The organism is Chlorobaculum sp. 24CR (assembly GCF_004118635.1).
GTDB lineage: Bacteria > Bacteroidota > Chlorobiia > Chlorobiales > Chlorobiaceae > Chlorobaculum.
The window spans coordinates 1-56,547 of sequence record NZ_SDGU01000061.1 but is presented as its reverse complement, the minus strand read 5'-3'; the positions used below and the strand labels follow the sequence as shown (position 1 = coordinate 56,547).

The following is a 56,547-nucleotide window of genomic DNA, read 5'->3' as shown; positions in this document are numbered from 1 at the left end:
CGATCAACGCACCGGACGGGCACTCATCACCCGAAAAACATGCCGTGCAGGAAATACAGGCAACCTGATCGATATAGCATCGGAAACCGCCCTCCTGAACGTCGCCATAGAACTTGTATCCAATAGCGTTGACCTTCGGTGGACATTTGTCGAGGCAAAGCCCGCAACCGACGCAGAGGTTCTCGATGATGAAATAGTGCTTTTTCGCTCTCGGAGCAGCCTTGGCTACTGGTGCGCCGGATGCGGCTTTGGCCGCAGGCGCAGCCTTGGCAACAGGGGCGCCTTTAGCAGCCGGAGCGCCCTTCGCTGCCGGAGCCGGTTTCGGAGGCGGCGCAGCCTTTGGCTTCACGTACGGTAGAGCAGATTCCTGACGGACGCCTGAGCGTCCCAGTGTCACATTGAGCGACGCAAGTCTTGGCTTGCCTGATTGCTTGGCGGCTGGGGCCCCGGCTTTTGCAGCCGGTGCTCCAGCCTTCGGCGATGCTGGTACTTTGGGCGCGGCGGGAGCGCCGACTTTCGGAACCCCCGGAGCGCCTTTAGGAGGCACTTTCGCGCCTGGAGCAGGTGCCTGGTTTTTATTTTCAACAGGTTCGGCCATACAAACCCCCCTCTCTAAAATTGTTTTACGTGGTAAACGTTATTGCTCAAGATGGCCGAAGGGGCATAAGCCCCTTCGTACCGAAATGTTACGCAATCATTTTCATCAGCGTATCGACCAGCTGTGCCAGCATCTGCTGTCCGGACACCGCTGCATGGCTGACGGGAGGCGGCAGCGGAGAGTTGGTCTGATAGAAACCGTTGGCAATGAACAGGAAGACCAACATGAAGGTACCGCCAAAGTAGAGGAAGGTACCTGCAAGCTTGGAGTCCGAAATGGTCAGCACCGGGAAGCGGAAATTGACATCCCTGTTGAGGAACTTCTTGCCCAGCCAACGGATGGTGCGGGTCTGGATGTCTGCACCTTCAAGACGCGAACCGCGATCCTCGAACCAGACAGCAAAGCTGATAAACCACACCAAGTGACCGATCATGAGGATGGTCGAAAGGTGCGAGCTGGAGAAGATCGTCACGGTCTCGGTCCAGAAGTAGTAGAAAATACCCGAGGTGTAGTGATGCTGCAAGTGAGCGATCGAGTCCCAAGCCTTTGCGTCGGCAGCGGGCACACCGTACATCATCGACGCGATCCATGCGCCATCGATGTACCAACAGACTGCGGACAGACCCTTGATACCCCAAAGCATAGCGAACCAGAGCTGATCCTGGATGGAGACACCACAGGTACCGCCATAGACCGGACCGAGGCACGGGAAGGAGTAGGAGTTCTTCTTCAGGCCCAGGTCATCCCACAGAGGAGAGGTATGAGCGAAGAAGGCGATACGCACCAGAGCGATCAGCGAGAAGAGCGAGCCGGCTGTGATAACGTGAGCCATAACCCAATCGTTGATGCTCGGATCAGCGAACATCCACTGGAAGATCGGCAGCGGTTTGAGCCAATAGAACGACATCGTGATATTGGTGCCAAAAAGGTTCAGCTCACAGATGGTGTTCCAGACGATAACGGCATAGACAGAAAGCATGGTCGAGAAGCAAAGCGCCATAACGGTGCCAAGAATCTTGACCTGGACTTCCTGATCGCGGCCTTTGGTGATCCAGATAGACTTGATCTGGTTGTAGATGCCGTTGAGCTGAATCTTGAGCAGGTACTGACCACCATGATAGACACCTGCGAACACATAGAGAACACCGCAGATGATGTGGTTGAAAACGATGAGGTTGGTCACAACCCTTGCCATGCCGAACGATTCGCCGTTCCTGGGAAGAATGGCGTAGGCCGGAAACTCAGCAAACTCCTTGGCGCCGGAGATGACCTTGCCGCCCTGTTCGACGAAGTTGAAGCTGACGCGGTTGAACGGTTCGCCATAGATGTAGAAGACCAGCTTGTCGAGTTCCTTGTAGTACGGAGCGAACGACGGCTGCTGGAAAGCGACGAAAGCGATCACGCCAAGCGCGATGTTGATGTAGCCAATAGCGGTCAGGTGAACCGAGAAAGCGGCTTTCATATCGTCATTGAGGTGGATGGCCGCATTCGGAGGATTGTTCCACCAGTAGATGCCGAGAGCGAAGAAAATCACGGCAAAAACGAACGACATGAACGTCTCGGAGTTGACCGTCTGAAAATCCGGAATCGGAGCGAAACCGAGTATCCCCCACATCACGAATCCCCAGCCAAGGAAGAGAAGTGACATGTAAACGGCGTGTGGGCCAAGAGCCTCTTTGTACGATTTTGCACTGGTTCCGCTGAACACCATGTCACCGAACTTTCCGAGGAAGCGGAAATCGCGGAAATTGCCACAGCGGCCGGTGAAGGGGTTCGTCAGATTGTGCGTCCAGTGACGCCATCCGCCGAAAATCAGCACGGAACCGGCAATGAAATGATAACCGGCCCAGAGAAGAAGCTTGGTGCCCGCCCATTCGAGGTCGGCGGTCTTGGTGCTGTAGGTATCGATACCGAGGGAGACCATCCTTGGCTTGATGGTCAGGTAGAACCAGTTGTCGTGGAAACCCGGAGCACCCCAGGGAAAAACCTGGATTCCCGAGATGTAGTAGATTGCCATGATGAAGCCCAGCACTCCAAGCAGGGCAAGATGGCCGCCGACCACCTGCTCATCATCGATCTTTTCGGTATCAAAGATCTGGTACCACTTTGTCGAGCGTGTTTCCGTTCGCTGGAACAGAAAACGTCTCATTTTGGCGGCATCCTGTTCTTTAATGACCGATGCTCCGCCTGGCGCGCCATTTGCCTTAGGAGCCGGTGCGTTCCCTTTGGGAGGAGGCACTGTCCCCTTCGGCTTGACCCCCGCGGGTTTCACTTGTTCAGCCATTGTATGTTCTCCTTTGTTTGGACGTATTTTCAGGTTGAAGAAACCGAAAAAACCGGCAACCTCTCTCCCGTACATGCGGCCAACGCTTTGTCACGGCAAGAAAACCGGTGACAAACAATTGAGATGGAGAGCTTCCCGGAAAAAACATTTTTGCAGTCTGGCTCAAGAAAAAGTACCCTGCAACAGTAGCAAATAAAATAAGAAAATTTATTTAATAAGAAAGTTTTTTGCCCTTAGGCTCCGCGAGCAACAGTATTTGAAAAGTAAAATAAAACAACTTCATTTTCCATCTCGGTACCGGGCGTAGCCTTGATATTTTACTGAAAACAGACCTTTAAAAAAAGAGACATGCAAATCGATTTCACCAAAATGTCAGGAGCCGGCAATGACTTCATCGTCATCGACAACCGTCAGGCTCACTTCAACCTGCCCCACGAGCAGGTTCGCGCCATGTGTGCACGGAGAACCGGTATCGGAGCCGACGGCCTGATTCTCGTCGAAACCTCCGAAACAGCCGATTTCAGAATGAATTACCATAATGCCGACGGCTTTCCCGGTTCGATGTGCGGCAACGGCGGGCGGTGCGCCGTCTGGTTCGCCCACCTCATCGGCATCCGCCCAGCCGCCGGGCGCTACCGCTTCAACGCAGGCCCTGGAACCTATGAAGCAGAGGTGACCGGCGAGGAATCGGTCAGACTGCACATGCTGCCGCCGACGGATTTCAGGGACGATATGCAGGCCGGGGCATGGAACTGCCATTTCGTCAACACCGGCTCGCCTCACGCCATTGCCTACGTCAACGACCTCGACAAGATCGACGTATTCACCGAAGGTCGCGCCATCCGCCACAGAGAAGAACTCTTCCCCGGCGGCGCAAATGTGAACTTCCTCGAAGTCACCGCGCCGGATGCGCTCAGCATCCGAACCTTCGAGCGCGGCGTCGAGGACGAAACTCTCGCCTGCGGCACCGGCACGGTAGCCGCGGCTCTGATGAGCTACCGGCTCGGCAAGGTCGCATCATCGCCGGTCAAGGTAACGGTCAGAAGCGGCGAAACGCTGATGGTGGGATTCAACGATGCGATGGATGACATTTATCTTGAAGGCCCGGCCCGCGTGGTTTACCGGGGAACTATCACCCTGTAGAAACGCATTCTCTGCCATTATCGGAACACGCCCGATCAACCGGTATCCCGTGCTGAATCCGGAAAAGGACGCAGTATGCGCGAAGCGAACTTCTATCATGCCGCACCCGACGGAGTACTCCAGTGCGACCTCTGCCGCCACTACTGCCGCATCAGGCCCGGCAGCAGCGGTCTGTGCCGGGTGCGCCGGAACGCTGGTGGAAAACTGTTCACCCTCACCTGGGGCCGGGCGGTCTCGCAAGCCGCAGATCCGGTTGAGAAAAAACCGCTGCATCATTTCATGCCGGGCACCTCAACCTGGTCGTTCGGTACGCCCGGCTGCAACTTCAAATGCGCCAACTGCCAGAACTGGGAGATCAGCCAGGCGCTCCCCGACGAAACGATTCCACTGATCGCGCCCGAAGCGATCGCCCGCAACGCCGTCCGCGCCGGATGCTCGTCAATTTCGTGCACCTACACCGAGCCAACCATGTTTGCCGAATATGCGCTCGACGTCATGAAGCTCGCGCGGCAGGCGGGTCTCCGGAACATCTGGGTCAGCAACGGCTATTTTTCAAAAAACTACCTCGACGCCATCCAGCCCTGGCTCGACGCCGTCAACATCGATCTCAAATCGATGGACGACGCCTTTTACCGCCGCGTCTGCGGCGCGCGGCTCGATCCCGTGCTCGACAGCCTGCGGCTGATTCGCAAAAGCGGCATCCATCTCGAAATCACCACGCTCGTCATTCCGGGTCAATCCAGCGATCCGGCCATGCTCGAACGGCTCGCCAGCTTCATCGCGCACGATCTCGGTACTGATGTGCCGTGGCATGTCATTCCGTTTTATCCAGAGATTTCATGGAAAATGCAGGACATGCCACCAACTTCGACGGATGCGATCGAGGCGGCATACGAAATCGGGCGCAGAGCCGGATTGTCATATGTCTATGCGGGAGGCCATTCCGACACTCTGTGCGCGGAATGCGGCGCGAGGCTCGTTGCACGCTCGCAACAATTCATCGGCGCAAAGGTCGAGCGGTTCGACGCCAACGGCCGCTGTCCCGCTTGCCGCGCTCCGTCGCCAATACGAGACTGATCGGACGGCGATGCGACCAAACGTCAGAAATCCAGCCGTTGCCGGGGCTTTCTATCCAGGCGATCCCGTAGAGATCGAAGTGATGCTCGCAAGGCTCTTCGACCGAAAAAGCCCGTCGCCGAATCATCCCGCGCCAAAGGCGCTCATCGCGCCCCATGCGGGCTGGAGCTACAGCGGAGCCGTTGCCGCCGCCGCGTTCCAAACCGTCGAAGGCCGCGCTTTCCATACGGTCGTGCTGCTCGGCAACACCCACGCCGCGCACTTCGACGGCATCGCCCTCGACCCGCATGACGCATGGCGGACGCCGCTGGGCGACGCGCCGGTCGATGACGCCATGCGGCGCAAGCTGACCGCGCTCGATCCCCGGCTTTACCGTCAGTCCGGCGAAGCGCACCGGCGCGACCACGTGCTCGAAGTGCAGCTCCCCTTTCTCCAGTACATCCTGCAACCTGGCTTCAACATTCTGCCGCTGCTCTTCGGGCAAAATCCGGCGAGCAGTTACCGCCAATGCGCCGACGAGCTGTTTTCGGTCATGAGCGACGCCGACCTGCTCATCGCCAGCAGCGATCTGTCGCACTATCCTTCGTCCGCCGATGCCGAATCTATCGACCGCGCGACGCTGCAACTCATGGCGGCGCTTGATATTGCCGGACTGGAACGCCACGAATCGGTGGTGATGCAGCGCGGAGTTCCCGGACTCGAAACCCCGTTCTGCGGCCCGGACGCCGTCAAAACCGTGCTCGAAACCGGACGGCGAAAAGGATGGCGAGGCGAACTGCTCGCCTGCCGCAACAGCGGAGAGGCCGAGGGCGGTGACCGGTCGTCCGTCGTCGGCTATGGCGCGGTCGTTTTTCGTGAATCCTGAAGTTTTATCAACCTCTCGCCCCCTCCCGTCATGCCGTCATCGAACGATCACCCTCAACCGTCCGGGCCGGCAGCCGAACCCTTCGTGCTTGACGCCTGCTCGACAGCCGGATCGGCCAAAGCCAATCCCTTCGATACCGCCCGCCGCCAGCTCGACGCCGCCGCCGAGATCATCGGCCTCGACGCCGAGGTGCTCGAACTCTTGCGCTGGCCGCGTGGATGACCTGGAAAACCGCCGTGCTCAACATCCCGCTCGGCGGCGCGAAAGGGGGCGTGATCTGCAATCCGAAAACGATGTCGCCCGGCGAACTCGAACGGCTGTTGCGCAGCTACATCCGGCAGGCGGGTCGTCTGCTCGGTCTCGCGAAGGATGTGCCCGCGCCGGACGTTTACACCAACCCGCAGATCATGGCCTGGATGGCCGACGAATATTCGTTCATGCAGGGCCACAACGATTTCGGCGTCATCACCGGCAAGCCGCTGGCGCTCGGAGGATCGGCGGGACGCGGCGACGCCACCCGCGCGGAGCGGCATCATCTGCATCCGCGAAGCCGCCAGGATGCTCGGCATGAAAGTGGTGGCTGTCTCCGACTCGAAAGGGGGCATCATCAACCCGGATGGCCTCGAACATACCACCCTCACGAAACACAAAAAGCGAACCGGATCGGTCGCCGGATTTCCCGGATCGACGCCGATAACTGACGCCGAGCTGCTCGATGATACAGACGCCATCGCCCCGACGATCTTATCGCCCATCCGATGAACTTTTTATTCCTGACCAGGCTTTCTTGAGTAACGATTGATGAACTCGCCTGCGAAGATTCGCCAATCGCTACGCACCGGTCTTTTTTACTTCAGACAACCTTAACACGAGGAGATAGAGTTATGCAGAAATGGGTATGTGTGCCTTGCGGCTATGAATACGATCCGGCAGACGGCGATCCCGAAAGCGGCATCGCGCCGGGAACGGCTTTCGAAGACCTTCCGGATGACTGGGTTTGCCCCGTCTGCGGCGTGGACAAGTCATTCTTTGAACCGGTTTCCTGATCTCATCCCGCTCTGTCACTCCGGCCCGGCATCTCTTTAGTTGCCGGGCTGAGTGCTTTCGGACGTTTCTTCAGGCACCGGCTCCGGGGATGAGTCATACCTGACGCTGTCGGGCAGCAAAGAGTCCTGTATCAGCTTTTCCGGAACGCCGACCACAACGGAATCCGGCGGCTGAACGACCGGAGTATCGGAAGCGGTCATCACTTCCCTGTAATCCGGCACCACCAGGCCTCGCCTCAGCATGATGGCGTAGATGTGTTTTGCGCGCGCCTTCACAAAACGCGAAGAGCCGGTTGGCTTGTACAGAACCGGATTCGGAAGCGCCGCGGCGAGCCGGGCCGACTGGCTGGCCGTCAGTTGCGATGCCCTGACACCGTAATAGTGCCGGGCTGCCGCATCGATACCGAAAATCCCGTCTCCCCACTCGGCCACGTTGACGTACAACTCAAGAATCCTGCGTTTTGAGAGCGTCTGTTCGATCCGCCAGGTCAGAATCGCCTCCTTGATTTTTCTCAACGGATTTTTCGATGGAGAGAGGTACAGATTCTTGGCGAGCTGCTGGCTGATGGTGCTGGCTCCAAACTTGAATTCGCCCGCTTCGATATTCTTTTCAAGCGCCCCTTCGATCGCCTTGAAATCGAACCCCTCGTGATGCCAGAAGTTGTTATCCTCCGAAATGAGCACCGCCTTTATCAGAGACGACGAAACCTTCTTCAGCGGCACCCAGCGCTGCTCGATGGTTTTATCGCGCCCTTCACTGCGCCACTCGGCCTGGCGATACTCCATAAAGGCGGTTTTGCCGGGATTGGTATGCGCCAGCCTGGAAACATCAGGGATAAAGAAATATCTGCCCACATCGACAGCCAGCACGAGCAGAATGAGCAAAAAGAGATTTCTGAGCAATCGCATGGAAACAGAAGTTATCGGTTGGTCATGAGTGCGTTTACTGCTCAATTATACAACTTTATGGCGGTCGTAAAAAAAAAGTCGCGCGCGTCCATCTTGCCCCTTTCTTTTTTTAAGTACCTTTGATAGAGCAACGAAATAGCGTTGCCGCTATTCAGGAACCTATGATTATGTACGAGCCATGAAACACTCAAGCAAAACGTTTGGCGTTGCCCTTGCCATCGGCATTGGCGTACTGTCAACCGGAACGCTGTCGGCAAGCGCTTCGGCAGCCGTGGACGGCAAGGCCGTCTTCGAAAAAAATTGCAGCGTCTGCCACTCGGTTACGCCTCCGCCCAAATCCGCCCCACCAATTCTGCCCATCTCCGCCCGCTACCACCAGCGCTTCTCATCGCGAAGCGAAGGCATCAAGTACATGGCTGACTTCATAAAGTCACCCACCAAAGAGAAGGTGCTTGCCGACCAGCAGGCGATCACCCGTTTCGGTTTGATGCCGCCGATACCGCTCAGCGCGGAGGAGCTGAACGCGGTCTCCGCATGGGTGTGGGATCAGTACACCGGCGGAAGCTGGCGACCAGGCCGGGGCCAGGGTCGAGGCGCAGGGCAAGGCAACTGCTACCAGCAATAAGCATACCCGTAAATTTGGCCATAAAAAAAGCAGCAGGGGTGAACCTTGCTGCTTTTTTCCCGTCTGAACGGCCTCGTATGAGTGGTGAGGAGTACCCTTGGGCAGACTCGAACTGCCGACCAACAGTTTAGGAAACTGCTGCTCTATCCACTGAGCTACAAGGGTATAACCGCTCTCGGCGGAAATGTACGAACTAATTCCTCAAAAACAAACTGCCGACCTTCGCGCATTTTCATCCACCATCCACAACGGCCACCAAGCCCACAACGACCATCTCTCCCCCCTACGTTCTCCCGAACATGCGATCGAGTTCGCCGAGCGACAGGCGGATAATCACCGGGCGTCCGTGCGGGCAGACGTAGGGCATCCGGGTGGCGAAGAGGCGGTCGATGAGCATCCGCATCTCATCGACGCCGAGCTTCTGACCGGTCATGATGGCGTTGCGGCACGAGTACGATTTGGCGAGGTTGTCGCGCTTTTCGAGCTTCAGCTTTGCCGCGTTCTCTTGATACTCGGCGATCATGTCCTGCAAGATCGTCGCCTCCGCGCCGTCGCGCACATCGGGCGGCACCCCCTCGATCATGACGCTCATGCCGCCGAACGGCCGGATATTGAACCCGAGCCGGTACAACTCGCCACTGACCTCTTCGTACACCTCGTACTGCCAGGGCTTGAGGTCGATCTTCTGCGGAAAGAGCAGTTGCTGCGAGTTCGGCGCGGCCTCGTTCATCACCTCGATGGCGCGTTCGTAGAGCACCCGCTCGTGAGCAACGTGCTGGTCGATAATCATCAACCCCGTCTTGATCTGGCAGATGATGTACTTGTTGTGCAACTGCCAGATTTTCGGCTCCTTGTCCGGCGCAATCGGGTTCTGCTCGTCGGCGATGCCCGGCTCATCCGCTGACGGAGTCAGCAGCGACTCCTGCACCATCGGAGCCGGCCTGCTTCCGCCGAACAGCGAGGTTTCCGGCGAAGAGTCGAAAAGCGAAGGCGCGGCGGCGGGAGCGCTGAACGCTCCCTCCCTGTAGTTTTTGTACAGATCACCCGTCGTCGAGGCTTTCCCGGAAAACGAGGAGTACGAGAGCTTTCGCGACGACGCATCCGGCAACCCGCCTTCGCGGGAATTTTCGGATGCGGATGGCGTCGAAGCCAACGCTTCCGGCGAAAAATCGGCCGTCTGCACAGCGCGTTTGACCACCGGATAGACCATGCTCCGGATGCTTTTTTCGTCCTCGAAGCGCACTTCGAGCTTGGCCGGATGGACGTTCACATCCACCAGCGAGGGATCGAGACCGAGGAACAAAAGCGCGAAGGGGGACTGCCGCTCTTCGAGCAATTCGCCATACGCCTGCTGCACTGCCTGCACGAGCATCCGGTTCTGGATGAGGCGGCGATTGATAAAAAAGTACTGGTCGTACTTCTGACGCACCATCATGCCCGGTTTGCCGAGATAACCGCCGATGGTCATGTAGTCGTTCTCTTCGGTCACTTCGATGAGGCTCTCGCCGAATCCCTCGCCGTAAAAGTGACTCAGCCGCTCGCGCGCATCGGGAGTGCGGAAGTGGAACAGCTCCTCGTCGTCGTTCATCATACGCCACTCGATTTCGGGATAGGAGAGGACGAACGCCTTGACCGTTTCGTGGATGTGCTTGAACTCGGTAGCGTTGGATTTGAGGAACTTGCGCCGGGCGGGCACGTTAAAGAAGAGGTTCCTGACCGAAATAGAGGTGCCGGTTTCGCACTGCGCGGGCTGCGGCGTTTCGACGACGCCTCCGTCGCTTTTGAGCAGAATGCCGAGCGGATTGCCCGCCTTGCGGGTCTTCAGCTCGAAGTGCGAGACTGACGAGATGCTCGCCAGCGCCTCGCCACGGAAGCCGAGCGTCCGGAGTGCGTCGAGGTCGTCAACGCCCGTGATCTTGCTGGTGGCGAAGCGCTCCACGCTGAGCAGCACGTCGTCGCTCTCCATGCCGCAGCCGTTGTCGATAATCTGGATGAGCTGGCGGCCCGCATCCTTGATGATGACGGTGATGCGGCTCGCGCCGGAGTCGATGGAATTTTCGATCAGCTCCTTGACCGCCGAGGCCGGGCGCTGCACCACCTCGCCAGCGGAGATTTTGTTGGCAACAATATCGGGAAGTCTTGCAATGGAGGCCATAAAATGAACATGCGGTTTTCAATGGATTCAGTCTCATCCGGGCCGATCCCGGCACACAGGATCATCCAGCAAAGTTACACAATCCGGAAGCGGTTGAAAGCGTCGCTGAAAAATATCAGGATTCCATCGCTTTCAGCCGCACGAGCAACCCTCGAAGCGCAGCCTCGCTGAAGCGGATTTTGTTCTGGCGGCGGTCGCCATACATGGCAAGGCGGGTTGCCTCGACTTGCACCGAGCCATCGGACGACTTCGAGGCGACGCCGACGCAGATCGTGCCGACCGGCTTTTCGGGCGTTCCGCCGCCCGGCCCGGCGATGCCGGTGGTGGCCACGGCGATGTCCGCGCCGCTGTTCAGCAAGCAGCCGCGAGCCATCTCGGCGGCGACCGGCTCGCTGACCGCGCCGTGTCGCTCGATGATCGCCGGATCGACGCCGAGCAGCCGCGCTTTAGCCTGGTTGCTGTAGGTGACCAACCCTTCGAGAAAGCAGCCCGACGAACCGGGCACGTCGGTCAGGCGGCTGCCCACCAGCCCGCCGGTGCACGACTCGGCAACGGCCACCGTGAGCTTCCTGTCGAGCAGTGTGCGGACGACAACCTCTTCGAGCGTCTCTTCGGAGGTGGCATAGACGAAATGGCCCGCTTTCGCCACGATAGCCTCGACCACATGGCGATTCTCCGCATCGACCGCTTCGCGGCAAGCTCCCGACGTGCTCACCATGAGGCTGACTCCGGCGGCGTGCGGAAGATAGGCGAGGGTCGTGCCGGAGGGCAGCGCCTCCTCGACCTCGGCGATCATCTCCGCCAGCAGCGTTTCGCCGATGCCCATCGTCATGACTGGGGTGTGGCGGATGAACGCGCCGGAGAGCGGCGCGAAGAAGGGAATGACGGTGAGCCGCATCATCGCCTCCATCTCGGCGGGCACACCGGGCATCAGCACGAGGTAGCGACCGGCGAACCGCGGGGCGCACTCGATCATCATGCCGGGCGCCGTGCCCTTCGTGTTCGGGATCGCCGCCGCGCCCTCGATCACCATCGCCTGATCTTTCATCGCGTCGGTCACGGGACGGCGGCGACGGCGGAAGTAGTCGGCGAGGCGCTCGAACGACGGCTCGTCGAGCACCAGGCCGCGACCGAGCAGCTCCCGCACCGCGTCGCGAGTCCGGTCGTCGCTGGTCGGGCCGAGGCCGCCGGTCACGAGCACCGCCTCGGCGTCGGCGAGCGCCGATGCCACGGTGTCGCGAATCGCCTGCGGATCGTCCGAACAGGCGACGATGCGACTGACGGCAATGCCGATGCCGCCCAGTTCGCGAGCGATAAAGGGAGCGTTGGTGTTGACCCGGTGCCCCTTGAGCAGTTCGTCGCCGATGGAGATGATGATCGCCTTCATGTCAGCGTCTCAAACCAGATAGCTCGCAATCCGGAGAATGTCGGCAAAAACGCCGCCCGCCGTCACCTCGCCGCCCGCTCCCGGCCCCTTGACCACGAGCGGCGTTTTCAGATAACGCCCGGTGGTGAAGACCACGAGGTTCTCCGTGCCGTTCAGCCCGGCCACCGGGCTTTCGAGCGGTACGCGCTTCAAGCCCACCTTCGCCTTGCCATCCCGAAGCTCGCCGGTGTAGGCGATGGTCATCCCCTCGCTCGCCGCGATCGCCATCTCCTCGACGTACCAGTCGTCGATGGAGGCGAGGCCATCGAGGAATTCGGCAGGTGACATCTCGCCGCGCAGCGCTTCGGGCACCAGGCTCTGGCACTCGACGTCAGCGTACTCCAACCGGTAGCCAAGCTCCCTGCCGAGAATGAGCAGCTTGCGGGCGAAATCGGCCCCGGAGAGGTCGTCGCGCGGATCGGGTTCGGTGTAGCCGGCCTCCTTGGCTTTGCGGACAATTTCGCTGAAGCGCCCGCCCTTGCGCAGCTCGTTGAAGATGAAGCTCAAGGTTCCCGACAGCACCCCCTCGATGCAGACGATCTTGTCGCCGCTGTTCTTCAGGTCGTTGAGCGTGTTGATGACCGGCAGGCCCGCGCCGACGTTGGTTTCGTAGAGGAACTTCGCGTTGCTGGAGCGCAGCGCCTCCATGATCTCGGCGTACAGCTCCCACGCCCCCGCCATGCCGAGCTTGTTGGCCGTGGCGACGGAGATGTTCGCGCGGAGCAGCGCGGGGTAGCTCTCGGCTACATGCTTGCTCGCCGTGCAGTCAACGACGATGGTGTTGTGCAGGTTCCGCTCCTGAATCAGGCGGATGTACTGGCCGATCCCCTCGTGCGATTCGCGCGGCTTCAGCGAATCGTGCCAGTGTTCGAGGTCGATGCCTGCGGGATCGATGCACATCGAGCGGGTGTTGGCCAGCCCGGCGACCACGACGTCGAGCGCCATCTCTTTTTGCAGGGTCAGGCGATGCTGGCGGATCTGGCTGATGAGACTTTTGGCGATGGTGCCGGTGCCCGCGATGAAAACGTGCACCTTGCGCATCGAGAGGAAGAAGGACTCGTGGATGCAGTTGAGCGCCTTGTCTTCGTCCGGATTGTCGATGACCAGCGAAATGTTCATTTCGTTGGCCCCCTGCGCGACGGCGATCACGTTGACGCCGTTTTTGCCGAGCGTCTCGAAGAGCTGCGCCGAAACGCCGGGATGGCCCGACATCTTGTTGCCCACCACGGCCACCATCGCCAGATTGCGGCGGACGCTGACCGCCTCGATCCGACGCTCCTCGATTTCGCGGGCGAACTCCTCTTCGAGCACCTTTTTGGCCGTCGTCGCCTGTCCGGGCGCGATGGCCAGGCTGATCGACTGTTCAGACGAGGCCTGCGAAATGAAGATGATGTTGATGGCATGGCGCGCGAGGCAGGTGAACAAGCGCGACGCCGTGCCCGGTACGCCCGCCATGCCGCTGCCGGAGAGACTGAGCAGCACCACGTGGTTGATCGAAGTCAGGCCGGTGACTGTGCCCGGACGCCCCGCGGCACTCGCCGCCTCGATTCCGATCCTCGTTCCGGGACTGCCGGGGTTGAACGAATTCTTGATCCGCAACGGAATGCCCGCTTTCATGACCGGCTGCACGGCGAGAGGATGCAGCACCTTCGCGCCGGCGTGCGACAGCTCCATCGCCTCGGCATAGCTGATCTCCGGAATGACCCGCGCATCGGGCACCCGCTTCGGATCGGCGCTGTAGAAACCATCGACATCGGTCCATATCCACACCTCTTCGGCATGGAGCGCCGCGCCGAGGATGGTCGCCGTGAAGTCGGAACCGCCGCGACCGAGGTTGGTCACGCTGCCATCCGGCGCTGAGGCGATGAAGCCGGTGACGACTGGAAGCGGATCGAGACTCCGGAATCGTTCGTGAATCAGCTTGCCGGTCGCCAGGCGATCGACCTTGGCAAAGCAATGGTTGTCGTCGGTCACAATCAGCTCGCGCGCATCGACGCACTCGGAGGGAGTGCTCGAAACGTGCAGGTAGCGGCTCACGATCCGGCACGACAGCCGCTCGCCGTAACTCAGCACAAGGGCGAGGCTCTTGCCGGAAAGCTCCCGAAGAAGAAATACGCCGTGCAGCACATCGCTCAGCTCGGCCATCAGCCCGGCGACCCAAGGCTCCTCCGCCGACGCCGCGCTCCCGAACAGTTCGCGAATGACACCTCCATGCAGCGACGCGATGGCATCGAGCTTTTCGCGATACGTCGCATCGCCTTTGCCCGCCAGCGACGCAGTCTCGGCCAGCATGTCAGTCACCCTGCCTATCGCCGAAACCACGACGATAAGCTCCGAGCGCTCCAGCTCCTTGCTGATGATGCCAGCCACATTGCCGATCTTTGCCGCCGAAGCAATCGACGAACCCCCGAACTTGAATACCCTCATGCTGAACAATGGTGCGTTACCGTAAAGAAATGACTTACTAATTTCTCACGGACAAGTGAATAAAACAAACCAGTGAGTGCTCTTTTTCGGTGAGTTTTGGTTAAGGCGGAATTCTGCCGAATCAACGCGGCCTCCAAAAAACACAGAAAGCGCCCGGTTCGAGGCGCTTTCTGATAAAATAGCTCTTGCTGCTGCGGTCAGCCCTGCTTCAGAGCGTCGGCGCCGGCGACGATTTCGCTCAGTTCCTTGGTAATAGCCGCCTGGCGAGCGCGGTTGTAGCTGATGTTAAGCAAACGGATCAGCTCCTTGGCGTTCTCCGTGGCCGAATCCATGGCAGCCATTCGGGCTGCCTGCTCGGCGGCATTGGACTCAAGCATCACCCTCCAGACCTGGGTATTGAGGTGCTTGGGCACAAGCTCGTCGATAATGGCCGCTGGCGATGGTTCGTACAAGTACTCGCTGCTTGCGGTTTTGGCGTCGCCCTCTTCGGGAGTGATCGGCAGAAGCTGCTCGGTTCTGAGGTTCGGCGCAAGCACCGATTTGAACTCGTTATAGACCAGCACGACACGATCGACCTCGCCGCTCAGGTACATCTTCGAGGCCGTATCGGCAATCTCCCTGGCCGAGTCGAAGCTGAGATTCTGGAACACGCCGGGATAACCGGCCGCCAGCTTGTATCCCCTCTTGCGGAAAAACTCGGCGCCCTTGGTGCCTGCGCAGATCATGGTGACGCCGCCCTTGGCGTGAAGCGCCGCATAATCTTCGTGAATGACCCTCTGGGCGGCCTTGATGATGTTGGTGTTGAAACCGCCGCACAGTCCCCTGTCAGAAGTGACCAGAATGACCAGCACGTTACTGACCTCTTCGCGGGGCGAGAGCAGGGGATTGACTGAGGTATCGACCTTGCTCGAAAGGGACGCAAGCATCTCTTTCAGTTTCCCGGCATACGGACGGGCCTGGATCGCCCGATCCTGCGCTCTTCTGAGCTTGGCGGCCGCGACCATCTTCATGGCCTTGGTCACCTGCTGCGTGGATTTGATACCCTTGAGGCGTATGCGTATGTCCTTTAAAGTAGGCATGTATTCCGAAACATTGTTGGTATTGCCGAATAATCTTGCGAACGCCCCTGATGTTACAGGGGCGTTCGGCTCACTTTTGCATCTGCCCTCAGGCTTTGTTCTTCTCCTTGAAAGAGGCGACAAACTTCTGAGCCACATCTTTCAGCTTTGCAGCGATGTCGGACTCAAGCGAACCCTTCTCGGCAATCGATGAGAAAATCTCGGGATGCTTCTGCTCGAGCATGGCGAGGAACTCCTCTTCAAAACGGCGAACCTGCTTGAGGTCAACCGAATCGAGCAGCCCCTGCGTACCAACAAAAATGATGGCGACCTGCTTCTCGACCGGCATCGGAATATACTGACCCTGCTTGAGGATTTCGACCAGACGGCCGCCGCGGTCGAGCTGCGCCTTGGTGGTTTTGTCGAGGTCGGAACCGAATTTCGAGAAGGCTTCGAGTTCACGGAACTGGGCCAGGTCAAGCCTGAGCGTACCGGCAACTTTCTTCATCGCCTTGATCTGCGCGGCGCCGCCGACGCGGGAGACCGAGATACCGACGTTGATAGCCGGACGCTGACCTGCGTTGAACAGGTTCGACTCAAGGAATATCTGACCGTCGGTGATCGAAATCACGTTGGTCGGAATGTAGGCCGACACGTCACCAGCCTGCGTTTCGATGACCGGAAGCGCCGTGAGGCTGCCGCCGCCCTTGACAAGAGGCTTCAACGGTTCGGGCAGATCGTTCATCTTCCTGGCCACCTCGATATCGTCGGTGATCTTTGCAGCCCTCTCAAGAAGGCGGGAGTGCAGATAGAACACGTCACCGGGGTAAGCTTCGCGGCCTGGCGGACGGCGAAGGAGCAGGGAGAGCTGGCGATAGGCCACGGCCTGCTTGGAGAGATCATCATAGACGACCAGCGCGTGGCGGCCGGTGTCGCGGAAGAACTCGCCGATGGTCGCGCCGGCAAACGGAGCAATGAACTGGAGCGGAGCCGGGTCAGAGGCGGTAGCGGAAATGACGGTGGTGTATTCCATCGCGCCATACTTTTCGAGGGTGTTGACCACCTGGGCGACGGTCGAGCCTTTCAGACCGACAGCCACATAGATGCAATAAACGCCTTTGCCTTTCTGGTTGATGATCGTGTCGATCGCCACGGCGGTCTTGCCGGTCTGGCGGTCGCCGATAATCAGCTCACGCTGGCCGCGGCCAATCGGGATCATGGCGTCGATAGCCTTCAGGCCGGTCTGGAGCGGCTCGTGCACCGATTTACGGAAAATAACGCCGGGAGCGCGACGCTCAAGCGGCAAACGCATTTGCGCATTGATCGGCCCTTTGCCATCGATAGGCTCGCCGAGCGGATTGATGACCCTGCCGAGCATGGCCTCGCCGACCGGAATCGAAGCGAGAATGCTGGTTCTCTTGACCGTGTCGCCTTCCTTGACCGCATTGGACTCGCCGAACAGCACAGCACCGACGTTGTCTTCTTCGAGGTTTAAAGCCATTCCCATCACATTGTGGGGAAATTCGAGGAGTTCACCCGCGGCCACCTTGGACAAGCCGTAAATACGGGCGATACCGTCACCGACCTGCAGCACGGTTCCTACATCATAAACATCCGCTTCCGACTCGAAACCTGCGAGCTGCTTGCGGAGTATGGAAGACACCTCATCGGGTCTGACTGCTGTTGACATATGGAAATCGATAGGTTATTGTTAAGAAAAGCAAAAGATTCTCCGTACCTTCTCATGATTCCGGCTACGGCCTGTAACTCTCCTGAAAATTGATTCAGAATTTAATGAAAAGCATTCAGTTATTCAAATGCCAGAACCAATTTGGATAATCGCCGTTTCCGGACCACTTCGTCAACAGACTGAATCAGGAATCTTTCCCCCTGTCACGCCATGAAAACCGTCACTGGATTTGCTTCAGCAACGGTTGGAAACGTTGCCTGCGGTTTCGACGTCCTCGGCTTCGCCATTACCGAACCGGGCGATGAGGTCGTTCTGAGCCTTCACGACGAGCGCCGGAGCGACTGCCCCGTTTCGATCACCTCGATTGTGGGTGACGGCGGAGCGCTGCCGCTCGATCCGAAAAAAAACACGTCGAGCTTCGTTGTCCTCAAGTTTCTTGAATATATCCGCACCACGAAAGGCATTACTTTTGACGGCCATATCGACCTGCTGCTCAAAAAAAATCTGCCCCTTTCGAGCGGCATGGGCAGCAGCGCGGCCAGCGCGGCGGCAGCGCTGATAGCGGCCAACGAACTGTTCGGATCGCCTTGCACCAAAATGGAGCTGGTGCATTTCGCCATCGAGGGCGAGCGCGTCGCCTGCGGTTCGGCTCATGCCGACAACGCCGCTCCGGCCATGCTCGGCAACTTCATTCTGATCCGCAGCTACAATCCCCTCGACCTCATCACCATCCGGCCTCCGGCCAACCTCTTCTGTACGCTCGTGCATCCGCACACCGAACTCAAGACCTCGTTCGCTCGCTCCGTGCTGCCAAAGTCAATTCCGCTCTCGGTCGCCACGCAACAATGGGGCAACGTCGGCGCGCTGGTCACGGGCCTGTTGATGGAGGATTACGACCTGATCGGACGGGCGCTGGTGGATGTAGTCGCCGAGCCGAAACGCGCGCCGCTCATTCCGGGCTTCGTGGAGGTCAAGCAGTCGGCGCTCGACGCGGGGGCGCTCGGTTGCAGCATCGCCGGTTCCGGGCCGTCGGTCTTCGCCTTTTCGTCGTCCCGGCAGAGCGCCGAAACGGTTGGCGCTGCCATGCAGGATGCGTTCCTCCGCTCGAAGGCCGCCCTCCAGTCGGACATGTGGGTCTCGCCAATTTGCAGCCAGGGCGCGCGCATCATCAGCTCAACTCCTTGAAACGCATCACGATATGATCTTCTACAGCACGACGAAAGCCTCCGCTCCCGTCACGATGAAAAAAGCCACCCTCGAAGGACTCGCGCCCGACGGTGGTTTGTACGTGCCATCGACGATGCCTCGCTTTTCAGTCGAAGAGATCGCGCTGCTCAAGAGCGGTTCGTTCAACAATATCGCCTTCGCCATCGCCAAGAAGTTTGTTGGCGACGAAATTCCGCTCGACCGGCTCTCGGAGCTGATCGACGAGTGCTTCACCTTCGAGACGCCGCTGCACGAGCTTGACGCGGATACCTACGTCGAAGAGCTGTTTCACGGCCCGACGCTCGCCTTCAAGGATTACGGCGCCCGCTTCCTCGCGCGGATGACCGGCTACTTCGCCGCCGAGGAGAGCCGCCTCATCACGGTGCTCGTCGCCACCTCCGGCGACACCGGCAGCGCGGTGGCTTACGGATTCCACGGCATCCCGAACACCCGCGTGGTGCTGCTCTACCCGTCGGGCAAGGTGAGCCGACTTCAGGAGCAGCAGCTCACCACGGCGGGCGACAACGTTCATGCGCTCGAAGTGAAGGGCGATTTCGACGACTGCCAGCGCCTGGTCAAGCAGGCCTTCGTCGATCAGTCGCTCCGCCAGAAGCTGACGCTCACCTCGGCCAACTCCATCAACATTTCGCGCCTGATTCCCCAGTCGTTCTACTACGCCTGGGCGGCCCTCCAGCTCCGCCAGCGCCAGCCCGGCGCGCTGCCGCTCTTCTCGGTGCCGAGCGGCAACTACGGCAACCTGACGGCAGGCGTGATGGCAAAAATGATGGGCTTTCCGATCGGCGGCTTCATCGCCGCCTCGAACGCCAACGACAGCGTCACCCGCTATCTCGACGAGGGGCGTTACGAACCGAAGCCGACCGTCCGCACGCTGACCACGGCGATGGACGTGGGCAATCCGAGCAACTTCGCACGTCTGCGCTACTTCTTCGACGACGATTTCCGGAAGATGGGCCAACAGATCACCGGCATCGCGGTGTCGGATGCGGAGACCGTCGAAACGATCCGCTCGGTCTATGAGAAATTCGGCTACGTCATGGATCCGCACACTGCCGTCGGCTACCGCGCGCTCGACCGTTTCCGTCAGGATCATGCCGATGCGGGACGCCCCGGCGTCGTGCTTTCGACGGCTCACCCGGTCAAGTTCGACGAAGCGATCAAAACGGCGACCGGCAATGAGGTGCCGCTTCCGGAAGCGATGGAGGAGATCATGAACAAGCCGAAAAAAGCGACCCTCGTCGGCAACCGGTACGACGAGCTTGCGAACTTTCTTTCGGAACTCGACACCCAGGCAACCTGAACGGCTGGCCCATGAATCTCCAGACACTTCTTTTCTTTCTGGTCATCATTCCGGTCATGTTTTTCGGGATGCTCTATGCGCTCGTCCTGAACCTCTTCGATCCGACTGGCGACCGCTTTCACAAGGTTGCCGCCTGGTGGGGACGCTTTTCGGCCAGAGTGCTCGGCATAAGCGTCGAAGTGGAGGGCGAAGAAAATTACCGACCCGGCGAAACGTATCTGGTCGTGAGCAACCACGCGGGCATGGCGGACATTCCGCTGATTCTCGGCGCTATAAAACTCAACCTGAGATTCGTCGCCAAAGAGGAGCTGGGCAAAATACCGGTGTTCGGCCATGCGCTGAAATCGGGAGGGTATGTCTTCATCAAGCGCGGTCAGAACCGCGAGGCGCTGCAAAGCATGCTGAAAGCCGCCGACACGCTCAAGTCGGGGCGCTCGATCCACATTTTCCCCGAAGGCACCCGCTCGAAAACCGGCGACATCCTGCCCTTCAAGCGGGGAGCGTTCATCATCGCGGAAAAAGCCAAAGTGCCGGTACTGCCGGTCACCATTATCGGCAGCAACCGCATCACCCCGAAAAAGAGCTTGAAGATCAACCACGGCAAGGTACGGATGATTATCGGCAAACCGATAGAACCCGGCAAGGCCGAAGCGCTGATGAAGAAGAGTTACGGGATCATCAGCGAAAACCTGGAGAAGAGCGCCGCTTAATAGGAAGAATGGGACTTATGAGAGCTATGGAACTTATGGGAAAAGAAAGAATCGGGACGTAGTAATACCGTTTGTCCTTGCGCTCCTTTTCCTGAGAGTCAGGGCGGCCACAAGAGCCGCCCCTGCAATAAATTGCAGGCAACCAGCCTCCCCTCAAAACTGCTTGTAGAGATTGGCCATTTCGATGGCGGTCATCGCGGCGTCGAAGCCTTTGTTGCCCGCCTTGGTGCCGGCCCGTTCGATGGCCTGCTCCAGATTTTCGGTAGTCAGTACGCCGAACGATACCGGAATACCCGCCTCCATGCCGACCTGCGCGATGCCCTTGGTCGCCTCGGCGGCGATCACGTCGAAATGCGGCGTCGAGCCGCGAATGATCGCCCCAAGCGTGACAATCGCGTCGTACTTGCCCGACAGCGCAACTTTCTTCGTAACCGACGGCAGCTCGAACGCACCGGGGCAGCGGATGATGGTGATCTGGTCAGCCGATCCGCCGTGGCGCACGATGCAGTCAATCGCCCCCTCGACAAGCTTCTGGCCGATGAAATCGTTGAATCGCGAAACCACGAGCGCGAACCTGAGTCCCGAAGCGTTCAGTGAGCCTTCTATGTTGTGAACCGGCATAGTGTTGGTTGGTTTTGTTCATTGCAAAAAGTGGACGTTGTGGACAAGACACCGCGGCCTGTATTTCTCAATTCATAATTCAGCATTCATAATTCATAATTCTCCTCAATCGTAGCCCATCATTTTTTCGACGAGCTCGACGATAACGTGACCTATGGCGATGTGGCACTCCTGGACTCTGTCGGCGCTGCCGGTGTGGGGCACCACCACGGCAAGGTCGGCATGTGGCTTGATTTCGCCGCCGTCGCCGCCAAGCAGGGCGAGGGTTTTCAAGCCGAGCTTGCGCGCTGTTTGCAACGCCTTGAGTACGTTGGAGCTGTTGCCGCTGGTCGAAAGACCGACAAGAATGTCCCCCGGACGTCCGTAAGCCTCGACGAGACGCGCGAACACCTCGTCGAAGCCGAGGTCATTACCGCCCGCCGTCAGGGCGGAGGTGTCGGTCGAGAGCGCGATGGCCGGAAGCGCCGGGCGGTTGACCGAGCTGCGGTACCGGATAGTGAGTTCGGCGGCCAGATGCTGCGCGTCGGCGGCGCTTCCGCCGTTGCCGCACAACAGCACCTTTCCCCCCTCTTTGAAGGTATCGGCGATCATCGACGCCATCGCAACGATCACGTCGCTGTCGCGCCGAGCGACCGTCTCCTTGAGGCGGGCACTGTAGAGCAACCGCTCCAGCACCAGCCCTTCGTAGCGGCCCGAACCGCCGCTCCCCTCGGAACAGTTGCACTGCTGGGTCATGGCGTAACTGCTTGGTTGAAAAATTCCTGCAATATAAAAAAGATCGAACGGATCGGTCAGACCCGACCGATCAAAAAAAACTCCGCCGTGCAAACGCAGGCGGAGTTTTGAAAGCGGGATCGACCAAGCGGCTCAGTGGTACTTTGCGCTCTCTTCCTTGACGAATTCGACGAGGCACTTCAGGTTGGCCGGATCGACGTCAGGCAGAATGCCGTGGCCGAGGTTGAAGACATGGCCTGAGTGGTCGTTGTGCTGGCCAAACTGCCTGAGCACTTTGGCGGCTTCGGATTTGATCTTCTCCGGAGTGCCGTAGAGCACCGTCGGATCCATGTTGCCCTGGAGACAGACGCGATCGCCGAGTTCCTTGCGAGCCTTGGCGATATCGATGTTCCAGCCGAGGCCGACAGCGTCCGCGCCGGTATCGGCGATGTCGGAGAGAATGGTGTTCATATCCTTCGAGAAGACGATCACCGGAATTTCCGGGTATGCGGCCTTCACGGCGGCGACATTCTGCTTGATGTAGGGCAGGGCGAACTCGCGGTAGTCATCCTCGGAGAGCGCGCTGGCCCAGGAGTCGAAAATCTGGACAGCGTCCGCGCCAGCTTCGACCTGCTTGACGAGGTAGGCGCTGATGCAGGTGGTGATCTTTTGAAGAAGCTGGTGGGCCATCTGCGGCTCGCGGTACATCATCTTCTTGGCCCAGGCGTAGTTCTTCGAACCGCCGCCCTCGACGGCATAGGTGAAGAGCGTCCATGCAGCGCCGGAGAAGCCGATGAGCGGTACGCGATCGTTGAGTTCCCTCTTGGTGAGGCGAATGGCGTCGAGCACGTAGCCAAGCTTTTCGTCCACGTCGGGATCGATCAGCTTGTCGATGTCGGCCTGCGAGCGGATCGGAGGCGTGAGCCTGATGCCCTTGGTCTCGATGATCTCCACATTCATGCCCATCGCTTCGTTGACGACGAGGATGTCGGAGAAGATGATTGCGGCGTCCACGCCCATCAGATCGACTGGCTGAATCGTGACTTCACAAGCCAGCTCAGGGGTTTTGCAAAGGGTCAGAAAGTCGGTTTTCTCCCTGACGGCGCGATATTCCGGGAGATAACGGCCAGCCTGGCGCATGACCCAGATTGGAGTACGGGGGCACGACTGCCTTTTCAACGCCCTGATAAAAAGATCATTTTTGAGCATGGAGTGCGATTGGTTATTGATGTTGGGAAAAGAGCTGTCCCGGAAATCTTGTGGACATTAACATAATCAGGTGCAAAAGTACACTTTTTCAGCCAGATTTTAAAACAGTCGGGCACCCTTCTCGTGGCGCCCGTAAAAGCTGATCGATCAGGCTGTAACGATATGTCGTTTGATGCCGAGCTGGCGATCGGAGTAGCCAAGCGCCAGGCCTACCACTTCGGAGAGGTGATAGACCGGAATCGAGCCCTTGACGCCATTTTTCTTGAGCGCCTTCGACTGATAGCCATCCAGCACGGTGTGGCAAAGCGGGCAGGGGGTGACGATGAAGTCCGCCTTTTCGTCCATCGCCTCCTTCAGCGCCTCAGCGGCCACGTTCAGCGACTCCTCCTCGGCGACCAGCAGCGTGTGGAAGCCGCAGCATCGGTTCTTGTGCTCGTAGGGAATCGACTTCGCGCCGAGCGCGTCGAGCAACAGATCGAGCGAGGTCGGCTCGAGCGGATCGTCCTTGCCGAGCACGGTCGAGGGCCGGAGGATATGGCAGCCGTAGAACGGCGCGATGCGAAGTTTGGAGAGCGGCGTCTTCACCTTCTTGCGAATGACGTCGAGACCCACGTCGTCGATGAGCACCCAGAGCAGGTGGCGCACATCGGAGGTGCCGCGATATTCGAGCCCCTCTTCGCGGAGAATCTCGTTGACTTCAGCTCGCAATGCAGCCGATTCGTCGAGCTTTTTCTTGGCGGTTCTGATGGTCATCAGGCAGGTGTTGCAGGAGACAATCAGGTCGAGGCCCAGCTTTTCGGCCAGGGCGATATTGCGCGCGTTGACCAGCGCGAACTGCTTGGGACTCACATAGTCGAGGTTGCTGCCGCCGCAGCAAGCGCTTTCGTGCAACTTGACCAGTTCAATGCCAAGATCATGCTGCCAGAGGTCGATCGAGCGATCGACCTCTTTGGTCATCGCCTCGTTGATGCAGCTCTGATAGTAGGCGTAACGCTTCATACTGCTTATTCTCCGGATTTTTTTTCGTGATCCTTCGCCACATGGCTGGCCATCTCCTTCAGCTCCTTGCGCAGGGATTGAATGCCCTTCGAGGCCTTGACCAGAGGCGGCGGCGGCGGGGTGCGACGCTTGAGTATCATTTTGAAGGCCATCGGCAAAAGGTTCTTGAGCGTCCAGCCGATGCCGTTGGTCCTGATTGGCAGCGTGGCCTCGACAAGGCGCCCCTTCTTCTCGATGTCATCCATGAAGGCCTCGGCATGGCGCGCGCCGCTGGTATCCTTGGTGCCCCGGCGTTCGATGGCGTCCTCGCGGATACCGTGGATGGCGTCCATGATCGGAATGTTCTTGACGCAGGTCTCCTGGCAGCGGTAGCAGTGCGTACAGTCCCAAACGCCATGATCCTGCACCAGACCGGCCAGACGCTGGTCGTGAATGCCGTCGCGGCTGTCGGCGTTCATGCGGAACGAGCGGAGCAGCACCACGGGTGAAACATACTCCTTGTGCGCCCGCAGAATCGTGCACTCCGAAACGCACGAAGCGCACAAAATACAGTCGGTCGCCTTGTCGTAGGCCTGGAACTCCTCCTCGGAGACGAGGAACTCCTTCTTGCCCCACTCTTCCTCCGGCATCCGGGAGTCCACCCAGTTGGAGTACTTCTTCATCTTGCCGACCACCGGATCCATCTCGACCACCAGATCCTTGATGTGCGGCAGGTTCCGAAGCGGTTCGATTTTGATGACGCCTGGTTCGCGGGCCTTGTCGAGTTCGTCCCAGACCTGGGTGGTGCAGGCGAGCTTGGACATGTTGTTGATCCTCATGGCGCAGGAGCCGCAGATGCCGGCCTGGCAAAACGCCCTGAAGGTCAGCGTCGAATCGACATGCTCCTTGATATAGCCGAGAGCCCTGAGCACGGTAATACCTTTTTCGAGCTTGATCGTGTAGTCATCGAAATAGGGCTTGCTGTCAACCTGGGGATTGAACCGGTGAACCCTGAAGGTTACATCCCGGCTCTCCTCATGATGCTGTATCGTTGAATCGCTCATTGAAAATCCTTCAGATTAATAGGTTCGTTCCTGAAGCTCGTAGCGTCCCATCGTCACCGGCTTGTAGGCGAGCTTCGGGCGTCCCCCTTCGTATGTATAAATGGTATGCTTGTGCCACTTCTCGTCGTCGCGCGTCGGGAAATCGGTCCTGGTGTGCGAGCCGCGGCTCTCCTCCCTCGAAAGCGCGCCCTCGGCCACGGTTTCGGACAGGTCGAGCATGTTCTTCAGCTCAAGCACCTGGAGCAGATTGGTGTTGTAGATGTCACCCGTATCGAAAACCCTCACATGCTGGAAGCGATCCTGGAGGCTTTCAATATCCGCGATGCCCTGTTTGATCTTCGAGGCTTCACGGAAGATGCCGACGTTCGCGCCGAGCGTATGGCCCAGATCCTCGCGCAAGGTACCGTAGCGTTCGTAATGGCCGCGCGGCTGCATGAAGCTGCGCAGCTCCTGCTCCTTGTCGGTGACTTCGGAGGCGGGAATGGCGGAGGGATTGAACTTGCCGGCCTCTTCGGCGGCGGCCCGCCCGGTGATGCGTCCGAACACCAGAATGTCGAGCAGCGAGTTGCCGCCAAGACGGTTCGCGCCATGCACCGACACGCAGCCGCACTCACCGGCGGCGTAAACACCCTCCATGATGGTGCGTCCGAAGTTGTCGGTATCGATGCCGCCCATCGAGTAGTGAGCCGTCGGCCTGACCGGCACCGGCTCCTCGATCGGATCGACGCCCTCAAAGTACATACACATCTCGCGAATCTGCGGAAGGCGCGACTTGATGATATCCGCGCCGAGATGGCGGAGGTCGAGATGCAGGTATTTGCCAGCCGGGCTGTCGAAGCCGCGCCCTTCAAGAATTTCGGTTTCAAGCGAACGGGAAACCAGGTCGCGCGGGCCAAGCTCCATCTTTTCGGGAGCATAGCGCTTCATGAAGCGCTCGCCCTCCGCGTTGACCAGGTAACCGCCCTCGCCGCGCGCGCCCTCGGTCACCAGCAGGCCGCTTTTACGCAGGCCGGTGGGGTGGAACTGCACGAACTCCATATCCTTGAGCGGAATGCCCGCGCGGTAGGCGATGGCCTGACCGTCGCCGGTGTTGCCCGCCGCGTTGCTGGAGCGGTTCCAGTACATCTTGGCATAACCGCCGGTGGCGAAAATGACCGTCTTTGCCGGGAACGCCTCGACCTTGCCGGTCTTCATGTTCATGGCGATCAGGCCGCGGGAACGGCTGCCGTCAAGCGAGAGATCAAGCGCGAAATATTCGTTGAAGAAAAAGACCCCCTTGCGCAGGCACTGTTCGTAAAGAGTCTGGAGAATGGTGTGGCCGGTCTTGTCGGCGCAGTAGCAGCAGCGGGGACGGCCCGCGCCGCCGAAGGGACGCTGGGCAATGGTCTTGTCATCCATCCTCGACCAGGGCGTGCCCATGTTGTCGAGCTCGCGAATGATCTTGGGAGCTTCGGAACAGAGCACCTCGACGGCATCCTGGTCAGCCAGATAGTCGCTGCCCTTGATGGTATCGAAAATGTGCATCTCGACCGTGTCGTCCTTTGCCTTGTTGGCCAGCGCCGCGTTGGCCCCGCCCTGCGCCGCCGAGGTGTGGGAGCGGTTCGGATAGACCTTTGAAAGCACGGCGATATTCAGGTTCGGATTGGTCTTCATGGCCTCCATGGCCGCATAAAGTCCGGAACCGCCACCACCGACGATGACGATATCAAATGGTTTCATAAACAATCGGAAATCCTTGCCTGTCTGCCGGACGGCAGGCTGGCTGGTTGGAAAAAGGGCCGACCGCCAAAAGCGGCGCCCGTGCTTTCATGATTGAAACTGCCCCGGCTGAACCCCGGTCAACAGCGGGCAGAGGCTTACAGGGCGATATGGTCGTCGTGCGCCGGAAGCTCCTCGACGGCGTGCAGGACGTCGGTCATGTTGAGTACGCCGATGACCTTGTTGCCCTCCATGACGGTGAGTCGGCGAACGTTGGTGCGCTTCATGAGGCGAAGCGCGTACTTGATCCTCATGCTCGGATTGATGCTGATGATCGGCTTGCTCATGATCTGAAAAACCGGCGTGTTCCAGGGATCACGATGCAGGTCTTCACCCGGATCGATCACTTTTTCGAGAATGTCCTTTTCGGTCACGATGCCGTAGCAATCATCCTCGTTGCGAGGCTCGACCACCAGACCGCTCTCGCCGCTCTTTTTCATGAGCTGCAACGCTTCGGCAACGGTCGAACTGCCCTTGATGGTATGGTAATCCTTCTGCATGAGGGCGGAAACCGGAAGGGTCCTTAAGGTGATGAGCTGATCCATATCGATGTTCTCTCGTTTAAAAAAGGACAGACTGTCCCGTTACTATTGCTTGAAAACTAATAGCGTAGAAGCTGTGTCAGAATGTTGCGACTGTAAGGAAGGCACGCTACGGGGCAAAAACCCTAAAAAGCTTAATCCAATAAGAAAAGCAAAGAAGAGAGAAAAATCAAGCCGTCAGGGCAAAATTCAACGAATACCGTGCGCTTTTTTGTACGCAGCCCAGTTGTTTTTCAGGCCGATAAACGATTCTACGTCAGGTTGCAGCAAAAAGGGGTTCGTAGTTTTTTCCCTGCTGATGGACGAAGTTGGCGCGACGCCGTAATCATGGCCGGCAAATACTCTGGTCGCCTCCGGCAACGTCATCAGCCGCTCGTGCAGCGAATGGTACTCCTGCCACGCATCGGCCTCGCTCCACGTGCCGCCGACCTTGCCCACAAAGAGCGTGTCGCCCGTAAAGAGCGCGTCGCCAGCCAAGAGGCAGATCGAGTCCGGCGTATGGCCGGGGGTGTGGATGACTTCGACGCCGCCCTCGCCGAGCGGAAAGCGCGCGCCGTGCGCCACCTCGATTCCCGACCGGGCGTCGCGATCGCCGAAGAGCAGCGCCCGCAACCCGGTCAGCCGCTCGAACTCCTCGTTACCGTTGGTGTGGTCGCCGTGGCCGTGGGTGCAGAAAGCGTGGACAAGCCGCCAGCCGCGCCGGGCGGCGGCATCGACCACCGCTTCCGGCGAGTACGACGGATCGACGGCGAACGCCTCGCCAGTCGCCTCGTCCGAGCAGAGATAGCCGAAATTGCGATCTCCGCCCGTCCTGATCTGCTCTACCTGCATTCCCATGGCCACGCTCCTCAGATCATCTTTTCGACGTTCATCATGAACGCCTTTGCCGGAAAGGCCGGATCAGCGGCGACAGGAGTCGCCTCGATGTCGCTCATGATCTTCTCCGCTTTCTCGTCATCGAGAATGGCGAAGCAGAGCGACGAGTAGGCGGTGGGAATCTCCTTGCCCGCAGGCCACCAGGCGACCGGCTCTCCGCCCGACTCGCATGAGCAACCCCTGATGGCGATGCTGCTGAAGAGGCTGACCTGGTGCGCCGTGAACATTTTGCGAATCAGCGGACGGGTCTGTTCGTCTCCTATGATGGCGATCATTTTCATCAGATGTATCCTTTTTGGGTTATGCCGACTTCATGTTTTCGAGCCTCTTTTTCTCGCCCTTCTTTTCGCTCAGGTAGTAAACCAGCGGCACGACAACCAGCGTCAGGATGGTCGAGAGCACACCGCCCCAGATGAGCGAGATGGCCAAACCTTGGAAGATAGGATCAAAAAGCATAACCACCGAACCGATAACCACCGCGCCGGAGGTCAGAATGATCGGGCGGGTTCTGACCGCCGCCGACTCGATGACCGCCTGCTTCAGCCCGATTCCGTCGTCGCGGCGAATCTGGATGAAGTCGATGAGCAGCACCGCGTTCCTCACCATGATGCCCGCAAGCGCGATCATGCCGATCATGCTCGTGGCCGTAAAGAAAGCGTGGTGGATGAAGTGGCCGGGAATGATGCCGACCAGGCTCAGCGGAATCGAGATCATCATGATGAGCGGCGTCTTGAAGGACTGGAACCAGCCGATAATCAGCATGTAGATGATGACCAGCACCACGGCGAAGGCCGTGCCGAGGTCGCGGAACACCTCGAAGGTGATCTGCCACTCGCCGTCCCACTTCAGGGCGGGCTTGTCGCCGGTCTTGGGTGGCGCGGTGTAGAGCGGGCTGACCTTGTAGCCGCCGGGCGTCTTGATCGCCTCGATCTTTTTGTCGAGTTCGAGCATCGCATAGACCGGACTTTCGGTCACGCCCGCCACGTCGGCGGTCACGTAAACCACATCCTTCAGGTCTTTGCGGAAGAGGCTCTTGTCCTGGATTTTCTCCTTGATCGTCACCAGCTCGGAGAGCGGAATCTGCTGGCCGGGGCGAAGCCTCGTGGTCAGGGAGTTCATCCCCTGCGACTGTACGAAGATGTTGGACAAGTCCTTCAGCGAAGTGCGGTCGGCCTTCGGCAGGCGAAGCTGGATCGTGACCGGTTCGAGTTCGTCCGGCAGGTGCACGATGCCGACATCGACGCCCGCCAGCGACATGCGCAGGGTGTGGGCGATCTGCTCCGGAGTCACGCCACGGAAGGCGGCCCGCTCCTTGTTAATCACCAGGTCGTAAACCTTCTGGTCAGCCTCGACCATCCAGTCAACGTCAACCACACCGGGAGTCGAAGCGAACGCCTTTTTGACCTCTTTGGCCAGAGCGACGCGCGACGCCTCGTCGGGGCCGTAAATTTCGGCCACGATGGTGGAGAGCACCGGCGGACCTGGCGGAATTTCGACGATCTTGGCGTTGGCGCCATACCTGTTAGCTATCTGTTGCACACCGGAACGCACGCGCTTGGCGATGTCGTGGCTCTGCGCGCTGCGGTCGCCCTTGTGCACCAGGTTCACCTGGATATCGGCCATATTGTCGCCACGGCGCAGATAGTAGTGGCGCACCAGACCGTTGAAGTTGATCGGCGCGTTGACGCCGACGTAGTACTGGCTGCTCTGCACCTCCGGCACGGTTTTCAGATAACCGGAAATCTCCTTGGCCACCTGGGCCGTGCGCTCGAGCGCCGTGCCCTCCGGCAAGTCGATGATGACCTGGAACTCGTTCTTGTTGTCGAACGGCAGCATCTTCATCTCCACCATCTTGAGAGGAACCATGGCGATCGCGCCGGCCAGCATCAGGCCAACCACGCCGAAAGCCAGCCAGGTCTTGAAGGTGCTGTCGATGAAGGGGGTCAGCACCTTGTCGAACATTTTGTAGTAACCGGTCTTCTTGATGTCGTACTCCTCGTGATTGCCCTCGTCGGACTTGAGCAGGCGGAACGAGAGCCACGGCGTGGCGATGAGCGCGACCAGGAGCGAGAAGATCATCGCCATCGAAGCGCCGATCGGCATGGGGCTCATGTAGGGACCCATCAGGCCGGAGACGAAGACCATCGGCAGCACCGCCGCGATGACGGTGAAGGTAGCCAGAATCGTCGGGTTGCCGACTTCGCTGATGGCCGTGATGGCCGCCTGGAGGCGCGGCTGGCGCTTCATGGCGAAGTGGCGGTGAATGTTCTCGGCGATGATGATCGAGTCGTCAACCACAATGCCGGTCACAAAGATGAGCGCGAAGAGCGTCACCCGGTTGAGCGTGTAATCGAGCAGGAAGTAAACCAGCAGCGTAAGCGCAAAGGTGATCGGCACCGACATGAAGACCACCAGCGCACCGCGCCAGCCGAGGAAGAAGCCGACCACGATCGTCACGGCGACTACCGCCATGATGAGGTGTTCGAGCAGCGTGAACACTTTTTCCGAAGCGGTCTCGCCATAGTTCCTCGTTTCGGTGACGGTCACATCGGCAGGAATGACCGAGCCTTTCATGCCGTCAACCTTCTCCAGAACCTTGTCGGCAAGCGCGGTGGCGTCGGTGCCCTGCTTCTTGGCGACCGTGAGCGTCACGGCGGGATAGTCCGACTTGTCCTTCTCGCCGGAGGCCGCGCCCCAACCGAATGCGGCGTAGTTGTTGACCTCTTCCGGGCCATCAGTGATGGTGGCCACATCTTTCAGCGTCACCGGCGCGACGCCGTAGATGCCAACCACGATGTTACCGACATCCTCCTTGCTTTGCAGGAATTTGCCCGACTTGACAACGATATTTTCGTTGAAGTCCTTGAAATCACCCGAAGTCATCTGGCTGTTGGTGCTCTGGATCTGGCGGGCGATCTGGAGCGGCGTGATGTTGAAACGCATCAGCTTGCCCTTGTCGAGCTGCACCCTGATCTGGCGTTTCAGCCCCCCCTTGATCTCGACGTCGCCGATATTCTGGGTCTGCTTGAGCTGGTCGGCCACGCTGACGGCGATCCGGCGAAGCTCGTACGGACTCTTGTCCTTGCTCCAGAAGGTGAGATTGAGCACCGGCACGTCGTCGATGGAGACCTTTTTGATGAGCGGCATCTGCGCGCCGGGCGGCATCTTGTCCATGTATTTCATCAGGGTGGCCCAGAGCTTGACCATGCTCTCCTCGGCGCTCTCGCCAACCTTGTAGCGAACAGTCACAAGGGCGAAATCGGGCATCGAGGTCGAATAGACATAATCGACTCCCTTGATTTCGGTCACGGAGCGTTCGACAGGCTTGGCCACGCGCTCCTGCACCTCGGCGGCGGTCGCGCCGGGATAGGGGATGTAAATATCGACCATCGGTACGACGATCTGCGGCTCCTCTTCGCGCGGCGTCATGAACGTCGCCATGATGCCGACCAGAAGAGCGGCCAGCATGAGAAGCGGCGTTATCTTCGAGTTGATAAACTGCTTTGCAAGCCTCCCGGCTATACCTTCATTCATTGGTGTTGAGCCTCCTTCGCTCTGTCTTGCGTGTGCGTGTCTATAGTAATTCTTGCGCCCTCGCGCAGCTCTGCCGAGGGTGACTCGACAACCTGCTCACCCTGAGCGAGGCCGCTGAGCACGATGGTGCTTGCGCCCAGCGTGTGGCCGGTGCTGACCCACCGCAGCGAAACGGTGCTGTCCGGGCCGACAACGAAAACCTGATCGGTACCGGCTTTTCTGAGTATCGACGAAGCCGGAACGAGCAACATCTTCCGGCCAGAGCCATCAACCGACTCCGTGACGGTCGCGACCTTTGCGGCAATGGCGGGAGCCGTGGCCGTGGTTGATGACGATGGCGTCTGCTCCTTTTTATGGCCACCACATGCGCCGAGCAGGGCGGGCAGCATCAGAAAGAGCAGCGCGATTGTTCGGGTGTTCATGCCTTTCATGGTTTTCAGTTTTGCTGTCACGACTGAAAGCGGCTCAATGAGAGCTGTAATATTCAAGTTCGCTCTTGGCGATGCAGTAGTCGTACCGGGCCTGGTTGAGACGCATCTTCGCCCAGGTATAAGCCTGCTCGCGCATCAGGAGCTCGAAGGTCATGGCCATGCCGGTCTTGAACTGCTCGCCGATGAAGTCGAAGCTGACTTTGGCCGCTTCGAGCGATTTCTTCGTCAGGGCGATACGCTCGCGGGAGGTGACCAGAGCACGGCGGGCCATGTCGATCTCCATCTCGCTCTGCTCCTTGGCCGCCTGGTAGTTGTACTGCGCCTCAAGCGCCTGGGCTTTGGCCTCCTGCACCTTGCCTTTGGTGGCCATGCCGTCGAAGATGTTCCACTGCACATTCAGGCCAATCGTCCAGCTCGACCCCTCGGTGCCGAGAAAGCTGCTGTCGTGCCAGTTCTGCTGGGCGAAAGCGTTCACCCTCGGCAGGTACTGCGCGCGAGCCATGTCGTGCTGGTAGCCGGTGACCTCCCGGAAGGCTTCGAGCGCCTTGAGGTCGCTGCGTCCGTCAGCGCTTGCCGACGCCGCCGAAGCCGGAAGCCTCGAATCGACCTTCAGGTCGCCGACCGGCTGGACGGTGTCGTCCGGGCCGAGAGCGAGCATCGTGCGGAGCGCGTCCTGCGCATTGCGGATGGCGTCCTGAATCTGGAGCTTCTGGTCACGCAGTTCGGCAACCCTCACCTCAGTGGAGAGCTTGTCGGACTTGGTCACCAGACCGGCAGCGTAACCGCGCGCGGCCTCGCTGCTGTAGCGCTGCATGATGCCGATCGACTGCTCAGTGGCATCGAGATTCTTCTTGGCGAGAATGAGACCGTAAAAGGCCTTCTTGACATTCAGCTCGATATTCTCCGCCGCCCGGTCGGTCATAAAGCCCTGCGCCTTTCTTGCGCTCCGGGCCATCTTGCCGCCGATGATGGCGTCGCGGTTGAAGATCGGCTGCTGCACCTGAAGGCTGGTGTGGAAATCGGTGATCGCCGCCGGATGGTTGAGCTTGTCAACCGCGAAATCGCCCATATCCATCGTCATCAGATTGTAGTAAGCGCTCTCCTGCTGGAGCTTGCCCACCAGCACTGCGCCGGGATCGTTGGAGTGCAGCACGGTTTCGGAGAGCGTCACCTTCGGCAGGTAAGCCTGGCGGCTCTGCACGACTCGCGCGTCGGCCTGGTCGTTTTTGGCGCGGGCCGCCTTGAGCATGGTGTTCCGCTCGCGAGCGATCTTCAGGGCATCGTCGAGCGACAGTCTCATGGTGGCCGCGTCCGCCTGCGAACAGGTAGCGAGACCTGCCACGAGCAGGGCGAAAAACCTTTTGGTTGCCATCTTGGTCATCTATTTTTTCGATATGAGTTTGATAATCTTTTCCACGCTTCCCGAATCGTGACGGTTCAGGCAATTCTGCAAATTCCGGTTCAGCACGAGGGAAAAGGTGTTGTCGAGGGCCGCCTTGGCTGCCTGGAACTGGGTCACCACCTTGTCGCACTCCTCGCCGCCCTCGATCATCCTCGTCAAGGCCTGTATCTGGCCGTTGACCTTCTTGAGCCTGACGATTACATCGTCCATCCGGCATTCTTCGTTCATCGTCTGTCCCCTTTTCCCGCCCGAGCGGGAAAACCGTTTTAACTAACCTATACCCCGTTAGGGTATTGAAAGTACAAAAAAGGAATCCCTTGTGCAAACAGCCTGTTCTGGAACAAAGAGAAGAGAGGCGCAATGTGCTCACAAAAAAAGCCCGATAGAAAACAAAATCCATCGGGCTTACAAAGATGCGGTGAATCGGCCTCAGCGCTCAACCTTGCCGCCGGAAGCGTTCAGCTCGGCGGTGGTGCAGCAGAGGTCGGCCTGCACCTGGCAGAGCATGCTCTCGGTAGCCTGCTGCATGATTTTCGACATGATCGCCTCGGTCATGAACTTCAGAACGCCTTCCGGCATGAGGTTGAGCGGAAAGGAGAGTTCGAAGTCGAGCGTGATGTCGGTCTCGAAATGCACCTCGGTGCGATGGTCGTCGAGGTGGTAGAGGCAAATCCGCGTGTTGGCCTGTCCGACAAAGGTGTTCTTTTCATTCAGCAGTACATCGGGCGCTTTCGGGGCGTTGACCCACTGGATGCACCGGCCCGACACCGCGGAGTCGGGAAAGCTCTCCTCCGGAGAGACGGGACCAGCCGGAACCGTGCGCGAATCGTCGAGATGCTCCTCGTTCTGCGTCACGAAAAAGACCGCCGTGATAGGATTTTCACGCGGGTCATCGACCTGGAAAATCCACTGATAGACCCCGTGCTCCTTCAGGTACGTGACGCCGGTACAATAGGGATTACACTTGAGAATCCTGACATGATCGGAGAAATAGATCACCGAATCGTTCAGATGCGACTCGATGACCGCCTTGGCTCTGCTTTTTCCTATAACCTCCATGACAATAACACTCGCTTGATCGTGAAAGACGCTTCTATTTTATTTGTTGCGCGACTCGGTTACGGCGTTGGGTGGTGCTTGCTCATCCCGAAAGCTTTCAGGGTTCCGGCTTCTGCGCCCCATCGGCCTTGTCCTCGGGTCACTCAAGGACTAATAAATAGAGATGCCCTGTAATAAGTTTTGTAATTTTTTCAATGAACGCCGCCCAAAAACCAAGAGTTCCCCCTCTTTTTTCACCTGCCTGAGCCGCCGGATGGCGTTCAGGGGGCGTTCCGTCACGGGCAAATGGCTGTTGGAATGACGGTTTTTTGTTTATTTTGACCGCTTCAAAACCGCTTGCCGCTCAGGCAACTCCCGTGCAATTCATAAAGCATCGACCATGAACGATCCTTTCAACTATACAACGATTTTCGCTCCCCTCGGCTTCTTCATCGGCGGAATCATCCTCGTGCTCCTGCTCAACCGATTCATCGGCAAATCCCAGAACAAAAAAACAAACTGAATGCGCTCTGGCGCGTGAAGACAAGCAGGCATGCCTGCACGGATTTTCACGAATAGAGAACAACGGATCGTTTCCCTGCCATGGCAAATGCCTGACCGTCCCCGCCACCGTTGCGCCATCACGTGGCTTGCTGCGGCGCAACGATACCGTGCCGGAAAACCAAGGCGAACCGCGGCGGCATCTGTCGCAATTTGGCAAGGTTAGACGCATCCGGGTTTACCGGATAAAAAAATGCGCCGGTTTCACCCCCGCCGGAGACACCCGTCTGCGCAGGAGTTGAATACTTAACGGATTGTCAACACCTTTTTACGTTCCCACCCTTGCGCAACTGTTTAAAATATATTAGCTTTATTTCATTATCACGAAAGCCTGCCATCGTGCGGAGAATTTCTCTTATGTGCTTTCTAACAACTCAAAACATATACACATCATGTCAAACGGATCAAACATCGATGTCTCGGGCGCCATCAACACCCTCACCGAGACCTTCGGCAAACTCTTCCAGATGCAGGTTGACGTTGCCAACAACGTCCTGAAAGCAATGGCTGACGTTGCAGAGCCTCTCGGCAAGACCGCTACCGACCTGGTCAGCAACTTCGCTGGCGCCGCCACCCAGGTTCTCCAGAGCGTATCTTCCGCGATCGCACCGAAGAAGTAAGGCATACCGCCTGACCTCAAGCACCTTATGCGTATGTGTAAGGTGCTTTTTTTTTAGGCTCCGCATCCACCCGTCACGCCACATGGAACTCCCTGAATCGATCCGACTCCTCTTTCCGCCCGAAGAACGGGCCCGACTCGACCTCAGCACCATCAAGGGCGACGCCTCGAACCGTCAGTACTTCAGAGTCACTGGCCCAGGCGGCGCGTCGGTTGTCTGCGCTGATCCGGCATTCCGCGACGCCGCGCCGGAAAACTACCCGTTCCTCGTCGTCCGCGACCTCTTCGCCCGCCACGGAATCCGCGTGCCGGAGCTGCTCGGCATGGCCCACGAACGCGGCCTGTTGCTTCTCGAAGATTGCGGCGACCTGATGATGCAAGACGAAATACCGATGCTCGACCGCAACCGGCTTGCGGCTCGCTACCGCCAGATCATCGACCTGCTCGTGCGCATCCAGTCGATCCGCCCGGACGAAAAAACGCCGGACACGGCGATTCCCTTTTCGCTCGCTTTCGACGAGGAGAAGCTCATGTTCGAGTTCGACTTCTTCATCGAACACGCCCTGAACGGCTACTTCAGGGGCCGACTCGACGGTCGCGCCATCGCCGAGCTTCGCGGCGAGTTCCTCGCCATCGCCCGGCTGCTGGTGCTGCCGGAGCATTTCGTGCTGAACCACCGCGACTTCCACAGCCGCAACATCATGCTCTTCCGCGACGAACCGGTCGTCATCGACTTCCAGGACGCCCGCCTCGGCCTGCCGCAGTACGACGCCGTGTCGCTTCTGCGCGACTCCTACGTCCGGCTCGACGCCAGCCTGGTCGATGAGCTGAAGCGCTACCACTTTGAGCAGCTTGTCCGCCATGAGCTGACGGCGATGGAGTGGACGGAATACCTCCGGCTGTTCGACCTGATGGCGTTCCAGCGCAACGTCAAGGCGGTCGGCACCTTTTGCTACCAGACCACCGTCATCGGCAACCGCGCTTTCGAGCCGTGCATCGCGCCGACCCTCGGCTACCTGCGCTCCTCCATCGCGGCCCGCCCCGAACTGGCCGCGGCGGGCCGCCTGCTCGAACCGCTCATTCCCGGAACTTCGCGATGAACGCCTTCGTCCTCGCCGCCGGGTTCGGCACCCGCCTGCAGCCGCTGACCGACGCGACGCCCAAGCCGCTCGTGCCGGTGCTGAACGTGCCGAGCCTCTGCTACTCGCTCTTTCTGCTCAAGGAGGCGGGCATCCGAAAGGCGATCATCAACATTCACCACCATCCGGAGCAGTTGCGAGACTTTTTCGACCGGCACGATTTCGGCAGCCTCGAAATCGTGCTCTCGGAGGAGCGAGAAATTCTCGGCACGGGCGGTGGGCTGAAGCGCTGCGAAACGTTGCTCGGCGGCGATGATTTCGTGCTCATCAACAGCGACATCATCAGCAACATGAACCTGCGCGCGCTCATCGACGCGCACCGGCGCTCCGGCTGCGGTGGCACGCTCGCGCTCTACGAAACGCCGCTTGCCGCCGGAATCGGCCACATCGGCCTGCGCGATGGACGGGTGCTCGACTTCCGGAACCAGCGCGGCACCGGCCTCTCGTCATCGTTCATCTACACGGGAACCGCCGTGTTCAGCCCGGCGATCTTCCGGCATCTGAAAGCGGAGTATTCGGGCATCGTCGATACCGGATTCCACGGGCTGGTGGACAACGAAGGACTCGCCTTTTTCGAGCACCGTGGATTGTGGCAGGATATTGGCACCGTGCCCAACTTTTACTGCGCGAACCTCGACGATAATTTGCGTATTCTTCAGCTTGCGGAGCGCATGAAGCGTGCAATCGGCTTTTTTCCCCGCATGATTTCGGAAAATGCGTCGATCAGCCCCGATGCCCGCGTCGAAAATTCGGTGGTCAGCGCGAACTGCGCGATAGCCGCCGGAGCCGCCGTGGAGCACTCGGTGCTCCTGCCCGGCGCGACCGTCGAGAGCGGCGAGACGCTCCGAAACACAATTGCCGCGCCCGGCATTCGCATTCCGCTTTGAACTCCTGACAGCGCAAACAGCAACGGCATGGTCATCAACGGTCTCGACATCCTCCTCCGGAATCCCGAAATGCTGAAGAACCGGCGCGTCGGCCTGATCGCCAACCAGACCTCGGTATCGGCAACGCTCGACTATTCGTGGACGCTCCTGCGCCGCGCCGACGTGGGGCTCGCGAGAATCTTCTCGCCGGAGCACGGTCTGTTCGCCGTCGAGCAGGATCAAGTCGCCGTCACGCGCCAGCCCGACACCGGCTGCCAGATCGTGAGCCTCTACGGCCAGAGCGAGCAGTCGCTCGCCCCGGCCCGCGAGCTGCTCGAAGGACTCGACCTCGTGCTCTTCGACATTCAGGATGTCGGCTCGCGCTACTACACCTACCTCAACACGCTGGCGCTCTTCATGGAGGCCGCTTCGGGACTCGACATCGAAGTCATGGTGCTCGACCGCCCGAACCCGCTCGGCGGCGCGACGGTCGAGGGGCCGCTGCTCGACCCGGCGTTTCACTCCTTCGTCGGCGTCATGCCGACGCCGGTGCGCCACGGCCTGACCGCCGGAGAGATCGCCCACTTCTGGCGCGACTACAAAAAGCTCGATCTCAACCTGAGCGTCATTGCGATGCAGGGCTGGTCGCGCCAGATGCTCTTCCCCGACACCGGCCTGCCGTGGGTGCCGCCCTCGCCGAACATGCCGTCGTTCGAGACGGCGGAGGTCTATCCAGGCATGTGCCTCTTCGAGGGGCTGAACGTCTCGGAGGGGCGCGGCGCGACCACGCCCTTCCTGCTCTCCGGCGCGCCCTTCGTCGATCCGGAAGCGCTTGCCGCGCGGCTCGCCTCGATGCCGCTCGAAGGGGTGGCGTTCCGCCCGACCTGGTTCCGCCCGACCTTCCACAAGTACGCAGGCAAAGCAATTGGCGGCATTTATCTGCACGTCACCGACCACGACCGCTTCCGCCCCTTCGCGACCGGCGTCGCCATGACCTGCGCCCTGCGCGAACTCTGGCCGGAGCAGCTCGAATTTCTGGAGAGCGAGTACGAGTTCCGGGACGACATCCCGGCCTTCGACCTGCTTGCCGGAAGCTCGGCGATCCGCTCGATGATCCTCGGCAGCGCTCCGGCGGAAAGCGTCATCGCTTCGTGGGGAAAGGACGAGGCGGCGTTCGCGGCGATCAAACCCAACTTCCATCTGTACAACTCGTGAACCGATTGCCCGCCAGACCTCTCGTCCAGCGCGACGGCAGGTCGTAAATTTTCCTGATCCCGATGCAACCTCTCGATTACGCCATCATCATCCTCTTTCTGGCGGCCAGTATGCTGTTCGGCCTCTTGCAGGGCCGGAGCAACCGTCAGACCTCCGACTATTTCCTCGGCGGCCATAAGCTACCGTGGTTCGCCGTGATGCTCTCCATCGTGGCCACCGAAACCTCGGTGCTGACCTTCGTGAGTGTGCCCGGCCTGGCTTACCGGGGCGACTGGACGTTTCTGCAACTCTCGTTCGGCTACATCGTCGGGCGGATTCTGGTCAGCTTCATTTTGCTGCCCGTCTATTTCAAGCACGGCGTCACCTCGATCTACGAAGTGATCGGCATGAGGTTCGGCCACGGCATCCAGAAAACCGCTTCGGTCATCTTTCTCGTGACGCGGATTCTCGGCGACGGCATCCGGTTTCTGGCGACCGGCGTGGTGGTGCAGGCAGTCACCGGCTGGCCGCTCTCTGTCTCGGTGCTGGTCATCGGCATCGTCACGCTCGTCTATACGATTTCGGGAGGGCTGAAAACCGTCGTGTGGCTCGACAGCATCCAGTTCGGCCTGTATCTCGGCGGCGGCGTCATCGCCATTGCGTTCATCCTCGCTCGCCTCGACGCGCCGTTGCCCGATCTTCTCGCGCCGCTCCTCGCCGCAGGAAAACTGCGGATCATCGACGCCGACCCGAACATCTTCACCAACCCGCTCTCGCTGGTCAGCGCATTCTCCGGCGGCGTGCTGCTCTCGCTCTCGTCGCACGGCGTCGATTACCTGATGGTGCAGCGAGTGCTCGGCTGCGACGGGCTCGGCTCGGCCCGCAAGGCGATGATCGCCAGCGGCGTGTTCGTGCTCTTCCAGTTCGCGCTCTTCCTCTTGGCGGGTTCGCTCATCTACGTCTTTTTCCACGGAGCGCCGCTGGTCAAAGACCGTGAGTTCACCGTCTTCATCGTCCAGTCGCTGCCCGCCGGTCTCAAAGGCCTGCTGCTGGCGGGAATCCTTTCCGCCGCCATGTCCACCCTCGCCTCGTCGATCAATTCGCTGGCCGCATCGACCGTCACCGACCTCATGAAGGGCAAGGCGTCGCTCAACGCATCGCGCCTCATCAGCGTCGGCTGGGCGGCGGTGCTGATCGGCATCGCGCTCGTGTTCAACGAGAACGACAAAGCCATCGTCATGCTCGGCCTCGAAATCGCCTCCTTCACCTACGGCGGCCTGCTCGGCCTCTTCCTGCTCTCGAAAAGCAGCAGGCAGTACCGCTCCGCAAGCCTCATCGCAGGACTCGTGGCCAGCATGGCGGTGGTGTTCCTGCTCAAATTTCTCGGTCTGGCATGGACGTGGTACATTGCCGTTTCAGTCACGGTCAATCTCGTAACGACGGCTGGCGTCGAGGCGCTGCTTCCCGGCAGGGACTCTTTCGAGCGGGAGTAAACTTTTTTGCAAACAAAGCTGTATCTTGTGAGCATATATTTCCGGCAATAACCCGCGTCCCCGCCCATGCCGCGACGATACAGGAACAGGGATTCTGAACAACATCGAACAGACGACGGAGCATGAAAACCAACGCCCCTATCCTGGTCATCGAAGATGAGGAAGATATCCGGCAGATGATCTGCGACATTCTCGAAGAGGATGGTTACAGCACATTTCAGGCATCCAACGGCATCGAAGGGTTGCTGCTCCTCAGAAAAACTCCCGACATCCGCATAGTCATCACCGACCTGTTGATGCCGGAAAAAGAGGGTATCGCCCTGATAAGCGAGATCAGGAAAGATTTTCCCTGGATCAGAATTGTGGCCATATCGGGCGGAGGCATCTGCATTCCGGAAAACTATCTCAACCGGGCCAAGGCCGTCGGAGCCGACGCAACGCTGTGCAAGCCGTTTGAAAGCTGCGAGCTGTTGAGCATTATCGACGAGCTGAACCGATAGGCCGGTTTGGCGCGATTTAAACTATCAGCCAACTGCACCAAGCACCAAGCAACAACCTTTCAGTAATGGACAGTCACAAACCGGACTTACCGGTATGCGCTGAAAACAGGATGCCCGAAGGGGGCGTCGAGGCGCTTGAAAAGAAGATCGCCATGCTCGAAAGCAGGGCCTCGATAGCCGAACAGCGAGCCAAGACTCTGGCGACGGTCCTCGAATCGGCCCGCGCCGGATCATGGGAGTGGGATGTCGAAAACGGAACGATCCGCATCGACCGCCAATGGTTGACCATCACCGGTCTCGCCGACACAGAAGCCGATACGATGACCGTCGAACAGTGGCGCGAGCTGTGCCACCCGGACGATCTCGGACAGCTCACCAGTTCGATGGGGGAGTTTCTGGACAGCGAGGCGGAGTTTCTGGAGCTTGAATTGCGGGTGCGCCACGGACAGGACGAATGGATTCGGGTGCTCGATCGCGGCAAGGTCAGCGAGCGGAACCGGACTGGCAACCCGTTGCGCCTCGCCGGCGTCCGGCTGGCTCTCGCGGCGCAAACCGGCACGGAAGTCGAGGAGAAAATGCGGACGCTCATCGACAACATCCCGGCGGCCATTTACCATATCGACACTTCAGGCAAAACCAGCATTCACTCCCAACCGCCCGCATGTCTGAAAGCTCTCGCCTCAGAACATCGCGGAACGACCATGTTCGACACCATCTCGATGATCCACCCTGAAGATCGGCAGATAGTCGCCGACACCTACCGGAAACTCAAGGAACAAAAGCAGTCCCAAACGCTGGTGTACCGCATTGTCACTCCGGATGGCAAACTCCGGTGGATCGAAGATCACATGAGATCGTTTTTCTCGAACGAAGGCTTCTTCGCGGGAATCGACGGCATTCTGTGCGACATCAGCGACCGGATATCCACGCAGGAAGAAAAGCGCAGGATTGAATCGCAGTTGCGCAAATCGCAGCGGCTTGAAACCATCGGCACCCTTGCTGGCGGTATCGCTCACGATTTCAACAACATCCTCACGCCGATTCTCGGTTACGCCGAAATGGGGCTCGCCAGTATCGGCGACGATGACCCGATGCATGAATATTTCGGGGAGATCATGCAGGCCGCCGAACGGGCGCAAAAACTGGTCTCGCAAATCCTGACCTTCAGCAAGGCCGAAGAGGGCAAGGCGGTACCGGTGAGCATGCAGGAGGTCATTGACGAAGCGATCCAGTTGCTGCGGCCATCGCTGCCATCGACGATTTCCATCGAAGAACAGATCGACAATTCGTGCCGCACGGTTCTTGCCGACCCGACCCAGATGCACCAGGTCGTCGTCAATCTCTGCACCAACGCCTTCCATGCAATGGAAGAGAACGGCGGGGTCCTGAAAATCGGCCTCAGAGAGATCAGCTCCGGAAGCGGAATGCCGCCAATCGTACCGAAACTGCCCAATGGCGACTATGCCGAACTCTCCATTTCCGATACGGGAACCGGCATGGATGACTCAACCGTAGAGCGTATTTTCGAGCCTTTTTTCACGACCAAATCGATCGAAAAAGGCGCCGGACTCGGCCTGTCGGTCGTTCATGGCATTGTCACCGCATCCAACGGCCAGCTCAGCGTCAAAAGCGACCAGGGCAAAGGCTCTACCATCCACGTCTGGCTGCCGGTTATCGACAACAAAGCCGGAGCCAAGCCGGAGGAAAAACCGCAGCCGGCCACATATGAAGCCAGTGTTCTCTTTATCGACGACGAACCCGCGGCGGTCAACATGGTCACGATCATGATGACCAAACTCGGCTACAACATCCAGGCCGAAAAATCTCCTGCCGAAGCCCTGAAACTTTTCAAAGAAAAACCGGACCGGTTCGATCTGGTCATCACCGACCTGACCATGCCCGAAATGACCGGAATCCAGTTGACCAGCGAGATTCACAAAATTTCTCCTTCGATTCCGGTGATTCTGATGACCGGATACGGAAAAATAATCGATCACGACACGCCCTTGCGGCATTACGGTATCAACCGCCTGCTGAAAAAACCGGTCAAGCTCGCCCAGCTTGCATCGGCGGTCAACGAAGTTCTCTCATCAACAAACAATCCCCCTAAAGAATTATGAAAATTCTCGTTATCGACGACGATCCATCTGTCAGGAAGTTTATAGCCACAACGCTGAAAAAGGAAAACTACCTGGTATCCGAAGCGGAAAACGGCGCTGAAGGGCTACAAAAACTTCAGCAGGAGCGAGACATAGCCATTATCATCACCGACCTTATCATGCCCGAAAAAGAGGGTATCGAAACGATCATGGAGATTCGCAGAATCAATCCCGCGCTGAAAATTCTGGCCATTTCGGGTGGAGGGAAAGCCGGCCCCGAAAACTTCCTGCTGCTTGCCGATGCCGTCGGAGCCAATGCCACGCTCAAAAAGCCCTTCGGCGGCCAGGAACTGCTCATGTGCCTGCGCATGTTGGCCTGACTGATAAAACACCGACAAATCGCTGTTGCGCCGGTATGTTATTTTTTTTAACTTGGGTTAAATTATGACCATTCAATAACAAGGAATTTTTCACCATGAACAACCCGACCGGAGCATTCGTCCAGGGAGCTGAAGCCTATGGCAGGTTTCTTGAGGTATTTATCGATGGCCACTGGTGGGTAGTCGGTGACGCCCTTGAAAATATTGGCAAAACAACCAAAAGGCTTGGCGCGAATGCCTACCCGCATCTTTATGGCGGCAGCGCGGGACTGAAAGGTTCCTCTCCGAGGTATTCCGGCTACGCCACGCCGTCGAAAGAGGTGAAAAACAGATTCGAGGAGTGAACCTCTTCACCGGTTTTGAAACAAAAAAAGGGCTGCGCAGCCCTTTTTTTGTTTTTCCCTCTTCCCGCCTTTTGAAGGGTTATGCGCAAATGAGTACATTTTTCAGAGTAACCCGCGATGCCGATGTTTCACGGTGCTTTGTTTTTTTTCTGAAAGCGCCGGGCGGGAATCAAAACATCAAGGTTTCAACCCAATAGCAAAAAAGGAGAGAGCATTATGGCAGAAGAGGTAAAAAAAGCCCCCGAAACCACGGAAAAAATCGACACCATGAAGTCATTCGACTTCGCGGTAAAAAGCATGACCGAACTCGGCGTCAACCAGCTCAATCTGGTCTCTGAAACCATCCAGTCTGCATTGCCCGCAGTCACCAATGCAGCGCAAAGCGTCAGCGACACGGTTTCCGCTTCGGTCAAATCCATTACCGAAGCCGCCACACCCATCACCGGAGCATTGGGCGAACTCGGAGGCGCAGTCGTCAACATGGCTGGAGCCGTGGCCAGCTCGGCTATTTCGGTCGTCCAGAACGGAGTCACTGCCGCGGCAAACGCCGTCAGCGGAATCCTTCCGGCAAAGAAGGCCTGAGACGCTCATCCGCGATTGCCAACCACCTGCCGTACCGGGGCCTCGACAGCTCGAAGCTCCGGCAGGCGGCCCTCCCGCGGACCAGCTATTCCAACAGCTTGTCGAAATAGCCCGCGAGCGACTGCTGCGGTTCGGGAGCTTCGATAATCACCTCGAAGGTTTTGTTGGCCGCCTTTTCGACCCACAGCGACAGCACGGCAAGCTCGGCCACGTCCGAGCGGTTCATCCAGCCGTTCCACAAGTGGTCGCCCTGCTCGACATGCAGCCGGTGCTGAAGCGGCTCGCCATCCCTGAGGCCGCCGGGACGGATAATCGTGTACGAGCGCCCTTCTGAACCAAAGGTTTTCCGCAAATGCTCCTCGGCAGCAAGTTTCATGCCGAGCACGCCACCGAACAGGTTGAGCGGATGAAACCACTTGGTCACGGCGATGGAACTGACCATCGCGACATGCCTCACCCCAGCTTTGGCGGCCTGATCGATCAGCCTGATCGCGCCGTCGCGGTCAACCTCCGATGGCGAGGCCTCTCCGCTTATCGACGAGGAGCCAAGCGCGGAGATGACCCCGTCGCAGCCGCTGACCGCCCGCCGGATCGCCTCGGCGTCCTGGATTTTTCCCGTGACCACCTCAACGCCATCGCCGAACATGCTCCTTGCTTTCTCCCCGGATCGCACAAAAACCCTGACCGGCACACCATAATGCAGCAAGCGCTTGACGACCCAATTGCCGGTTTTGCCCGTAGCTCCGGTCACGAGCACTTTCTTTCCATATCCCGATTTTTCAGTCATAATTCCGTTTATCTTTTTTTTCCAAATTGCTACTCTCCAAAGAAAACCATTTTTACCCGCACTCTGTTTCCGGCATGGTTTTTCAGAACAGGCGTCATCAATCAAGGCCCCGCTGGACTCTCTCGCTTTTTCATTACCTTGATACATCGCAGGCCGTGGTCACACCGAACCGCTCGCGGCCCGTTCAACTGTTTTTCATGCACCACACAACACCGCACCATGAAAACTCATCGCCATGCCGTTCCGGCAATCATCCTTGCACTCACGCTCTCCGCCTCACCCGCTGCCCAAGCCTACAACCGCGACCAACTGAAGCTGCTCCAGAAAAGCGTCGCCGAGTGGAACGCCATGCGCAGCCGACAGCCGGAGCTTCCCATCGACCTCTCCAAAGCCAACCTCGAAGATACCAATCTCAAGGGGGCGAATCTGTCGAAGGCCAATCTCTCAAAAGCTGACCTCAGCGGCGCGGCGCTCGACAAAGCTAATCTCGAAGGCGCGAACCTCTCGATGACCTACCTGAAAAAAACCGGCATGAAAGAGGTCAACGCCAATCGCGCCTGGATGGCCGGGGCGAACCTGAACGGCGCGTTCCTGAAGGACGCTTCGCTGAAGGCGGCCAATCTCGCAGGCGCGAACCTCCGGTGGGCAAAGATGGGTGGCGCTGACCTGGAGCAGGCAAACCTCAAGAATGCGGTGCTGTTTGAAGCCGGTTTCGATGGAGCGAACCTCAAGGGCGTACGGTTCAACAATGCGCGCTTCCTCGGAAACGCAACCTTCAGGGACGCGACCTTCTCGAACAATACCATCCTGCCATCGGGCGAACCGGCTACGCGAAGCTGGGCGATGATGCGCGACGCCCGCTTCTCGAAGGAAGCGCCCGCCTTGCCGCCGGAGCTGGCGCCGCCGCCCGTAGCCTCGCCGGTCATCATTCCCGAAAACATGCCCGCCGGAAGTTCGCAAGCTGTTCCGGCGCAACCTGCCCCCGATGTGCGGGAGGTCGAGGAGTGGAATGCGATGCGGCAGAACAATCCCGAAGCGAAAATCGAGATGAGCGAGGAGAAGCTCGGCCACGCCGAACTTGGCGGCGTCGATCTGAGAAAAGCCTCGCTCTCCAAATCCGATTTCGAGCGAGCCAACCTCGACAAGGCCAATCTGGCCGGAGCCGACCTGAAGGGCGTCAATCTCCAGAGAGCCGACCTGAAAGAGGCGAACCTGAAGGAGGCGAACCTCGAAGGCGCGAACCTCGACCGGGCATACCTGAAAAATGCCGACCTTTCCGGTACGAATCTCAAGGGGGCGATGCTTTACGGGGCGATGCTCTACGGGGCGAATCTGGATGGTGCGAAGCTCACCAATGCCTCGCTGTTCGACGCAAATCTGGAAAAAGCTTCGCTGAAAGGGGCCGACCTGGGCGGAGCAACCCTGATCGGCGCGAACCTGACCGATGCAATAATTTCTCCGGCCACCATCACGCCTTCAGGCAAAAAAGCGACGCGAAGCTGGGCAACGCTCAACAACGCCGTTTTCACCGACAAATAACCGGCGGCGCAACGCCGAACCGATCATGGCTAACATTCTTGTCGCGAGCTACTACAGCCGCTGGGACCTGGCTGAACACAATGGCAGAATCGCGCTGTACGATTCAAGCAACCAGCTCATCGAAAACCATCTGTTCACGAACCCTGGCGAGTTCCAGGTGGTGGCGAGTATGCTGCGGCATGAAAAACCGCTCTGGTTCGATACGGAGGCCAAACACCTCCGCACCGGATCAGAGCCGGTTGGCGAATGGGAAAATTAAGCAGAAGGAGAACACCCCCCGTTCAAAACGAAAAGCGGTGTTCCGGTTCAGTTGGAAAACGCTTCCTGTGAAAAAGCTGCTGCAAGGGGTGGGCTTTGCTGATATTTGGGTCGTTGACCGGCAGAAGGTGCTTTTTTCCCGTGCGGGTAACCACCTCGATCGTGCCGTCGCCGTTGACGGAGGTCACTTTCCAAAACTTGTCCACCACATAGTGGTAATGCTCGCCATGTTCGAGGGCATAGACCTGCCTCGCTCTCGGACCTGGCGACACGGAGCTTTTCGGCTTGTGATAAATGATTGAATCACCGACCCTGAATTGCATCATTTCCCCTCCCTTCCGTTGACGAAACGGCATATAGACTTTTATACAAAACAATTGTTATCGTGAGTGTATAAAAAAAATCAAACAAACTCTACACTTTTTTCATCCCGGAGCGCGGTGAGGCTTTTTTTTCTGCGCCGATCCGGGGCCGACCGCATTCACGGAAGTCTTTCCGAAAAACCGATGACCAGCCGGTCGCCCTCCCGCCGCGCGCCCGTAGTTCTGAGCGTAGCCAGCGACTGCGGCAGCACCATGTTCCTCCGGTGGTTGCCGATCCTGATGTTCAGCTCGTCGCCACTCTTGCTCAACTGAACCGACTCGTCCGGAAGAGCGGGCAGCAGCAGTTCGAGATCGAATCCTCCCGCCGTCTGCTTGATCTGATAGGGATTCTGTCGGAAATAAACCTGTGAAGGGTCCTCGTCGCCGTAGAGCATCTCCTTGAGTTTTTCGAGGGTCGCAAGCCCGCAAATCTCGCGGGTGTAGAGCGGCACCTCCTTAACGGGCAGCGGACTGAAGCTGTCGATGATCTCCTGTCGGTAAATTTTCTGATTCTCTTTCCAGTACTGAAAATAGGGGTCTGTCACTTCATCGGGAATGATTCTGTTCGACACGACCATGTCGATGGAGATGTTGTAGAGGCTGAGATAGGCCTGCGCCCGCAGCGACTCCTTGATGACCATCTTTTCGGGATTGGTGACCAGGCGCACCGAGGTGACGCTGTTGTCGGTCAGAATCCGGCCGAGCGCCTCGATCTGTTCGTAAAACTCATAGGGCAGATCCATCATCTCCTTGTCGGGCAGCGAAAAACCGGCAAGTGGCTTGAAAATCGGTTCAACGAGCGGCCTCAGATAGACGGCCACCTTTTCGAGCGGCTTGTACAGCCGCCTCATGTACCAGCCGCCCACTTCCGGAATGCTCAACAGACGCAGGGCGGTTCCTGTCGGCGCGGAGTCGATAATCAGCACGTCGTAATCGCCCTCCTTGTGGTGGCGGAAGACCCTGACCAGCCCGAAAATCTCATCCATGCCGGGCAGGATGGAGAGCTCTTCGGCCTGGACGCCGTCCAAGCCACGGGCCTGAAGCACCTCGGTCATGTAGCGCTTGACGCTGCCCCAGTTCTGTTCGAGCTCTTCGAGCACATCAAGTTCAGCGCCCCAGAGATTTTCGCAAACCTTGCGAGGCTCATGGCCAAGCGGCACATCGAAACTGTCGGCAAGCGAGTGGGCCGGATCGGTGCTCAGCACCAGAGTTTTGTGTCCCAGCTCGGCGCAACGCAGGCCGGTGGCCGCCGCCGTGGAGGTTTTGCCTACTCCGCCTTTTCCTGTCATGAGAATCAAACGCATACAAACTCCCGTTTTTCTTATCAAACCACAGGATAAAGCAGTTTGTTCTCTTAACCCTCTTGCTCCATCCGGCAAAGGAAAAACAACTCGAATCAGCGCAGCATAAAAAAGCCTCTCTGCCGCGCGGGCAAGAGAGGCCTGAAGTGTATCGCCGTTATCCGGAAAATCGTGCATTCCGGACGTTCCGAAACCGGTCAGAAAAGCTGGTTGTCAGTTTTGCGCAGAATCATGGCGTACTCGTTTTGATCGGTCATCGGTTTTCTTTTGACCGAAAGGCTCCACTCGACATTCAACCAGGCGCCATCACCGCTCCTGAAACGCGAATAGAACATCAGCACCGCCTCATGAGGCTTCTGGCGCTCAAGCGCGTTCTTGAAGTGCAGATAATCGTCCGGATGAAGAATCTCCGAAAGCGAAACTCCGGCAAGCGAACCCGGCGCGAAACCGAGGAATTTCTCGATCGAACTGCTCAGATCAACAATCTTCTCCTCATCGTCGAGTACGGCATAGGCCTCGATAGCCGGCTTGAGCCGCTCCTCGAACCTGCCGATGTGCATGCGCACCTGCCGGAGCAGATTGTCGATATCCATCCGGTAGCGGGAGAGCGCCAAGGCGTCGCTGATAGGGCTGACCTGCTCTCCGACAGCATGACCGGTGAGAATCCAGTCGATATCGGCGCCATCCTTTTCAAGCCGCTCAAGCATCTTTTTTCCCGGCAGGCACTTGCCCTTGAGGTACGGGGTCATCTGCGCCGGGTACTTGATGCCTACCGCCCGGCAGAAGGCGTTGACCGAGCCGTGCTTTTTCAGGATATAATTTCTGAGTCGATGATTGAATCCGCTATGTGCATTCATGATGATCGAGAATAAAGAGCTTTTGAAAATTTGTGATCAAAGGGAATTACTGCTTCGGAAAGCAACAAACATATCGTTTCTCATCCTCCGCTCTCCTTTGCCGGCACATTGAACAAGGTGCTGGTAATAACCGGAACCAGAAAAATGGTCACGGTTATGAGCGACATGACAAGATCGACCTGGTGTCCTTCGAGATATCCGTCAATGGCCATGCCCGGCCAGAGATGCTCGAAAAAGGAGAAGACAAGCCTCGCGCCAAGAACAGCAAGCACGATATAGGAGCAAGTCTCCAGAAACGCATACTCTTCCATCAACCGTATAAAGCCATAAGCGACAAAACGCATGGAGAGAATACCGATGAAAACGCCGGTACAAACCAGAATGAGATTATCCGTGAAGGCAACCGCCGCAAAAACATTGTCTATAGAAAAAGCCATATCCATGATCTCGACAAACAACACGGTTGCCCAGAACGGCCCGATGCGACCCGAAACAAACCGGTAGAGGCGATTGTTGCGCTTTTCGGTATTCATCTCCCCCGCATCCCTTGCGCCCCGGCTGTTCCACCAGCTCCAGACCAGGTAAAGAAGATAGAGTCCGCCAAAAGGCTTGAGCCACCAGATGCTGACCAGAGAAGCGGCAAAAACAAGGAAAAGACCTCTGAAAAGATAAGCGCCGAAAATACCGTACCTCAACGCAGCAGGACGATCTTTGCGGGGCAGGTCAAGAACCATGGTTGCAAGCACGGCGGCATTGTCCACCGACAAGAGAGCCTCGATGACGATGAGGTTGAAAATAACAAGCAATGATGCCACCGGGTGGCCAACGATGTGCTGGACAAGTTCTTGCATCGAGATACTGAAAGCGCTTTCCCGTTTCTATATGCCAATGTACATAATACTATATAGAAAACAAATAAAACTGGGGAAAATGCAGTATCAAATCTGCACCTGTACGCCTATCTCGATCACCTGTCCGGAGGGAAGATCGTAGTAATCCGTGGCGCTCAGCGCATTGCGAGCCATGAGCGCGAACAGCTTTTTTCGCCAGTTGCTCATTTTCGACTTCATGCCGGTCACGATCTTTTCGCGGTTCAGGAAGTAGCTGATCGCCTCGGTCCTGAAATGCATCCCCTGCTGATTGGCCAGGGCGAGCACCTGCCGGATATTCGGGTACTCCATGAAACCATATCGGGCGGTGATCTTGTACATGCCGTAGCTGAGCTGGACAACCTCCACTTTTTTGCTGTTCGGAACCCTCGGCGTACGCTCGGTTGAAAAGTTGAGCAGGCCGACCTCGGAGTGAAGAATCTTGTTGTGCCGCATGTTGTGCAACAAGGCCATCGGCACCACGTCAGGGTTGGCCGTCAGATAAATCGCCTGCCCTTTGACCCGCTGCGGCTGCTGAATGGCGAGGCTTTCAACAAACTCGCCGATGGTGAGCGTTCGATCAGCGATCTGCTTTTGCAGCAACCTCCGCCCCTGCTTCCAGGTCAACATGAGGGTGAACAGTGCAAACCCGATCACCAGAGGAAACCACGCCCCATGAAACAGCTTGCTGACGCTGGCCCCGAAAAACGACAGGTCGATCACCATGAACAGGCCCATCAGAAGATTGAGCGGAACGGGCTTCCAGTTCCAGAGGTCACGTGCGACATAGTAGAACAGCACCGCCGAAATCAGCATGGTAGCCGTCACGGCCACGCCATACGCCGAGGCCAGGCGACTCGAAGAGCCGAAGCCCGCCACCAGCGCGATGGTCGAGAACATCAGCGCCCAGTTGGCCGCCGGAACGTAAATCTGGCCGATATGACTGGCCGAAGTGTGCCGCACGGTAAGGCGCGGAATGTAGCCGAGCTGGATGCCCTGCTGGGTCAGCGAAAAGACCCCCGTGATAAGCGCCTGCGAGGCGATGATGGTCGCGAGCGTCGCCAGAATGACCATCGGAATAATGCCCCATGACGGTACCAGCGCATAGAAAGGATTGTATGACTTTTCAGGCTCGGAGAGCAGCACCGCCCCCTGTCCAAAGTAGTTCATCAAGAGTGCGGGTAACACCAGCACCAGCCAGGTCAGCCGGATCGGGCGTTTGCCGAAGTGGCCCATATCGGCGTACAGCGCCTCCGCGCCGGTCACGGCCAGGAAGACAGCGCCAAGCACCAGAAAGCCCTTGGAGTGGTTGTTGACGAGAAACTCGATGCCGTACCAGGGAAAAACCGCCCTGAGAATGGCCGGATATTTGACGATCTCGACCAGGCCGCACAGCCCGATAGCGATGAACCAGAGAAGAATGACCGGCCCGAAAAAGGAGCCGACCTTGGCCGTGCCGTGATGCTGGAACAGAAACAACCCGGCAAGAATGACGATGGTCACGGGAATCACCAGCGGAGTGAAACCGGGCGCGACGATCTGGATGCCCTCGACGGCGCTGAGCACCGAGATCGACGGCGTAATCATGCCGTCGCCATAGAGCAGCGCCGCGCCAAACAGACCGAGACTGACCAGCACCCACCGCTCGCTCCGGCTCTTCTTGCTGTGGGAAATAATCAGGGAGGTCAGCGCGAGAACGCCGCCCTCGCCCTCGTTGTCGGCCTTCATGATGAAGGTCAGGTATTTGAGCGTAACGATGAGCAGGATTGACCAGATCAGAAGCGAAAGCACACCGAGCACATTGGGCATCGTAACCGGAATGCTGTACTCGCCATGAAAACACTCACGGATCGCATAGAGAGGGCTGGTGCCGATGTCGCCGAACACCACGCCAAGCGCAGCCAGCGACAAAGAGGCAAGGTGCTTCAGATCGGAGCGGCCAGAAAGCGAAGACCCGTGAGAATCTTCCGATGTTGTTGACATAGCGAAGGTATGTCTTGTTACGTAAGCCTTTCGGATTTCAAAAAAAGCTCAACCCGATACCGTTCAAATCTGCACCTGTACGCCAATTTCGATCACCTGTCCGGACGGCAGATCATAGTATGAGGTGGCGCTGAGCGCGTTGCGAGCCATGAGCGCGAACAACTTTTTCCGCCAGTTGCTCATTTTCGATTTCATGCCGGTCACGATTTTTTCCCGGTTAAGGAAATAGCTGATCGCGTCGGTCCTGAAGTTCATGCCCTGCTGGTTTGCCAGGGCCAGCACCTGCCGGATGTTGGGATACTCCATGAAGCCGTACCGGGCGATAATCTTGTACATGCCGTAACTGAGCTGAATAACCTCCACCTTCTTGCTGTTCGGTACCCTCGGCACCCGCTCGGTCGAAAAGTTGAGCAACCCGACCTCGGAATGCAGAATCTTGTTGTGACGCATGTTGTGCAACAGAGCCATCGGCACCACGTCCGGATTGGCCGTCATGTAGATCGCCTGCCCCTTCACCCGGTGAGGCTGCTGCAATGCGAGACTTTCGACGAATTCGTTGACCGTGAGCGTGCGATCCTGTATCTGCCTGAGCAGCAGCGCCCGCCCCTTCTTCCAGGTCATCATAAGCATGAACAGGCTCAGGCCCATCACCAGCGGGAACCACGCCCCATGAAACAGCTTGCTCATGCTCGCGCCGAAAAAGGAGAGATCGATCACGAGGAACATACCCAACAGGCCAAACGAGGCGAATGGACTCCAGTTCCACATGTGCCTTGAAACGAAGAAAAACAGGATCGTCGAGATCAGCATCGTGGTGGTCATCGACGCGCCATAAGCGGCCGCAAGGCTGCTCGACGTTCTGAAGCCGAGCACCAGACCGATGGTGGCGATCATCAACCCCCAGTTGGCCGCCGGAACGTAAATCTGCCCGATATGGCTGGCGGAGGTGTGGCGGATCGTCAACCGCGGCAGGTAGCCAAGCTGAATGGCCTGCTGCGTCAGCGAGTAGAGTCCGGTGATGAGCGCTTGCGAGGCGATAACCGTGGCGAACGTCGCCAAGAGCACCATCGGAATCAGCGCCCATGACGGCACCAGCGCGTAGAAGGGGTGGTCAGACGCCGCCGGATTGGCCAGCAGCAACGCGCCTTGCCCGAAATAGTTCAAGAGCAGGGCGGGAAGCACGAACAGCGCCCAGGTCAGCCGGATCGGACGCCTGCCGAAATGACCCATATCGGCGTACAGCGCTTCTGCGCCGGTCACGGCCAGGAAAACCGCGCCGAGCACCGTGAAACCGTGAACCTGGTTGTTCAGCAGAAATTGGATACCGTGCCAGGGAAAGAAGGCGTGAAGAATCTGGGGATACTCTAAAATTTTAACCACACCAAGCACGCCAAGCACGAAAAACCAGGTCAGAATGATAGGGCCGAAGAGCGCGCCGAGCCGAGCCGTGCCGTGGTGCTGAAACAGAAACAGGGCCGCGAGGATGGCGACGGTCACCGGAATGACCAGATCCGAGAATGCGGGCGCGATCACCTGAAGCCCCTCGACGGCGCTGAGCACCGAGATAGCCGGCGTTATCATCGCCTCCCCGCACAGCACCGACGCGCCGAACAGCCCGATGCCGACCAGAAACCACCGCTCACTCTTGTCCTTCTTGCTGTGCGAAATGATGAGGGCGGTCAGAGCGAGAATACCGCCCTCGCCTTCGTTGTCGGCCTTCATGATGAAAGTGAGATACTTGAGCGTGACGATCAAGAGCAGCGACCAAACCAAGAGCGACAGCACTCCGAGTACGTTTGGCGTCGTTACGGGAATGCTGAATTCGCCATGGAAACACTCCCGGATCGCATAGAGCGGACTGGTGCCAATATCACCGAACACCACACCAAGCGCGGCGAGCGACAAGGTTGCAAGACGCTTGAAATCAGTATCGCTGGAGTGAGAATGAGAAGATAAATGAGAATCTTCGGATGTCGTCGGCATAGGCAGGAAAAGTCTTGTTAGCGCAAAGAATTCATTCAAAAAAACCGGTTACGGCTGCTGAATCCCCCTCGCTTGAGAAACGCCTGACATGGCTTGGAAGCTCGATTGATGACAAAGGATTTCATGTGCTTCAGATAATCAAGTCGAAGGAATATACACATTCACCCTCAATTGCAAACACCCGCCTCCGGGCGTGCTTCATGGCGGCGCTCCACCGGAAACCGTCATCTCCCGAAGCACCTCGTCAGCCAAAGAATCGCCTAGCGCCGAAGCCCGCCGGAGATCTTCGGTGGCCCCCTGCCGGTCACCGGCGAGCTTCCGGACGACCCCCCGGTTATACCAGCCCGTGGCGTCTTGCGGAGATGCCGATATGACGAGGCTCAAATCTTCAAGAGCACCGTTATAATCTCCAAGGGAGAGTCTGGCAAAAGCCCGATTGTTTCGCGCCGCAAGCATTCCGGGATCGAGCACCAGCGCCTTCGAGTAATCATCGACGGCCTCCCGGGCCGCTCCGGTCGCCACATGCGCGTTGCCCAGATTGTACCAGGCAACCTTGTAACGCGGATCGATCCGGACCGCCTCGCCGTAATCGGCAACCGCACCGCCGAGATCGCCGACAAGATTTCTGGCAAGGCCGCGATTGTTGTACGCGCCGGCAAGCGCCGGATCAAGTTCGATAGCCCTGCTGAAATCGGCGATAGCCAGCAGATACGCCTGCATCGACATCCTGAGTGTGCCGCGATTGTTATACAACTGCGCCATATCGGGCCGGATGGCTATCGCGCGCGTCATATCGGCAATGGCTTCCGCAAACCTGCCAAGAGCCGCCTGGCTGAATCCGCGATTATTGTATGCGCTGAATGAACGGGGATCGAGGCTTATGGTTTTGGTGTAATCGGCAAGAGCGCCCTTCAGATCGCCAATTGAACCACGGGCAAGGCCCCGGTTGTAATAAGCATCCACATTGCGCGGCTCCAGGCGTATGGCGCGACTGAAATCATCGATTGCCTCGCGGTACTCCCCGGCAAGCCCCTTCCGTATGCCCTCTTCTATCAGGTCGTCGGCAGGCCCGGCGGCATGGGCAACCGAAGTGGCCAACAGCAGATACACGGCCACCAGCATAAAGCGGGCCGCCTGCTTGCAGGCATGCCCTGTGCGTTTGTTTTCCACGTGCTGAAGCTGCTGAAAATGATCGATCCGGGCGTTTCCGTCAGAGTGACTTCAACAGCCCGCGTCGCTTAAAAGCTTCCCGAAAGCAGTGCGCAAAATCCGGGCATCACCGATCCGCAATACGTTAATCACGCGCATAACCGCAACAGATCACAACGCAAACCCGAAACATTTTTGCCATTCTTTTATTCAAAACAGCCTCCCGGCCAAGCAAAAAAAACCGGCGAAGGGAAAGAGGTAAAAACAATAATTAAAGCAACTTAACAAATAATCAGAAACCATTATAGCGTACCGGGATCAGGTAAAACAACGGGATTTCGCACTTTAAAAACCTTTTTATTATATTAGCCCACGAGTTAATTACCGTAAAACAAAACAGCGCTCTACCAAAGGCACTCCCATGAAAGAAACCGAAACCATACGCACCATCAGACCCGGTAGCCGCGCGTTAACCAGTAGTATGCGATTATGAAAAAACCCTTTACCCAGTACTGTCGCCTTGCATTGGCATTATCACTCATCATATCAGCCTCTCCGTTCAGCGCTCTTGCCAGCCAAAACGGAGCCATAAACCACACCATTTCTCAGAAAAGCAGCTCATCCCGGAGCACAGCAAAGCCTCGTCCCAACGGTGACCGGTTCATGGTCGCTGTCGGAAGGGCCTCTTTTTACGCCAGCAGATTCCACGGAAGGACAACGGCAAACGGCGAAACCTTCGACATGAAAGAGTTTACCGCCGCCCACCGCTCGCTTCCATTCGGAACCATCGTGCGGGTAACCAACCTCAACAACGGGAAAATGGTCTTCGTCAAGATCAACGACCGCGGCCCCTACGTCAAAAACCGGATCATCGACCTCTCGAAAGCCGCCGCCAAACAGCTCGACCTCGTGGACTCCGGCGTCGGCAGAGTCAAGATCGAAGCGTATAACTAAGCGCACCGCCCCAGACGTTTATCC

At 58.3% G+C, this 56,547-nt stretch carries 55 protein-coding genes, 1 tRNA gene and 1 pseudogene (1 of these 57 only partly in view); 26 read left to right on the top strand and 31 right to left on the bottom strand.

Features of this window, described 5'->3' with window-relative positions:
• Positions 1-598, bottom strand: the 5' portion of a protein-coding gene (locus EST62_RS10955) for a 4Fe-4S dicluster domain-containing protein (RefSeq protein WP_129052117.1). It extends 104 nt beyond the left edge of the window; the window shows 598 of its 702 coding nt (coding positions 1-598); the start codon lies at positions 596-598; the stop codon falls past the left edge of the window.
• Between the two features lie 88 nt (positions 599-686).
• On the bottom strand, positions 687-2,882 hold the full coding sequence (locus tag EST62_RS10950) for a photosystem I reaction center subunit IX (RefSeq protein WP_129052116.1): 2,196 nt from the start codon (positions 2,880-2,882) through the stop codon (positions 687-689).
• Between the two features lie 348 nt (positions 2,883-3,230).
• Between EST62_RS10950 and dapF the strand changes: the two genes are divergently transcribed.
• The 7 genes and pseudogenes from dapF to rd all read left to right on the top strand — a co-directional run bounded on the left by dapF (position 3,231) and on the right by rd (position 7,013).
• Positions 3,231-4,025: a diaminopimelate epimerase gene (gene dapF, locus EST62_RS10945; RefSeq protein WP_129052115.1), complete on the top strand. Its 795-nt coding sequence runs from the start codon at positions 3,231-3,233 to the stop codon at positions 4,023-4,025.
• 75 nt (positions 4,026-4,100) lie between these two features.
• Positions 4,101-5,102: an AmmeMemoRadiSam system radical SAM enzyme gene (gene amrS / locus EST62_RS10940; RefSeq protein WP_129052114.1), complete on the top strand. Its 1,002-nt coding sequence runs from the start codon at positions 4,101-4,103 to the stop codon at positions 5,100-5,102.
• A gap of 10 nt (positions 5,103-5,112) precedes the next feature.
• Positions 5,113-5,967 (top strand): AmmeMemoRadiSam system protein B, encoded by an 855-nt coding sequence (gene amrB / locus EST62_RS10935; RefSeq protein ID WP_129052113.1) that lies wholly within the window; start codon positions 5,113-5,115, stop codon positions 5,965-5,967.
• 30 nt (positions 5,968-5,997) lie between these two features.
• Positions 5,998-6,189 (top strand): hypothetical protein, encoded by a 192-nt coding sequence (locus tag EST62_RS13820; RefSeq protein ID WP_167599323.1) that lies wholly within the window; start codon positions 5,998-6,000, stop codon positions 6,187-6,189.
• A pseudogene (locus EST62_RS13815) lies at positions 6,186-6,341 on the top strand (Glu/Leu/Phe/Val dehydrogenase dimerization domain-containing protein); the annotation flags it as partial. The gene EST62_RS13820 and the pseudogene EST62_RS13815, both read left to right, overlap by 4 nt.
• Positions 6,337-6,729: a hypothetical protein gene (locus tag EST62_RS14010; protein ID WP_371414696.1), complete on the top strand. Its 393-nt coding sequence runs from the start codon at positions 6,337-6,339 to the stop codon at positions 6,727-6,729. The pseudogene EST62_RS13815 and the gene EST62_RS14010, both read left to right, overlap by 5 nt.
• A 122-nt stretch (positions 6,730-6,851) precedes the next feature.
• Positions 6,852-7,013 carry a rubredoxin gene (gene rd, locus EST62_RS10925; RefSeq protein ID WP_129052112.1) on the top strand — a complete coding sequence of 54 codons (162 nt, stop codon included), beginning with the start codon at positions 6,852-6,854 and terminating at the stop codon, positions 7,011-7,013.
• A gap of 36 nt (positions 7,014-7,049) precedes the next feature.
• Here rd and mtgA read toward each other — a convergent pair whose 3' ends face one another.
• Positions 7,050-7,922 (bottom strand): monofunctional biosynthetic peptidoglycan transglycosylase, encoded by an 873-nt coding sequence (mtgA, locus tag EST62_RS10920; protein ID WP_129052111.1) that lies wholly within the window; start codon positions 7,920-7,922, stop codon positions 7,050-7,052.
• 178 nt (positions 7,923-8,100) lie between these two features.
• Here mtgA and EST62_RS10915 point away from each other — a divergent pair, with 178 nt between their 5' ends.
• Entirely contained in the window at positions 8,101-8,547 is a 447-nt protein-coding gene (locus EST62_RS10915) for a cytochrome c (protein ID WP_129052110.1), read from the top strand.
• Between the two features lie 92 nt (positions 8,548-8,639).
• On the opposite strand, the gene EST62_RS10910 is transcribed toward EST62_RS10915, so the two are convergent.
• From EST62_RS10910 to atpA, 6 genes are all read right to left on the bottom strand, one after another.
• Positions 8,640-8,712, bottom strand: a tRNA-Arg gene (locus tag EST62_RS10910).
• Positions 8,713-8,830: 118 nt separating this feature from the next.
• Positions 8,831-10,702, bottom strand: a complete 1,872-nt coding sequence (mutL, locus tag EST62_RS10905) for a DNA mismatch repair endonuclease MutL (RefSeq protein ID WP_129052109.1) — start codon at positions 10,700-10,702, stop codon at positions 8,831-8,833.
• Positions 10,703-10,817: 115 nt separating this feature from the next.
• Positions 10,818-12,089, bottom strand: a complete 1,272-nt coding sequence (locus tag EST62_RS10900; RefSeq protein ID WP_129052108.1) for a CinA family nicotinamide mononucleotide deamidase-related protein — start codon at positions 12,087-12,089, stop codon at positions 10,818-10,820.
• Between the two features lie 9 nt (positions 12,090-12,098).
• A complete protein-coding gene (gene thrA / locus EST62_RS10895) occupies positions 12,099-14,555 on the bottom strand; it encodes a bifunctional aspartate kinase/homoserine dehydrogenase I (RefSeq protein WP_129052107.1) in 2,457 nt (818 codons plus the stop codon).
• A 197-nt stretch (positions 14,556-14,752) separates the two neighbouring features.
• Entirely contained in the window at positions 14,753-15,634 is an 882-nt protein-coding gene (locus EST62_RS10890) for a F0F1 ATP synthase subunit gamma (protein WP_129052106.1), read from the bottom strand.
• Positions 15,635-15,722: 88 nt separating this feature from the next.
• Positions 15,723-17,303: a F0F1 ATP synthase subunit alpha gene (atpA, locus tag EST62_RS10885; protein ID WP_129052105.1), complete on the bottom strand. Its 1,581-nt coding sequence runs from the start codon at positions 17,301-17,303 to the stop codon at positions 15,723-15,725.
• A gap of 210 nt (positions 17,304-17,513) precedes the next feature.
• Between atpA and EST62_RS10880 the strand changes: the two genes are divergently transcribed.
• The 3 genes from EST62_RS10880 to EST62_RS10870 are packed head-to-tail and all read left to right on the top strand — an operon-like array spanning position 17,514 to position 20,537.
• Positions 17,514-18,488 carry a homoserine kinase gene (locus EST62_RS10880; protein ID WP_129052104.1) on the top strand — a complete coding sequence of 325 codons (975 nt, stop codon included), beginning with the start codon at positions 17,514-17,516 and terminating at the stop codon, positions 18,486-18,488.
• 13 nt (positions 18,489-18,501) lie between these two features.
• On the top strand, positions 18,502-19,827 hold the full coding sequence (gene thrC, locus EST62_RS10875) for a threonine synthase (protein ID WP_129052103.1): 1,326 nt from the start codon (positions 18,502-18,504) through the stop codon (positions 19,825-19,827).
• A gap of 11 nt (positions 19,828-19,838) precedes the next feature.
• On the top strand, positions 19,839-20,537 hold the full coding sequence (locus tag EST62_RS10870; RefSeq protein ID WP_129052102.1) for a 1-acyl-sn-glycerol-3-phosphate acyltransferase: 699 nt from the start codon (positions 19,839-19,841) through the stop codon (positions 20,535-20,537).
• Positions 20,538-20,690: 153 nt separating this feature from the next.
• On the opposite strand, the gene ribE is transcribed toward EST62_RS10870, so the two are convergent.
• From ribE to EST62_RS10795, 14 genes are all read right to left on the bottom strand, one after another.
• Positions 20,691-21,158, bottom strand: coding sequence for a 6,7-dimethyl-8-ribityllumazine synthase (gene ribE, locus EST62_RS10865; protein WP_129052101.1), 468 nt, complete (start codon positions 21,156-21,158; stop codon positions 20,691-20,693).
• 105 nt (positions 21,159-21,263) lie between these two features.
• A complete protein-coding gene (gene gmhA / locus EST62_RS10860) occupies positions 21,264-21,893 on the bottom strand; it encodes a D-sedoheptulose 7-phosphate isomerase (RefSeq protein WP_129052100.1) in 630 nt (209 codons plus the stop codon).
• A 132-nt stretch (positions 21,894-22,025) separates the two neighbouring features.
• A complete protein-coding gene (gene hemE / locus EST62_RS10855; protein WP_129052099.1) occupies positions 22,026-23,081 on the bottom strand; it encodes a uroporphyrinogen decarboxylase in 1,056 nt (351 codons plus the stop codon).
• 147 nt (positions 23,082-23,228) lie between these two features.
• A complete protein-coding gene (locus tag EST62_RS10850; RefSeq protein WP_129052098.1) occupies positions 23,229-24,080 on the bottom strand; it encodes a CoB--CoM heterodisulfide reductase iron-sulfur subunit B family protein in 852 nt (283 codons plus the stop codon).
• Positions 24,081-24,085: 5 nt separating this feature from the next.
• Positions 24,086-25,123: a succinate dehydrogenase/fumarate reductase iron-sulfur subunit gene (locus EST62_RS10845; RefSeq protein ID WP_129052097.1), complete on the bottom strand. Its 1,038-nt coding sequence runs from the start codon at positions 25,121-25,123 to the stop codon at positions 24,086-24,088.
• 15 nt (positions 25,124-25,138) lie between these two features.
• Entirely contained in the window at positions 25,139-26,842 is a 1,704-nt protein-coding gene (locus tag EST62_RS10840; protein WP_129052096.1) for an FAD-binding protein, read from the bottom strand.
• Between the two features lie 137 nt (positions 26,843-26,979).
• The gene (locus tag EST62_RS10830) at positions 26,980-27,426 is read right to left on the bottom strand and encodes a CBS domain-containing protein (protein ID WP_129052094.1); all 447 of its coding nucleotides are present in this window, start codon (positions 27,424-27,426) and stop codon (positions 26,980-26,982) included.
• Positions 27,427-27,612: 186 nt separating this feature from the next.
• Positions 27,613-28,260, bottom strand: a complete 648-nt coding sequence (locus tag EST62_RS10825; protein ID WP_129052093.1) for a hydroxyacylglutathione hydrolase family protein — start codon at positions 28,258-28,260, stop codon at positions 27,613-27,615.
• Positions 28,261-28,271: 11 nt separating this feature from the next.
• Positions 28,272-28,580 carry a hypothetical protein gene (locus EST62_RS10820; RefSeq protein ID WP_129052092.1) on the bottom strand — a complete coding sequence of 103 codons (309 nt, stop codon included), beginning with the start codon at positions 28,578-28,580 and terminating at the stop codon, positions 28,272-28,274.
• Positions 28,581-28,599: 19 nt separating this feature from the next.
• Positions 28,600-31,833 carry an efflux RND transporter permease subunit gene (locus EST62_RS10815; protein ID WP_129052091.1) on the bottom strand — a complete coding sequence of 1,078 codons (3,234 nt, stop codon included), beginning with the start codon at positions 31,831-31,833 and terminating at the stop codon, positions 28,600-28,602.
• Positions 31,830-32,255, bottom strand: a complete 426-nt coding sequence (locus EST62_RS10810; protein WP_167599322.1) for a hypothetical protein — start codon at positions 32,253-32,255, stop codon at positions 31,830-31,832. The genes EST62_RS10815 and EST62_RS10810 overlap by 4 nt, the downstream gene beginning before the upstream one ends.
• A gap of 43 nt (positions 32,256-32,298) precedes the next feature.
• A complete protein-coding gene (locus tag EST62_RS10805; protein WP_129052089.1) occupies positions 32,299-33,645 on the bottom strand; it encodes a TolC family protein in 1,347 nt (448 codons plus the stop codon).
• Positions 33,646-33,894 (bottom strand): metal-sensitive transcriptional regulator, encoded by a 249-nt coding sequence (locus EST62_RS10800; protein ID WP_129052088.1) that lies wholly within the window; start codon positions 33,892-33,894, stop codon positions 33,646-33,648.
• 201 nt (positions 33,895-34,095) lie between these two features.
• Complete coding sequence (locus EST62_RS10795; protein WP_129052087.1) at positions 34,096-34,725, bottom strand: DUF1997 domain-containing protein; 630 nt, start codon at positions 34,723-34,725, stop codon at positions 34,096-34,098.
• Between the two features lie 379 nt (positions 34,726-35,104).
• On the opposite strand from EST62_RS10795, the gene EST62_RS13910 reads away from it, so the two are divergent.
• The 12 genes from EST62_RS13910 (at position 35,105) to EST62_RS10735 (ending at position 44,481) form a co-directional block, all read left to right on the top strand.
• Entirely contained in the window at positions 35,105-35,227 is a 123-nt protein-coding gene (locus EST62_RS13910; protein ID WP_256372370.1) for a hypothetical protein, read from the top strand.
• Between the two features lie 430 nt (positions 35,228-35,657).
• Positions 35,658-35,885, top strand: coding sequence for a chlorosome envelope protein B (locus tag EST62_RS10785; RefSeq protein ID WP_167599321.1), 228 nt, complete (start codon positions 35,658-35,660; stop codon positions 35,883-35,885).
• Positions 35,886-35,967: 82 nt separating this feature from the next.
• Positions 35,968-36,984 carry an aminoglycoside phosphotransferase family protein gene (locus tag EST62_RS10780; protein ID WP_129052084.1) on the top strand — a complete coding sequence of 339 codons (1,017 nt, stop codon included), beginning with the start codon at positions 35,968-35,970 and terminating at the stop codon, positions 36,982-36,984.
• Complete coding sequence (locus EST62_RS10775) at positions 36,981-37,910, top strand: sugar phosphate nucleotidyltransferase (protein ID WP_129052083.1); 930 nt, start codon at positions 36,981-36,983, stop codon at positions 37,908-37,910. Before EST62_RS10780 ends, EST62_RS10775 begins: the two co-directional genes overlap by 4 nt.
• A gap of 27 nt (positions 37,911-37,937) precedes the next feature.
• On the top strand, positions 37,938-39,104 hold the full coding sequence (locus tag EST62_RS10770; protein WP_129052082.1) for an exo-beta-N-acetylmuramidase NamZ domain-containing protein: 1,167 nt from the start codon (positions 37,938-37,940) through the stop codon (positions 39,102-39,104).
• 62 nt (positions 39,105-39,166) lie between these two features.
• On the top strand, positions 39,167-40,576 hold the full coding sequence (locus EST62_RS10765; protein WP_129052081.1) for a sodium:solute symporter: 1,410 nt from the start codon (positions 39,167-39,169) through the stop codon (positions 40,574-40,576).
• A 122-nt stretch (positions 40,577-40,698) separates the two neighbouring features.
• The gene (locus EST62_RS10760) at positions 40,699-41,076 is read left to right on the top strand and encodes a response regulator (protein WP_129052080.1); all 378 of its coding nucleotides are present in this window, start codon (positions 40,699-40,701) and stop codon (positions 41,074-41,076) included.
• Between the two features lie 65 nt (positions 41,077-41,141).
• Positions 41,142-43,196 (top strand): PAS domain-containing sensor histidine kinase, encoded by a 2,055-nt coding sequence (locus EST62_RS10755; protein WP_245153608.1) that lies wholly within the window; start codon positions 41,142-41,144, stop codon positions 43,194-43,196.
• Positions 43,193-43,555: a response regulator gene (locus tag EST62_RS10750; RefSeq protein WP_129052079.1), complete on the top strand. Its 363-nt coding sequence runs from the start codon at positions 43,193-43,195 to the stop codon at positions 43,553-43,555. Before EST62_RS10755 ends, EST62_RS10750 begins: the two co-directional genes overlap by 4 nt.
• 95 nt (positions 43,556-43,650) lie before the next feature.
• Positions 43,651-43,899 carry a bacteriochlorophyll c-binding family protein gene (locus EST62_RS10745; RefSeq protein ID WP_129052078.1) on the top strand — a complete coding sequence of 83 codons (249 nt, stop codon included), beginning with the start codon at positions 43,651-43,653 and terminating at the stop codon, positions 43,897-43,899.
• Complete coding sequence (locus EST62_RS10740) at positions 43,896-44,096, top strand: hypothetical protein (RefSeq protein ID WP_129052077.1); 201 nt, start codon at positions 43,896-43,898, stop codon at positions 44,094-44,096. The genes EST62_RS10745 and EST62_RS10740 overlap by 4 nt, the downstream gene beginning before the upstream one ends.
• Positions 44,097-44,115: 19 nt before the next feature.
• Positions 44,116-44,481 (top strand): hypothetical protein, encoded by a 366-nt coding sequence (locus EST62_RS10735; protein ID WP_129052076.1) that lies wholly within the window; start codon positions 44,116-44,118, stop codon positions 44,479-44,481.
• 85 nt (positions 44,482-44,566) lie between these two features.
• On the opposite strand, the gene EST62_RS10730 is transcribed toward EST62_RS10735, so the two are convergent.
• Positions 44,567-45,268: an SDR family oxidoreductase gene (locus EST62_RS10730; protein ID WP_129052075.1), complete on the bottom strand. Its 702-nt coding sequence runs from the start codon at positions 45,266-45,268 to the stop codon at positions 44,567-44,569.
• 219 nt (positions 45,269-45,487) lie between these two features.
• Here EST62_RS10730 and EST62_RS10725 point away from each other — a divergent pair, with 219 nt between their 5' ends.
• Positions 45,488-46,807, top strand: coding sequence for a pentapeptide repeat-containing protein (locus EST62_RS10725; RefSeq protein ID WP_129052074.1), 1,320 nt, complete (start codon positions 45,488-45,490; stop codon positions 46,805-46,807).
• 25 nt (positions 46,808-46,832) lie between these two features.
• The gene (locus tag EST62_RS13540) at positions 46,833-47,066 is read left to right on the top strand and encodes a DUF2439 domain-containing protein (protein ID WP_167599320.1); all 234 of its coding nucleotides are present in this window, start codon (positions 46,833-46,835) and stop codon (positions 47,064-47,066) included.
• 22 nt (positions 47,067-47,088) lie between these two features.
• Here the strand turns inward: EST62_RS13540 and EST62_RS10715 are convergent, their stop codons facing one another.
• From EST62_RS10715 to EST62_RS10685, 7 genes are all read right to left on the bottom strand, one after another.
• A complete protein-coding gene (locus EST62_RS10715; RefSeq protein ID WP_167599319.1) occupies positions 47,089-47,391 on the bottom strand; it encodes a hypothetical protein in 303 nt (100 codons plus the stop codon).
• Between the two features lie 155 nt (positions 47,392-47,546).
• A complete protein-coding gene (locus EST62_RS10710) occupies positions 47,547-48,731 on the bottom strand; it encodes a TRC40/GET3/ArsA family transport-energizing ATPase (RefSeq protein WP_129052072.1) in 1,185 nt (394 codons plus the stop codon).
• A 194-nt stretch (positions 48,732-48,925) separates the two neighbouring features.
• The gene (locus tag EST62_RS10705) at positions 48,926-49,585 is read right to left on the bottom strand and encodes a PAS domain-containing protein (RefSeq protein WP_129052071.1); all 660 of its coding nucleotides are present in this window, start codon (positions 49,583-49,585) and stop codon (positions 48,926-48,928) included.
• Between the two features lie 80 nt (positions 49,586-49,665).
• Positions 49,666-50,436 carry a DUF475 domain-containing protein gene (locus EST62_RS10700; protein WP_129052070.1) on the bottom strand — a complete coding sequence of 257 codons (771 nt, stop codon included), beginning with the start codon at positions 50,434-50,436 and terminating at the stop codon, positions 49,666-49,668.
• Between the two features lie 87 nt (positions 50,437-50,523).
• Positions 50,524-52,437, bottom strand: a complete 1,914-nt coding sequence (locus EST62_RS10695; protein ID WP_167599318.1) for a potassium transporter Kup — start codon at positions 52,435-52,437, stop codon at positions 50,524-50,526.
• A 63-nt stretch (positions 52,438-52,500) separates the two neighbouring features.
• Entirely contained in the window at positions 52,501-54,420 is a 1,920-nt protein-coding gene (locus tag EST62_RS10690; RefSeq protein WP_167599317.1) for a potassium transporter Kup, read from the bottom strand.
• A 198-nt stretch (positions 54,421-54,618) separates the two neighbouring features.
• The gene (locus EST62_RS10685) at positions 54,619-55,590 is read right to left on the bottom strand and encodes a tetratricopeptide repeat protein (protein WP_245153607.1); all 972 of its coding nucleotides are present in this window, start codon (positions 55,588-55,590) and stop codon (positions 54,619-54,621) included.
• A gap of 468 nt (positions 55,591-56,058) precedes the next feature.
• Here EST62_RS10685 and EST62_RS10680 point away from each other — a divergent pair, with 468 nt between their 5' ends.
• On the top strand, positions 56,059-56,523 hold the full coding sequence (locus EST62_RS10680; protein WP_129052068.1) for a septal ring lytic transglycosylase RlpA family protein: 465 nt from the start codon (positions 56,059-56,061) through the stop codon (positions 56,521-56,523).
• Positions 56,524-56,547 lie beyond the last annotated feature (24 nt).

Coding starts and splice junctions, on each gene's coding strand:
- EST62_RS10950 (WP_129052116.1), bottom strand. CDS start 2,882: ATGGCTGAACAAGTGAAACCCGCGGGGGTCAAGCCGAAGGGGACAGTG.
- dapF (WP_129052115.1), top strand. CDS start 3,231: ATGCAAATCGATTTCACCAAAATGTCAGGAGCCGGCAATGACTTCATC.
- amrS (WP_129052114.1), top strand. CDS start 4,101: ATGCGCGAAGCGAACTTCTATCATGCCGCACCCGACGGAGTACTCCAG.
- amrB (WP_129052113.1), top strand. CDS start 5,113: ATGCGACCAAACGTCAGAAATCCAGCCGTTGCCGGGGCTTTCTATCCA.
- EST62_RS13820 (WP_167599323.1), top strand. CDS start 5,998: ATGCCGTCATCGAACGATCACCCTCAACCGTCCGGGCCGGCAGCCGAA.
- EST62_RS14010 (WP_371414696.1), top strand. CDS start 6,337: ATGTGCCCGCGCCGGACGTTTACACCAACCCGCAGATCATGGCCTGGA.
- rd (WP_129052112.1), top strand. CDS start 6,852: ATGCAGAAATGGGTATGTGTGCCTTGCGGCTATGAATACGATCCGGCA.
- mtgA (WP_129052111.1), bottom strand. CDS start 7,922: ATGCGATTGCTCAGAAATCTCTTTTTGCTCATTCTGCTCGTGCTGGCT.
- EST62_RS10915 (WP_129052110.1), top strand. CDS start 8,101: ATGAAACACTCAAGCAAAACGTTTGGCGTTGCCCTTGCCATCGGCATT.
- mutL (WP_129052109.1), bottom strand. CDS start 10,702: ATGGCCTCCATTGCAAGACTTCCCGATATTGTTGCCAACAAAATCTCC.
- EST62_RS10900 (WP_129052108.1), bottom strand. CDS start 12,089: ATGAAGGCGATCATCATCTCCATCGGCGACGAACTGCTCAAGGGGCAC.
- thrA (WP_129052107.1), bottom strand. CDS start 14,555: ATGAGGGTATTCAAGTTCGGGGGTTCGTCGATTGCTTCGGCGGCAAAG.
- EST62_RS10890 (WP_129052106.1), bottom strand. CDS start 15,634: ATGCCTACTTTAAAGGACATACGCATACGCCTCAAGGGTATCAAATCC.
- atpA (WP_129052105.1), bottom strand. CDS start 17,303: ATGTCAACAGCAGTCAGACCCGATGAGGTGTCTTCCATACTCCGCAAG.
- EST62_RS10880 (WP_129052104.1), top strand. CDS start 17,514: ATGAAAACCGTCACTGGATTTGCTTCAGCAACGGTTGGAAACGTTGCC.
- thrC (WP_129052103.1), top strand. CDS start 18,502: ATGATCTTCTACAGCACGACGAAAGCCTCCGCTCCCGTCACGATGAAA.
- EST62_RS10870 (WP_129052102.1), top strand. CDS start 19,839: ATGAATCTCCAGACACTTCTTTTCTTTCTGGTCATCATTCCGGTCATG.
- ribE (WP_129052101.1), bottom strand. CDS start 21,158: ATGCCGGTTCACAACATAGAAGGCTCACTGAACGCTTCGGGACTCAGG.
- gmhA (WP_129052100.1), bottom strand. CDS start 21,893: ATGACCCAGCAGTGCAACTGTTCCGAGGGGAGCGGCGGTTCGGGCCGC.
- hemE (WP_129052099.1), bottom strand. CDS start 23,081: ATGCTCAAAAATGATCTTTTTATCAGGGCGTTGAAAAGGCAGTCGTGC.
- EST62_RS10850 (WP_129052098.1), bottom strand. CDS start 24,080: ATGAAGCGTTACGCCTACTATCAGAGCTGCATCAACGAGGCGATGACC.
- EST62_RS10845 (WP_129052097.1), bottom strand. CDS start 25,123: ATGAGCGATTCAACGATACAGCATCATGAGGAGAGCCGGGATGTAACC.
- EST62_RS10840 (WP_129052096.1), bottom strand. CDS start 26,842: ATGAAACCATTTGATATCGTCATCGTCGGTGGTGGCGGTTCCGGACTT.
- EST62_RS10830 (WP_129052094.1), bottom strand. CDS start 27,426: ATGGATCAGCTCATCACCTTAAGGACCCTTCCGGTTTCCGCCCTCATG.
- EST62_RS10825 (WP_129052093.1), bottom strand. CDS start 28,260: ATGGGAATGCAGGTAGAGCAGATCAGGACGGGCGGAGATCGCAATTTC.
- EST62_RS10820 (WP_129052092.1), bottom strand. CDS start 28,580: ATGAAAATGATCGCCATCATAGGAGACGAACAGACCCGTCCGCTGATT.
- EST62_RS10815 (WP_129052091.1), bottom strand. CDS start 31,833: ATGAATGAAGGTATAGCCGGGAGGCTTGCAAAGCAGTTTATCAACTCG.
- EST62_RS10810 (WP_167599322.1), bottom strand. CDS start 32,255: ATGAACACCCGAACAATCGCGCTGCTCTTTCTGATGCTGCCCGCCCTG.
- EST62_RS10805 (WP_129052089.1), bottom strand. CDS start 33,645: ATGACCAAGATGGCAACCAAAAGGTTTTTCGCCCTGCTCGTGGCAGGT.
- EST62_RS10800 (WP_129052088.1), bottom strand. CDS start 33,894: ATGAACGAAGAATGCCGGATGGACGATGTAATCGTCAGGCTCAAGAAG.
- EST62_RS10795 (WP_129052087.1), bottom strand. CDS start 34,725: ATGGAGGTTATAGGAAAAAGCAGAGCCAAGGCGGTCATCGAGTCGCAT.
- EST62_RS13910 (WP_256372370.1), top strand. CDS start 35,105: ATGAACGATCCTTTCAACTATACAACGATTTTCGCTCCCCTCGGCTTC.
- EST62_RS10785 (WP_167599321.1), top strand. CDS start 35,658: ATGTCAAACGGATCAAACATCGATGTCTCGGGCGCCATCAACACCCTC.
- EST62_RS10780 (WP_129052084.1), top strand. CDS start 35,968: ATGGAACTCCCTGAATCGATCCGACTCCTCTTTCCGCCCGAAGAACGG.
- EST62_RS10775 (WP_129052083.1), top strand. CDS start 36,981: ATGAACGCCTTCGTCCTCGCCGCCGGGTTCGGCACCCGCCTGCAGCCG.
- EST62_RS10770 (WP_129052082.1), top strand. CDS start 37,938: ATGGTCATCAACGGTCTCGACATCCTCCTCCGGAATCCCGAAATGCTG.
- EST62_RS10765 (WP_129052081.1), top strand. CDS start 39,167: ATGCAACCTCTCGATTACGCCATCATCATCCTCTTTCTGGCGGCCAGT.
- EST62_RS10760 (WP_129052080.1), top strand. CDS start 40,699: ATGAAAACCAACGCCCCTATCCTGGTCATCGAAGATGAGGAAGATATC.
- EST62_RS10755 (WP_245153608.1), top strand. CDS start 41,142: ATGGACAGTCACAAACCGGACTTACCGGTATGCGCTGAAAACAGGATG.
- EST62_RS10750 (WP_129052079.1), top strand. CDS start 43,193: ATGAAAATTCTCGTTATCGACGACGATCCATCTGTCAGGAAGTTTATA.
- EST62_RS10745 (WP_129052078.1), top strand. CDS start 43,651: ATGAACAACCCGACCGGAGCATTCGTCCAGGGAGCTGAAGCCTATGGC.
- EST62_RS10735 (WP_129052076.1), top strand. CDS start 44,116: ATGGCAGAAGAGGTAAAAAAAGCCCCCGAAACCACGGAAAAAATCGAC.
- EST62_RS10730 (WP_129052075.1), bottom strand. CDS start 45,268: ATGACTGAAAAATCGGGATATGGAAAGAAAGTGCTCGTGACCGGAGCT.
- EST62_RS10725 (WP_129052074.1), top strand. CDS start 45,488: ATGAAAACTCATCGCCATGCCGTTCCGGCAATCATCCTTGCACTCACG.
- EST62_RS13540 (WP_167599320.1), top strand. CDS start 46,833: ATGGCTAACATTCTTGTCGCGAGCTACTACAGCCGCTGGGACCTGGCT.
- EST62_RS10715 (WP_167599319.1), bottom strand. CDS start 47,391: ATGATGCAATTCAGGGTCGGTGATTCAATCATTTATCACAAGCCGAAA.
- EST62_RS10710 (WP_129052072.1), bottom strand. CDS start 48,731: ATGCGTTTGATTCTCATGACAGGAAAAGGCGGAGTAGGCAAAACCTCC.
- EST62_RS10705 (WP_129052071.1), bottom strand. CDS start 49,585: ATGAATGCACATAGCGGATTCAATCATCGACTCAGAAATTATATCCTG.
- EST62_RS10700 (WP_129052070.1), bottom strand. CDS start 50,436: ATGCAAGAACTTGTCCAGCACATCGTTGGCCACCCGGTGGCATCATTG.
- EST62_RS10695 (WP_167599318.1), bottom strand. CDS start 52,437: ATGTCAACAACATCGGAAGATTCTCACGGGTCTTCGCTTTCTGGCCGC.
- EST62_RS10690 (WP_167599317.1), bottom strand. CDS start 54,420: ATGCCGACGACATCCGAAGATTCTCATTTATCTTCTCATTCTCACTCC.
- EST62_RS10680 (WP_129052068.1), top strand. CDS start 56,059: ATGAAAAAACCCTTTACCCAGTACTGTCGCCTTGCATTGGCATTATCA.